The organism is Chryseolinea lacunae (assembly GCF_016735595.1).
Lineage (GTDB): Bacteria > Bacteroidota > Bacteroidia > Cytophagales > Cyclobacteriaceae > Chryseolinea > Chryseolinea lacunae.
Genome location: NZ_JAERRB010000013.1, coordinates 173,015 through 226,543, shown reverse-complemented (window position 1 = coordinate 226,543; position 53,529 = coordinate 173,015). Strand labels below are relative to the sequence as shown.

Below are 53,529 nucleotides of genomic sequence, written 5' to 3'. Positions count from 1 at the left end.
GTTCCTGTTGAAATGTGGAAGACTCCCAGCCGCACAGGCCGACACCGAGTATCCCACATTCCAACAAGGGGTTTACGATGATAATTATTACATTCGAGTGTAGCTACTCAGGGGAAGCTTACGACTGGATAGCGAGGATTTGGATCCTTTTTTTACATGGATAATGTAATCCTTCGTTAGTATATCGCAAAACTCGATATTGTAGGAATAATTGGGATGGTTGTAAAATTCCTGGTCCCAATATTGTCCTCCAATTGCTGCCGCAGCTGCGTAACTATAATCTTCTTCAATTTGATTTTCATCCCATTGCGGAAGATCAAGATCGTCGATTTCATACTGTCTTATGAATTCTCGCAAATCTTCTAGGTACCTTTCTTGTATTTCGTACCAGATACCTCTGAATAAAATGCAAGTGTTGTCATGGAAAGGCAATTCAAGAAATAGACATTTGTAGAATGGCCATGTCGAGGTGATGGTGTCATTTTCATCTACGATGGTAATTGTTCTCCCCTTAATGTATTGTAAATCTAGGGTTCGGGTCTCATCAAGGTCAGAATAGAAATCATTAATGTCAATTTCGTTGTATTCAGTGCCTTTGGGATGAAATCTATAGCTGTCTTGGTCGCCCACGGATTCGTAGTCTACTAGATAGATGGTGTCATCCTGAGCGATTAGTCGTTCTAAAAGCTCATTGTTTAGCTCCTGTATTTCGTTCTTGTCCTTTATTTTTTTTGTTGATGTCAATCTTTTGTATTCGGCGGATTGGATTGCAGTTGAATAGTCAGTAAGTAATTGTTCGCAAAGTTCTTTTATGCTTTGTAGTGAATTGGGGACTGGGGATGAGTAGAATTCCTTTCCCTTTATTAGATTTTTTTTTCCTTTAATTGTCGTATTGAAGCCACTCAATTCGGTAATGTTTTCAAGAAAGCTATCAATGTTGAAATTGTCTTTTGTTGTAGGGACTGTGGCTGCTCGTGTGTTTGTTAATGGATTTGCCCCCAATGTAAAGGATTCGACTTTTTTCATTTGGTCTTTGCTCATTCTTTGAAAGGCTGCAGCCAGACCGAATTCGTGTTCAATGTTTTCTCGCTTAATGTTTGATACTGAACTGCCAAAACAACATGCAAATATTCTGTCTTGAGTTTTAAGTGTTAAAATTGCTCCAGCAGAGGATGATGTTACATAGTCCACATTTAGGGAACTAAAAGTCTCGACAAGTTCAACCCATCGGGCTGTGTCAGGCTCACTTAACCTTTGATGAACGGAAAATTCAATTCTTGGATTTCCTTTTGTGGGTACGCGAACTAGGCCTTCTCCGGTAAGCAAATCGGCTGATTCTAGGTCAGTAAATGTTTCTTGATATAGGCAAATGGCAAATTTAGGGTTCATAGTTAACTTGAATGTGGATATTGAACAACAGTAGGGAGCGGACAAGAGGTGTCAATTGTCGTAAGTGAGGTGCGAGAGAGTGATGCCGTATTGATATCACAGCTGCGCTTAAGGAATAGTAACTGACGAAATACCCACTCATAGAATACAATCTCTGGTCTCCCTAGACTCCGAGTGGGCTGAACAACAGGTGGACCCTATCATTCCAAGGAATCGATTATACCAATATATACATTCCCTTATAAACTTCAAATCCGCGCTCCGTGTCAAGGCCGCTCAACCAAGGTTAACATAGAAGAACACAGGTGGTTTCTATCCAAAGGATTCAACGAAGATTTCTTGGGGTACATTGATGAAATTAATTGAAATATTGATTGTTACTGTACCGAAACAATTTCGATTGATATATTTTCCGTCATTTTAATAACTTATTATTTCCGAAGTTCAAGTTTGTTTTTTTTGACAAAAGACAACTTTAGGATCTTTGATTCTGTAAATTGCATTGCCCTTCTCCTGTCTTACGTTTTCAATTAGGCCTATCCTTTCCATTCCGACGACGTAATTAGTGGTTGATCCGCCCGTCCCAGCTTTTTCACTAAGGTGATTTTTTGTGAATTCTTCAGTCTCTAGTTTTAGTAAATGGGCAGCATAGGAATAGATATCCATGGAATTAGCCCTTGCGTTAGATTTTTTTGGATAGTATTCAAAGTAGTTGAAGTCCAATACGAATTTCGTCAAGGAGTCATTCAAAATGTTTGTGCTGAATGCTCTGCTCTCTGAGTTTTGTCTAAATTGCTCTTCAAAGATTATTTTAAATATGTGAATTATGTCCCTTGGGTTTGAATTCGCAAGTTCGAATACTTTATTGATTTCTTCCGTTGTGACTGATTTGTCGAATAGGTTCCTGTAGTTGTTGACATTGCCCCCTGAATAGATTTCGAGTCTTTTGTTGAGGAGTTTTTCTAGGTCTGATTTGCTCCATCGTAGTGAAGGGCAGTAGTATTTTTGCGTCCTGACTAGGTCTTCAATAAACCTAAACGGTGTTGACCAAATAAAAAAAACGAGCTCGAATTCTTGGATACTTAGCAGATTTCCGTCAGTAAGAAAGGGTGCCATAAACTCGGAGATTACTTCGGCATCGTTTTCAAACCGGATGTCTTCATCTAATCTATCCAAAAGGATGACTGGTTTTTTAAAGCCCAGTTTTTTTGAGATATCGCCAACCCTAGTGAGGAGTCGAAAAGAAATTTCCTGGTCAAAAAAATCACTATCAACGTTTAGCTTTAGCTCAGGGAAAAATTCTTGTATTTGATTGTTGTCTTCCAAGATTGGAAGAAAGGAGTAGTGTTTGATGAGATATTGATAGGTTATGTTTTTTACGACGGTGCCGCTAAAATTCAACGGACCTCTAAATTTGTTATAGCCCCAGTTTAATAATCTGACGAATGGATTGATCTGGATTTTAGAGACCTTATCCTTAAGAGAGTTTTGAGAAATTGGAGTTAGGAACTCTGATAAAAGATAAGACAATAGGATTTTGTCTTCAGTGCTAATTCCTAGTACTTTGTAAGGAGCGTTGCCGATCTTAGCGAATAGGTCTATTAGAAAATTTGAGATTATTAACTTATAGATTTCCTGGGAAGTTGGCTTCTTATTTAGTTTGCTGAAATCGTGGATTGTTGTTATGATCCTTTTTTGTGGGGATAGGTGTCGCTTAAAATCTTCAAGTATCGCAGTTTTTCCGCTGCCTCTTTCACCCAATATAATTATGTTTCGGCCATCCTTAAAGGCATCAATGATGGGGTCATATTCACCTTGAGAGACGAATATTTTTTTAGCAATATTAACTTCTTGCTCTGTTGTAAACGTAGTGAAGGGAAACTCGTTAAGCCCAAAGGCTTGGTAAAAGTCCTTATAACTCTTGGTCATGGCTGCTATGGTTAAAGATTATTGGATTACGGATAACACTTACTAATTGGCGAGCAATTTGAAAGACATGAAACGTTTAAAGAATTGTTGATTTTCTGGTACGGCTTTGAAACGACCTGCAACACGTCGCAATTGCCAGGATTCTGCTGTCTCATGAAAGAGGTAGTATGGATTCAATATGGCCCAAGTAAAGTATACGCTTTAAATCCCAGATTCCGAGTGGGCTGAACAACTGGAGGACCCTGTCATTCCAAGGAATCGATTTGACCAAATGTATACATTCTCGCATAAAATTCAAATCCGTCCGCACCAGACGATATTTCTTCATGCCTCGGTTCGGGGTCTAAGAAGAAGGCTTGTTCCCGAAGTTGTGGTTCTTGAGAATGGCCCTCTTGGAGTCTTGATGGCAATTCAAAGATTTCCCCCCAACGCGCGATATACGCAACCTCGCCGTCGGACCTTGACCCAACAACGCCCATTCTTTTCATGCAAATGCCCGAGAAAAACCCCACAACATTCCCAAACAAACACCCAACACCCTCACATCCCACGCACCGTCCTCCCATTCCCTAACAATCACCACCAAAAAAGACCAAACATTTCACAAAAAAAGGTCCGACGTCGACACTTCACCATGCAACGTCGGCATGTAAACTAGCAACGTTGTCACTTCAAATAGCAACGTCGCAGTAAAAAGCTCCGACGTCGCAGTTCTACATATCAGCGTCCGATGTTGAAGTAGCAACGTTGTCATGTTTTTAGCGATAGATCCATACTTTTTTCTCCGACGTCGACATCGCGAGGTGCGACGTCGACACTTTACATAGCGACGTCGGATCTTTTACCTCCAACGTTGCAGCTTTATCCTCCGACGTTGCTACTCTACGGGTCCGGCTTTGCTGCAAAATCAGACAACGTCGAAGCTTTTATCTCCGACGTTGCTATTTGAAGTGACGACGTTGCTATCTGAAGTGACAACGTTGCTACTTGAAGTGACGATGCTGAGTAGTTGAACACCGATGCATGACAAATTTTCCTCTTAAACACTGACACGCGGAGTTCTGAACACCAATGCCGGTGTTCCACATATCGACGTTGATATGTAACATAGCAACGTTGGTGTTTTGCTTGATGTGGGAATGCTGTTTTTTGCGTGCTGCGGCGTGCGCACGGCGGGGTAGGGGCAAAAAAAATACAGGCAGACTGTGGTGGCGCCACGGTGCTGCCCGTATTGAGAAAACCCTTTGCAGGGTGACCTGTCGGCGTATTGCTACGCCGTAGGTTCAGGGGCCGGATCTTCCGGTTTAGCAATGCGCACAAAACGCGCCGCCAGGTCGGCTTCGACCGTCTTTGCACCCATGGTGCGGGCCTTTGCAGCCGTTTTCACGGAGGCATAGTAAGAACGGGCGGCCGCATAGGCTTCGCTGCCGGCCAGCAACATGCTGTCGTCGATCTGATCTGCCAGTTGTGACATGGACTGATACAGAGCGTTCAACATGCGTGCTGCTTTAAAGTCGGCCTCGAACTCTTCCACCTTCACAAAGGGTGGCAGAAACTCGGGGTTGCGCCGTGCATAGTCAACCGCCTTTTCGGTGAAGGGCAATGAGCCATCGCCCATTTTCGCAAACGACTTGCGCTGCTTTACGCTGAGGGTCACCAACTGGCCATCAAACAACTTCTTCAGCGTTTGCATGGCAGCTTCGGCTTCCGCCCATTGTGCGTCGGTCAACGAAATTGAAATCAAGTTTTCCATAATGTATACACCTCCTTTCCGTTACGCTCGTAACACCAGCCCTCCAGCCAAAGAGCGGGCCAAAACCCGATCTGCGAAATTTTAGCGCAAACGCAGTTTTTGTGAAGATGCGCGTTGCAACGCCGACGATATTTCGTTGGTGGCGACGATATTTCGTTGGGTGTATGGCGGAAGCAGGGGATTTCCGGGGTGTGTCTTTGGTTGAATGGATTCGAAAAAATAAATAAAATACGATCTCGACGAATGTCGTTATGGACGCTACGCTTGTGATCGGAAATTGTGCGAGTACTGAATTTTATGGTGTCGAGGATTTGCATTTTGCAATGCTTCCTATGGGTAGCACTCTGTATGAATTGAATTTGATTGGCTGTTTCGTAAATTGCCAAACTATGTCGTTACCCACTGTTTTTATCTCCTACAACCCAGACTCCGATCTGGAACAAACCCTCGCTGTGAGGCTCCACACCATTGGCGCCGTGAGTGGATTTGATATGTTGTTGCCAGACCGCAGCCGCCACAGCAAAACGATTTCGCTGGAAACGAAAAACCGGATTAACATCGCTTCTTATTTCATTCTGTTTTCCACCTCGCCGCTAAGTGCGGTTGTTCAGCAAGAAATAGCCTGGGCGTTTGACAGGCTGCGCGACAGGTCGCGCATCATCATTATCTACGACCAGCGGGTTGGTAAAAATCTGAAGAACGCCGAGAACTGCACGGAGATTTATGTAGATCTAAATGCCGAACCTCAGAGCATTGCGTCGGAAATTACCAGCAAGCTGAAATCCATTCCCAAAAACGGTAGCGGCGATTTCTCGTCGGGCATGGGTGCGCTGTTGCTCACTGGCCTTGGCCTCTTCGCGCTCGCCTCGATTCTCGACGACTCCTTTTCAAAACCCAAGAAGCGTAGCGGGAAAACCACTGCCAGAAAAAAACCTGCGAAGAAGACTACCAAAACCAAGAGGCGGGTTTGAGTATGCAGCGAACGGCCATAATAGACACCACCACGCTGGTGAGTTTTACATATCTTAAAGACCTCGGAATCTTTCACTACCTCAGAAGCTATTTCCACAGAGTTCATATTCCAACAAAAGTCAAAACGGAATATGAAGCGATGTTGGGCCGAGAACCCAGCCGTGAGTGGGTTCTTGAGCGTTTGCGTCTCAATGAGGGATTTTATTCGCTCTGCACAAAATATGATTTGATTACGCTACAAATCTACAAGACAGTGGCGGGAATTGACGACGGTGAAGCGGAAGCCGCTGCCCAGCAAAAGGTAGTGGGAGCAACGTATATTCTTTCGGATGACGTGATTTTTTCGAATGCGTTAAAACAGATCGACCGACACATAAAGGTCATCACCACCCTTCACGTGATTGCGCTGCTGGACATGAACCAATTACTGAGCAACCGCGACGAAATTCTGAGAACGTTTCATCGACGCAGGAAATTTAAGTCTATCCATCTCAGGCAGGCGTATACGGAGATCGTTGCGGGGTTGGGCCTGCAAATGCACAAGAAGGTGTTGAATGCCAAAACAAGTATGAAAGCGTTGGGCCTGGCCTGACGATGGCTTCTTAGGCTGCCATCGCGAAACATCACGTCCCTGAGAACGGGGACTTGGTTGCTCCCGGTTTTTAAATGGGATATGTTTTATTTATTTTGGCGAACACTAAAACCGTTATTAAACTATTTGCTATGAAAAAATTTTTGTTGTCATTACTTGTGCTGGTTTGCGTTGGTACCGTTGCCTCTGCTCAGATTAATCTTAACGCAGATTTCACCAAACAGGAAATTGTGATCAATGGCGTGGCCTTCACCAAAGCCTCAACGCTCGAAGATTATGAGAAGGTTCTCGGAAAAGCAGAACGAATTGAAAAGATCGGTGGCAAAGACAAGATTTTTGCCTACGACAAATCGGGCATTTCACTTTCGTTGAAAACGAACACCAACGTTGTTCAGGAGGTGTACATCACCTACATCTATGACAACGACAAAAAAGTGGCCAAAGAAAGATTTGCCGGAAGCCTGTCGCTGAACGGCAAGACCATTACCGACAAAACGGTGAAGGACGATGTTGCCAAACTTTCCGGCCTGGACTTGAAGGCTGCCATGACGGGACTTTATTTGGGACGTGGAAAAGAGTTGAGCCTGACGGTTTATTATCCGGAGGCGACGATTGGGCAGATTGCTGTTAGTTTCCCTTAGTAGAAGATTGTATTCTTTAGTTTGTCAATTTTGAATTGGTAGTTATGAAATCCCTGATTCATCGTCGGGGATTTTTTTATATTCACACGACATTAATCACCTTGTGAAGAATATAGCTTGGGCCATCGAAATAGTAAGAACTCTCATCAGAGAAGCTGCCTAAAATAGGCCCGGCCTGCTGAAGCAATGGGAGCTGCGGAAATGAAGATGACCCCATGGGGAGGGATCTCGCTACATCAACTTTTTTACACAAGGCTTAAAGCAAGATAAGTATGAATCTATTCATCCGGATACTTTTGATTAGCTTTTCGATTCTCTCCTGTCAGCAACAATCGACTAATGAGCAGAAGGCTATGGCAGAACTCGATCGGCTTTTTTCTGTTTATTGCCTAAGCGAGCATTCAAATCAAATTAGTAGTCAGGACGTAATAATTTTTTCAAAACGAGGTCGATGGGCGCAGTCCTACTATTTGGTATTAAAACGGAATCAAAACAATATTAGTGTTACTTATCATGAAGTTGATATTTATCAAAGCAACAACCCTGAAATGCTTTTTTTTCAAGGCATTTCGTTTTTCATTGATTCAAACAGGTGGAATGAAATTGTTCATCAATGTGAAGCACTATTAAATGGGGATGGCAATGATAGTTTTAGCGATGGAATACTCGACGCCACGGAGTATATCCTTTCGTATGGCGGAAAAGCCCGTGTCGTCAATGCCGGCGCTGATGCGGAGCGATTTGAGGAATTTGCTGGATATCTTAAAGGGAACGTCATTGATCCGGCTAAAAAGTGCAGAATGAATGATTGCCCCACTGGCAGAGAATTACAAGTATTGCAATTTTTGCGTGACAATAACCTGCCGCTAAAGAATCTTAAACGTGACGGATTTAGACTGCATTTTAACTGCGACTCCGCACTTTTTCTTAAAGGAATTTTCGGCGACTCAATAAAAATTTGGACAGCTAGTAGGCTCTCATGGTATGAACTGGACCAATTAATGGAACATATCAACAAAGATAAATTTGGAAAAAGCCAATATATAAACGCCGTTCGTAAGGACGGACGAGTGGAACTAGTAGAAATGCATGAGACCACTTTTGTAAGAAGGAATGATTCGATTTACCAGATGAGTCAATTTATCAAACCGAAACTGATATTTCATCCAGATATGTTTTTGAATGGACGAAACGGGATAAAGCTGGACAAGAAGTTTAATTACGAAGGGGATAGTATTGTCTTAGGGCGTCGGTGGGTTAACAACAACTTAAACCATTACTATATCATAATAGAAAATCAAGATGATGGAGAGCCGACTGCGTATTCATTCACGTTTGACGAGAACTTGAAATTTATCTACTGGGAGGACTGCGATCGTCGCGCGATGAGATAAAGCGACCTACAGGTCGAGGACGCGCCATGGAACAAAATTAAAATACGCATGAACAATGGGAGCGCTTTGGAGGCAACGACTGGGCGTGGTTTTTCCGTGCCCTTGGCTATTTGAATTCTATCTTATGCTGCGACTTGTTCTTCTCATACAAGTACATCATAATCCCATCTTTCAAACCAACCTCGGGCACCAGTATGGCGTTGGCGTTGGCCCACTCCATGGCTTTGGTGTAGATGTCGCTGGCCGGGATGATGACGTCGGCGCGGTCGGGGTTCATTTGGAGTTTGTAGATGCGCTCTTCGAGGGTGTAGCTCTCTACCATTTTGCGGATCTCTTTCACCTTTTGCAAACTGATCGTCTTGCCGGGTTTCATCTTGGCGAGGTCGAAGATCTTGCTGATGTTGCCGCCGGTGCCCACGGCGGTTACTTTGCCGTATGACTTCTTGATGTTGTCTTTCACCCAGTGTTCCATGTCTTGCCACATGGCGGGCGAGTCGTTGTTTTCGAGCACGCGCACGGAGCCGATCTTGAACGAGCGGGTCTTTATCTTTTTGCCAGCCACATAGAGGTTTAGCTCGGTGCTGCCGCCGCCCACGTCTATGTGCAGGTACGTTTTTTCAGTGAGGAAGGAGTGGATGGCGCGGTTGATGAGTTCGGCCTCGCGGTTGCCGTCTATGATGTGGATGGTGATGCCCAGCTCTTCCTGGAGGTCGCGGGCCAGGTCGCTGCCGTTTTCGGATTCGCGCATGGCCGAGGTGGCGCAAAACATATAGTCGTCCACTTCGTATAACTCCACCAGCAGCTTGAAGGCGGTCATCAGCTTCTTGAACTTGGCCACGCTTTTGTCGCTTATGCGGCCGGTGGTGAACACGTCGTGGCCCAGGCGAAGGGGGAAGCGAACATATTCCAGCTTCTTGAACAGGAGGGTGGGCGAGTTGTCTAACGCGGTCGAAACCTGAAAACGGATCGCGTTGGAACCAATGTCGATGGCGGCTAGTTTCATTATCAGCTCAAAATTAAGCTATTGGCTTTTTATTTTAAGCACTTATTGTTTTTCTTTGCATTGCTTATCCAGAAAGACCGAGGGAACGGGCCCGACGACGTCTTAGCATCCTATTCCGAAATCGAAACCGGAATGTTGTGCTAAATCCCTTTCCGACGCATCTGCGGTCGGGAAAAGATAAGTAAACCCACCTCACGGGCTCTCTGGATAGGCACAACAACTTACTAAGGGAGGGCTTTATGAAAATCGAAGACATCTTGAAAGAACGCATCATGGTGCTTGACGGCGCCATGGGAACTATGATTCAGCGACACAACCTGGAGGAGAAGGACTTTCGGAACGAACAACTGAAAGACCATCCGCATCCGCTCAAAGGCAACAACGACCTGCTGAGCATTACGCGGCCCGACATCATTAAAGAAATTCACCGCCAATATTTTGAAGCCGGTTCCGACATCATCGAAACCAACACCTTTGGCAGCACGTGGGTGGCCCAGGCCGACTATCACCTGGAGTTTCTGGTGTATGAAATCAACTATCAGTCGGCAAAAATTGCCAAGGAGGTAGCCACCGAGTTCACCTTGAAAGAACCCCACAAGCCCCGCTTTGTGGCTGGCTCTATGGGCCCCACCACCAAGCTGGCGTCCATGTCGCCCGATGTGAACAACCCCGGCTATCGCGCCATCAACTTCGATCAGCTTGCTGGCGCCTTCAAGGAGCAGGCCAAGGGCCTCATAGACGGAGGTGCAGACCTGCTGTTGCTGGAAACTATCACCGACACGCTCAACGTGAAGGCTGCCTTGTTTGCCATACAGGAATTGTTCGACGAAATAGGCCGCACCATTCCCGTGATGGTGTCGGGCACCATTACCGACGCCAGCGGAAGAATCTTGTCGGGCCAAACGGCCGACGCCTTCCTGATTTCGGTGTCGCACGTGCCGTTGCTTAGCATTGGGTTGAACTGTGCCATGGGGGCCTCGGCGCTTCGTCCCTATCTGAAAGTGCTCGACGAGAAGGCGCCGTTCTTTGTGAGCGCCTATCCCAACGCCGGCTTGCCCAACGAGTTTGGTCACTACGACCAGACCCCTACGGAGATGGCCGCCGAAGTGGAAGAATATCTGAAAGAAGGGCTGGTGAACATTGTGGGTGGCTGCTGCGGCTCCACGCCCGATCACATTCGAAGCATCGCGGTGATGGCGGCGAAATATTCGCCACGCAAGCGCGAACGCCTGAAGGAAGCCAGCTAGTTTTTTTTTGATTGAATTGGATTACAAAACACGCCCTGTCGGCATACACTCGTTCACACAACACACGTAAATCAAGAACCCTTGTCTATGGATCAGATATTGAAGTTAAGTGGCCTCGAAGCCATTGAGATCACGCCGCTATCGAACTTTGTCAACATCGGCGAGCGGACCAACGTTACGGGCTCCGCGAAGTTTCTCAAATTCATTAAGGAAGACAAATTTGACGAGGCCCTGGAAGTGGCCCTCGACCAGGTGCGCGGTGGCGCCCAGGTGATTGACGTGAACATGGACGAAGGCATGCTGGACTCGCAGGCGGCCATGGTGAAGTATCTGAACCTGATGGCAGCCGAGCCCGAAATATCGCGCATTCCCGTGATGATAGACTCGTCGAAGTGGGATGTGATTGAAGCCGGGCTCAAGTGCATTCAGGGCAAGGGCATTGTGAACTCCATTAGCATGAAGGCGGGCATTCCCGAGTTTGTGCGCCAGGCCAAACTGGTGAAGCGCTATGGCGCCGCCGTGGTGGTGATGGCGTTTGACGAACTGGGCCAGGCCGACACCTACGAGCGACGCATCACCATTTGCAAGCGCGCCTACGACATTCTGGTGAACGAGGTGGGCTTTCCTCCCGAAGACATTATTTTCGATCCCAATATTTTTCCCGTGGCCACGGGCATCGACGAGCATAGAAACTATGCCATCGACTTCTTTAACGCCACCAAGTGGATTCGCGAAAACCTGCCGCACGCGCACGTGAGCGGCGGGGTGAGCAACGTGTCGTTTAGCTTCCGCGGAAACCAGAAGGTGCGCGAGGCCATGCACTCGGCGTTTCTCTATCACGCCATTCAGCACGGCATGGACATGGGCATTGTGAACCCCACCATGCTGGAGGTATATGACGACATTGACAAGAACCTGCTGGAGCGCGTGGAAGACGTGCTGCTGAACCGTCGCGAAGATGCCACGGAACGCCTGCTGGAATTTGCCGAGACGTTTAAAGGCGCCACCAAAGAAAAGAAGACCGACGATGAATGGCGCAAGGGCTCTGTGGAAGAGCGCCTCACGCACGCGCTGGTGAAAGGCATTATCGACTTCATAGATGTTGACACGGAAGAGGCTCGCCAGAAATATGGCCGTCCGCTGTTTGTGATTGAAGGCCCGCTCATGTCGGGCATGAACGTGGTGGGCGATTTGTTTGGCGCCGGCAAGATGTTTCTTCCCCAGGTGGTGAAGAGCGCCCGTGTGATGAAAAAATCTGTGGCCTACCTCACACCCTTCCTCGAAGAAGAAAAGCGCCTGAGCGGCACCTCGCACCAACCCACCGCCAGAATTTTGATGGCCACCGTGAAAGGCGATGTGCACGACATCGGCAAAAACATTGTGGGCGTGGTGCTGGCCTGCAACAACTATGACGTGGTGGACCTGGGCGTGATGGTGCCCCCCGAAAAAATTATTGAAGCCGCCAAGCGCGAGAAGGTGGATGTGATTGGTCTTAGCGGCCTGATCACCCCGTCGCTGGACGAGATGGTGTATGTGGCCAAAGAAATGCAACGCGAGAAGTTTGTGATGCCGTTGCTGATTGGTGGTGCAACCACGTCGCGTATTCACACCGCCGTGAAAATAGATCCGGTCTATGACGGCCCCGTGGTGCACGTGCTGGACGCGTCGCGTTCGGTGCCCGTGGCCAGCGAGCTCATCAGCAAGCAGACCAACGCCACGGCCAAGGCACGCTTCAAGAAAGAATATGCCACCATGCGCACGGAACACGAAAACCGTAAGCAAACCAAAAACTACATTCCGCTTGCCGAGGCACGCAGCAATAAAACAAAAGTGAACTGGGCCGAGGCGAAATTCACCAAGCCCACGTTTATTGGCCGCAAAGAAATTGTGGACTATCCGCTGGAAGAGATCCGCGAGTTTATTGACTGGACACCGTTCTTTCAGACGTGGATGCTGGCCGGTCGCTATCCGGGCATCCTCACCGATTCGGTGGTGGGTGTGGAAGCACAAAAGCTTTTCAACGATGCCAACAGCATGCTCGATACGCTCATCAAAAACAAAACGCTGAAGGCCAGTGGCGTCATTGCCATCTACCCGGCGGTGAGCGACGTAGACGATGTGCATTTGTTTGAAGAACAAGGCCAGGACAAACCGTTTGCTACTTTCCACTTTCTGCGCCAGCAGAACAAGAAGGCGGCGAACCTTCCGAACTTCTGTCTCTCCGATTTCATTTCGCCCGAGCGCGGCCAGGACTACTTCGGCATGTTTGCCGTCACAGCCGGGCTGGGTCTGGACGAGTGGGTGGCCGAACACAAGGCCGACCAGGACGACTATTCGGAAATTATGGCCAAAGCATTGGCCGATCGCCTTGCCGAAGCCTTTGCCGAATGTCTTCACTTGAAAGTGCGCAAAGAACTGTGGGGCTATGCGTCTGACGAAGCGCTGACCAACGAACAACTTATTGACGAAGCCTATGCGGGCATTCGCCCGGCACCGGGCTATCCGGCCTGTCCCGATCACACGGAGAAGCGCCTGTTGTTCGATTTGTTGCAAGCCGAAAAGGTGGGCATCAACCTAACGGAGTCGTATGCCATGTATCCCGGCGCGGCGGTGAGTGGTTTCTATTTTGCAAACCCGGCGTCGAAATATTTCGGGCTGGGCAAGATTGAAAAAGACCAGGTAGAAGACTACGCCAAACGCAAGAACATGCCCGTGGCTGAAATTGAAAAATGGTTGTCGCCCAATCTCAGCTACGACATCTGAGCGAGCCTTTAAAACATTGTCTATAGAACCTTTAACCCTTTCTTAACACGCATCCTAAATGAAAGTCACCGAGCACATCGCAAACGCCAACGGCAAAACGTTATTCACCATCGAAATACTTCCGCCTTTGAAAGGCGAAAACATCAAGAGCCTTTTTCAGAACATCGATCCGTTGATGGAGTTCAAGCCGCCCTTCATCGATGTGACCTATCATCGCGAGGAATATGTGTATAAGAAAAAAGAAAATGGATTGCTCGAGAAACGTTCCACGCGCAAGCGCCCCGGCACGGTAGGGATATGTGCCGCCATTCAAAATCATTATAAGGTAGACACCGTGCCCCACATTATTTGTGGTGGCTTTAGCCGCGAAGAAACCGAGAACGCGCTCATTGACCTCGACTTTCTGGGCATAGACAACGTGCTGGTGTTGCAGGGCGACCCCATCAAAACCGAACCACGCTTTGTGCCCGATCCGGATGGTTATATGTATGCATCGGAGTTGTTGCAACAAGTAACCAAAATGAACTCCGGCATCTACCTGGACGACGAGCTTCAGCACGCTGCGCCCACAGATTTTTGCATTGGCGTGGCGGGTTATCCCGAAAAACATTACATGGCTCCAAACCTGAAAAGCGACCTCAAATACCTGAAGTTGAAAGTGGATCTGGGTGCCAAATATATTGTGACGCAGATGTTTTTTGACAACTCGAAGTATTTTGAGTTTGTGGACAAATGCCGCGAGGCGGGCATCAATGTGCCTATCATTCCGGGCATCAAGCCGTTAACCACCAAGGGGCAGCTGAACATCCTCAGCAAAACATTCAACATCGACATACCCGAAGGTTTGTCGGATGCTGTAGACGAGTGTAAAGACAATCATGCCGTGAAAGAAGTGGGCATTGAGTGGACCATTCAGCAATCGAAAGAACTGATGAAAAAAGGTGTGCCAACGCTTCATTATTACACGATGGGAAAATCGGACCCAATCTACAGGATAGCAAAAGCCCTATTTTAGCGTATCTTTGGGGCTTGTTTTTAGAAGGCTTTTACATAAGGACCATTTTGCATTTTACCCGTGTTGCCGTGCTCTGCACAGTGGCCACTATGGTATGTGCCCAGCCGCAAAAAATCGATTCGCTGCTGAAGGTGTTGCCGCAAATGAAAAACGGCGCGCCCCGCATCGATGTGCTGAACAAGCTCGCCTTTTCCTATACCACCGTGTCGGCCACCGAAGCCGAGAAGTTTGTGACCGAGGCCATTCGCCTTGCACAAGGCAACCACTATCAGCGTGGTCTTGCCGAAGGCTATAAAGTGTTGGCACTCATTTTCTATCAGCGTGGCGAGCACGACAAGTCTATTGAATATGCCTATGCTTCGCTGAAGCTCTACGATGCCCTGGAAGACAAGAGCGGGCAATCGAAAGTGCTCAACAACATTGTGATGACGTTTATGGCACGCAAGGATTATGCGCGCGTGCTTGAACTGACCCAACGCTCGCTGCGCCTGAAGCGGGAGATTGGCGACAGCCTGGGCGTGGCCACATCGTTTCTGGCGATGGGAGAATACTACGCACACCTGGAGCAGTATGACGTGGCCCTGCAATATTGCAAAGACGCCCTGCGCCGCTACCAGAACCTGGGCGACGACTGGCGCACCAGCCATGCGCTGTTGCAGATCGGCAACGTGTATGCGTTGCAAAAAAACTTTCCGTTTGCTTCGGTCAACTACTACGATGCCATTCGTTATGCGCGGCTCACACACGACATTTCGCAGACGGTGGTGGGCTATAAACAATTGGGCAAACTCTTTCTGAGTGCACAACAATTCGATTCGTCGTATCGCTATTTGCGCAAGGCCCTGGTGCTGGCCCGCGCCAACGAAAGCCGTACCAGCGAAATGGAAACGCAACGCGCCATGGCCGAATATTTCACCACCACCGGCAACCTTGACTCGGCCCTGCATTTTACCAACACCGCCAACGACCTGGAACGCCGCATCTACGACATGCAGAAGTCGCAGCAGATCGCCTCGTTGCAAATGCTCTATGACTTCGACAAGAAAGAGCAGGAGCTGGGCTTTCAGCGCTTGCAGATCAGGCGGCAATATGTGGCCATCTCGGGCGTGACGCTCATCCTGATTCTCTCCATCATTTTTGGTTATAAGCTCTACAACCTGAACAAGACCAACCACCAGGCCAAGGAAGCGTTGCTGAAGTTGAATGCCGACATCAACAAGATAAACGCCAACCTCGAGTCGATGGTGCAGGAGCGGACGGAGGAGATAAAACAGCAGAACCAAAAACTTATTGAATATGCCTTCTTCACGGCCCACGAAGTGCGCGGACCACTGGCCCGCATTCTGGGTCTGGTGGAACTGGCCAAGCTGAAAGAGCTTGACCAGGACCGTGAAGAAATTCTGGCCCGTCTCGAAAATGCCGCCAACGAACTTGACGAAGTGATCCGCACCATTAACCGGAAACTGGAAAACAACCGGCGCCTTTAAAAGCCCACCTCACGCGCCCCGCGGTATGTCCGGGCCCGGACGTTTTCGTTCGATTCTATACGCTCCAATAGCGGCCACGCATCCAAAACCCGCATAGCATGCACCAATGGCCACATTGCCTTCGTGGCACTGTGATTGTGATTGCCTTGGCCAAACCGGTTTACCTATGCTTAAAAACTACATCCTCACAACCTTGCGCAACATCTCCCGACGCAAGGGCTTCTCGCTATTGAACATCGTGGGCCTTTCTATCGGCCTTGCCGCCAGCCTGCTCATTATGCAATATGTGAAGGACGAGTTTAGCTATGACGACTTTCATACGCACAAGGAAAACATCTATCGCGTAGAGTTTGATCGCTATCGCGAGGGCGAGCTGGTGATGCAATGCGCCACCACGTTTCCGAAAGTGGCGCCGGCGTTGCTAGCCGACTATCCTGAAGTGGACAAGGCCTGCAGGTTATATCTGCGCTATGGTGGCGGTGTGGTTCGCTATGAAGACACGGCCATTAAGGAAGACAATCTTTTTAGCGTGGAGCAAAGTTTCTTCGACGTCTTTTCGTACCCCCTGCTGAAGGGCGACCGGAACACGGCCCTGAAAGAAGTCAACACCGCCGTGGTGGAAGAAGAAACGGCGCGCAAATATTTTGGCGAGGCCGATCCCATGGGCAAACGCATCCGGTTTGGCACCGAAGAAGAATATGAAATTACCGGCGTGATGCGCTCGCCCGAAAACTCGCACCTCAAATTTTCTTTCCTGCTTTCGTATCCCACCCTGGTGAAACATTTTGGCAAAGACGTGGAAGAGGCGTGGGGATGGTATGATTTCTATACCTACATTTTGCTGAAGCCCAACGCCAATGCCGCCGCGCTCGAAGCCAAACTGCCCGCCCTCGTGAAGAAGTATGGTCCGGAAGGCGACGACAAGAAAGTGAAGTTTGTGTTGCAGCATTTGCCCGACATCCATTTGAACTCCGACCTGTTGCAGGAAGCCCGCGTGAACGGCAACGGCAGGTCTGTCTATTTTCTTTCCATCATCGCATTCTTCATCCTGGTGATTGCGTGGGTCAACTACATTAACCTGGCCACGGCGCGGGCCGTGGAGCGCGCCAAAGAAGTGGGCGTGCGCAAGGCCATTGGTGCAGGACGCACCCAGCTGATGGGCCAGTTTATTGCCGAAGCATTGATGGTGAACTTTGCCGCCGTGGTGTGTGCCATCGCCATGATGAGCGCTGCCATTCCCGTGTTTAATGCCTTGTCGGGAAAAGCGTTGACCACCAGCATTCTTGTTGATCCGTATTTGTGGCTGGCGGCTGCCGCGTTGTTTGTGGCGGGCTCGGTGTTGTCGGGGTTGTATCCGGCCGTGGTGTTGTCGGCCTATCAGCCTGCGCGGGTGTTGAAAGGTTCTATGAAGGGAACACGCGAAGGCCTGATGCTGCGCAAGGTTTTGGTGATAACGCAATTTGTGGCGTCGGTGGCGCTCATTGCCGGAACGTTGATTGTGTACAGGCAACTGCAATTTATGCAGCACCGCGACCTGGGCATTGACATTGAGCAGATGGTGGTGATTGATGCGCCGGGTGTGGTGCCCAACGCCAGGCTATATTCGTCGCAATATGATGCGTTGAAAACCGAAATTCTTAATCACCCTTCGGTGCAGTTCATGACGGCGTCGTCGGAAGTGCCGGGCAACCTCATCTATTGGACCAACGGCAGCAAGCGCATTGGCACCGACCAGGAAGTTGCCAGCATTGGCATGTATCGCATGGGCATTGATCACGATTTTTTTGATACGTATAAAAACAAAGTGCTGGCCGGTCGCATTTTTTCGCGCGCGTTCACGGCCGATAGCAGCAGCGTGGTGCTGAACCGGAAGGCCATTGAACTGCTGGGCTTTAACTCACCCGAAGGTGCCGTGGGAGGGCAGGTCTCGATTGGCGGCGACACGCTGACGGTGGTGGGTGTGGTAGACAACTATCACCAGGAGGGGTTGAAGAGCGACTTCCGCCAGACGGCATTTTCGCTGGCGCCGCGAAACCATTCCTACTACAGCATTAAAGTGGAGGCAAAGAATGTTGAACAAACGCTCGCCTTCATCGAAGAAAAATATACGCAGCAGTTTCCCGAAAATCCCTTTCACTATTTTTTCCTCGACACCTTCTTTCAGCGGCAATACAAAGCCGACCAGCAGTTTGGGCAGGTGTTTGGTTTCTTTGCGTTGCTGGCCATTCTGGTAGCGTCGCTGGGTTTGTTTGGGTTGGCGTCGTTCACGGCGTCGCAGCGCACAAAGGAAATTGGAATCCGCAAGGTGCTGGGGTCGTCGGTGCCAAACATTTTCCTGTTGTTGTCGAAAGATTTTTTGAAGCTGGTCGTTATTGCCAACGTGATTGCTGTGCCGCTGGTGGTTTTCTTTATGAACAAGTGGCTGCATACCTTCGCGTTCAGGATTGATATCAGCTATTGGATTTTTGTGGTGTCGGCGGTGGTGACCACGCTCATTGCCCTGCTCACGGTGAGCCTGCAGTCGGTGAAGGCGGCGCTGGCCAACCCGGTGAAATCGCTGCGCTATGAATGAGGTGGGCCAGCGAAGAATAAACTGTGATGTGTGCTGTAACCTTTCGTTTGCGAGAAGGTATTGTCTGAATAACACAAGTAAAAAATCATGATAAAGAACTACCTCACCTCCGTCGTTCGCTACATTGCCAAAAACAAAGCGTTCACGTTCATTAATGTGGCTGGTCTTGCCATTGGCATGATGGCCTGCATGCTCATTGTGCAGTTTGTGATGCACGAGTTTAGCTACGACAAGTTTCTGGACAACAACGACCGGATTTTTCGCGTGCAGCAAGATCGCTACAACAAAGGCGAGATTTCGACGCGGTGGGCCGCCGGATGCGCCGGCATTGGCCCCGACCTAAAGGCCGAGTTTCCGGAAGTGAAATATTATACACGCCTGACCTGGGCCGGCGGTCTGCTTTCGCATGGCGATGTGTATTTCAAGGAAGACAACATCAAGTTTGCGTCGGAAGACTTCTTTAAAATATTTTCCATTAAGCTGCTGAAGGGCGATCGCGAAACGGCGTTGAAGGCTCCCTACAAAATGGTGATGTCGCAATCGCTGGCCAAGAAATATTTTGGCGACGAAGATCCCATCGGCAAAGTGATCCGCAACAACGGCCGCGCCGACTATGAAGTGACCGGTGTGTTTGAAGACCTGCCCGACAATTCGCACATGAAACTGGACGGCATGTTTTCGTTTTCGACCTACCAGGCCATGAACAACAACGACCCCATGACCACCTGGAACTGGGATGGCTTTAGCACCTACATCGTGCTCGACGACAAGGCCGACGCCAAAGCCTTCGAAGCCAAGCTGCCCGCCTTTGTGCAAAAGAAAAAAGGCAAAGAGCTGAAAGAAGGAAACGAGAACGTGATCTTTCACCTGCAGCCCATCACAAGCATTCACCTCGATTCTGATTTCATTGGCGAGTTTAAGGCCAACGGCAACCGCCAGTCGACCTACTTTCTTTCTATTGTGGCGGCGTTGATTCTGTTCATTGCATGGATCAACTACATTAATCTTTCCACCGCCAAGTCCATTGAGCGTGCGCGCGAAGTGGGTGTGCGCAAGGTGATGGGAAGTTTCCGGTCGCAGCTGGTGCAGCAATTTTTGCTGGAGTCGCTGGTGCTGAACATTGCCGCCGTGGCCATTGCCATTGGATTGGTGGCGGCGCTCACCCCGTGGTTCAGCACGTTGACCGGGCGCGAGCTGGGCTATGTGCTCTTTCAACAAACCGCCTTCTGGATTTGGATGGGCGCGCTCATTGTGGGCGGTGCCTTGCTGTCGGGGTTGTATCCTGCCTTTGTGTTGTCGGGCTATAAGCCTGTAGATGTTTTGAAAGGAAGATTTAAAAATACCAGCAAGGGTGTGTACTTCCGCAAAGGCATGGTGATCACACAGTTTGTGGCGTCGATCACACTCATTGTGGGCACGTTCACGGTCTATCGCCAGCTGCAATACATGCAGAACCAGACGTTGGGTGTGAACATTGACCAGACGCTGGTGGTGAATTCGCCCAGTGTGACCGACTCTACCTATGGAACAAAGTTTCAGGTGTTCAAGCAAAGCCTGCTGCAATATCCAGAAGTGACGGCCGTGACGGCGTCTAGCTCCGTGCCGGGCTCGTCGCCAAATTGGAATGCGGGTGGCATTCGCCGCCTGAGCCAGCGCGAAGACGAAGCCAATCAATATCGCGTCATCATGATGGACCCCGACTTCATAAAATCCTATGGTCTCGAAATGGCGGCGGGTCGTCCGTTCTCGGCCGAAGTGTCGCACGAAGAGCGCTCGGTCATTCTCAACGAGTCGGCCGCGCGCCTCATGGGCTTCTCCAAAATTGAAGAAGCCCTCAACGACAAAATCTTTTTCTGGGGCGACACCTTTCGCATTGTGGGCGTGGTGAAGAACTATCACCAGGAGTCGTTGAAGAAAGCCTACGACGCGCTCATCTTCCGCTATGACAACGCGCCGGGTGGGCTTTACTCCATCAAGTTCAACACGGCCAACGTGAGAGAGTCGATGGCGCGTTTTGAGAATGTGTGGAAAGAAACGTTTCCCGGCAATCCCTTCATTCATTTTTTTCTTGACGAACACTACAATCAGCAATACAAGTCCGATCAGCAGTTTGGTCGCATCTTCGGAATCTTTTCGGCCCTGGCCATCTTCATAGCGTGTCTCGGCTTGTTTGGTTTGTCGTCGCTCACGGCCATTCAGCGCACCAAAGAAATTGGTGTGCGCAAAGTGCTGGGCGCGTCCATTCCCAGCATACTCACGCTGATGAGTCGCGACTATCTGTTGCTGATGGGCATTGCCATTGTGCTGGCCGTGCCGGCGGCGTGGTGGGTGATGAATGGCTGGCTTCAGGATTTTGCCACCCGCATAGACCTGAGCTGGTGGATTTTTGCATTGCCTAGCCTGGTGGTGGTGTTTGTTGCGCTGGTCACGGTGAGCATTCACACGTTGAAGGCGGCGCGGACCAATCCGGTGAAGTCGTTGCGGTATGAATAATAATTGAATAACACAATTGTCACAATAAAAAAGCCCCGTTGTTTGACGGGGCTTTTTTATTGTGTTATGATGTGTGATGACTAGCGAGAAGCGTCTTCCACTTTGGTGAGGCCTTTGGAAGATTCGAGTTTCGCTTCGGGCGTGTAGCGAACTTCGATTTTTTCGGCGCCTCTTCCTTTTGTGAATTGATACCACATGGGTTTTGCCGAGGTGCGTGCGCCTTCGGTCACCATAGTGTACGATACTGTCCAGGTTCCGTCTTGGGGAGCTTGGCCAAAATCTTTTTCGAACGCTAACCGCACGGAAACGGGCACTTCATCCTGTTGGATTTTTTCTGTCTTCTTCACTTGTGCCAGCAAGGAAAGTCCGCAACCGGCAACAAACACGAGCGTGAGCATTAATTTTTTCATACGTCTGATGGTATAGTGGATAATTGTAGTTTGTTGTAAAGGTATACGGCGCTGCACAAACTAAGTTCAGGTTTTTGCTAACGTTAGCAGGAGTATTTTTTCGACATTCTTTTCACGGAGAATAAAACCTTTTAACGGTCGGATATTTTTCTTCGTCGTACTTTTGGACGATTGCACAATTAAAGAAATTACATGAACGGAAAATTGAAAATCGTCGCAATGTTCTTGCTTACCGCATGCGTTGCGAAGCCTGCACCCGAAACAGCCAACGTGCAAATAGAGGGTACGTGGCGACTGCTATCGTCCGAGCACACCGTGAACGACTCCACCGTGCGCAACGACCCCGCAGGCACCACCATGATCAAGATTATTAACGGTTCGCATTTCGCGTTTATGCTGCACGACGAGAGAGTTGCCGGCGACACCCTGACGCCCCGCACGTTTTCGGCCGGGGGCGGACGCTATACGCTGGACAAGGATCAGTATACCGAACACCTCGACTATTGCAGTGCCCGCAACTATGAAGGCAACGACTTCACGTTCACCGTTACCATACACGGCGACACACTCATTCAAACGGGCGTGGAGAAGTTGAAAACCCTGGGCATTGGCGAGCACGATGTGCCGCTGGTTGAGAAATACGTACGGGTTAATCCTTAGGAGGCGCGGCTTTCTTTTTTGCTTTTTCTTTCGCAGGCTTGGTGTCGGGCAGATCGCCCAGCAACATGCCCCAGGGTTTGAGGTCGTCTACACGGTCGAAGATGACCTTGAGCACGGCAATGCCCGGAATGGCGAGAAACATGCCGCTGACGCCACACAGCGTGCCGCCAATGACCACCCCGACGATGGTGACCAGCGCATTGATGCGCACGCGATTACCCACCACCATGGGCATGAGAAAATTGTTGTCGATGAATTGCACAGCCGCCAGAATCACGGCCACCCAAACCACATCGCTGAGGTTGTCGGACGAGATGAGTGTGATGAGCATGCAGAAGATGTTGGCAATGAGCATGCCGATGTAGGGGATGAGGTTGAGCAACGCCGCCACAAGCGCCAGGAAGATGGCATACTTGATGCCCAGAATGAGGAAGCCCAGCGCGTTGAGCGCAAACACAATGCTCATGTCGGTTACCAGCCCCAGAATGTAGTGCTGCCCCATGGAACGACTCTCGCGCAAAATTTCACTCACGTTCTCTTCGCGTGTGGACTTGAACACCGACACGATAAATTTTTTGATGAGGTCTTTATAGAACAAAATCAGAAACGTGTAGACCGGCAGGAACACTACATACGATAGGGCCTCCGTTATGGTGACCACCGTTTGGCCTACAATGCCGGCGCCGGAGTCTTTCATGTTTTGTGCCGTGTCTTTCAGGTATTGATTCTGCTTGCGTGTGCTCACGTGAAAGGTCTGGTTGATCCAGTCCTGCAGCGAATGAATGAGGGTGTTGAACCGTTCTTTGATGGCGGCGCTGTCTTCCAGAAAATTGGCCACCTGGGTCGACAACAGATAGATGATGCCCGCAATGAGCGCAAGCGAGATGCCGATGGAAAGCACAATGGCCGGCAATTTTGGAATGCGGATGCGCTGCAGAAAATTGGTGACGGGCAGCAACAGCGTGGCCAGCAGAATGGCAAAGAACAGCGGCACCAGAATGCCTTGCCCCAGATAGAGCGCAGCGCCCAGCAGGGCGAGCGTGATGAGGTTGAGGCTTAGCTTTTTATAGAAGGGTTCGGTTGAGGTAGTCATCGGGGTGAAGGTAAAAAAAAGGATGGAGTTTTGAACGGCTCGGATTTCATTTTAAGTGCAGGCAACGTGCCGTGGCGCCAGCCGAAAAAAAACTTTTTCCGGCTGGCATCATTCCACTAACAACCCAGCGAAACGAATGTTACCTTTCGCCCTGTTTATTATTGATTTCACCTATGAAGTTTAGCGCCCTGTGCAGCGACATCGACGGCACGTTGCTGGATCGAAACCGCGAATTGTCCGAACGCACCATTGCCGCCATCAGGCACCGGAAACCCGCTGTGCCCGTGGTGCTGGCATCGTCGCGCATGCCCGCCGCCATGCGCCACCTGCAACAAACGCTGGACGTGCTTCGCCATCCTCTCATCTGCTACAATGGCGGCTATGTGATTTGTGATCGCGAAGGCACAGAAGAACCGGAAGTGCTCACGTCGGTCTACATTCCCCTGGCCCTGTGCGAGGCCATCCTCACACTGGCCGACCCATCCCTGCACATCAGCCTCTTTGCCGCCGACCGCTGGTATGCCCAGGGCCCAGATGCCTGGACGGAGCGCGAGTCGCGCATCACGAAAGTGAACCCTACATTCAAAGCTTTTCAGAATGTGCTGAACGAATGGCGCGTGGCCGACACCGGCGCACACAAGGTGATGTGCATGGGCGACGAAGCTCACATTGAAGCCATGTATAACACACTCGTCAACACCTTTCCCGACGACCTGCATGTGTACCGTTCAAAGTCTACCTACCTCGAGCTGGCACCCAAGACCATCTCTAAAGCCACCGGCCTGCAGTTGGTGCTGTCGCGCCTTTCAATCGACCCCAAAGAAGTGATCGCATTTGGCGACAACTACAACGATGTGGAACTGCTGGACTATGTGGGGTGGGGCGTAGCCGTTGACAACGCCCGCGACGAAGTGAAGGCCGTGGCCAACGAAATTACCGCCCACAACAAAGAAGACGGCGTGGCCATGGTGATTGAAAAATACTTTTAGAATTTCCCCAACGGGTGAGGCGAAAATTCCTCAGTGCACTGTGGGAGCACACCGTATGGACAAAAAAAATGCGTTTCTGATGAGTTTGTCAAGCGCGTTAAAGGCTTTGGAGGTTGGCCCGATTTTATAAGACCACGGTTGTAAATAACGCAACCAAACATGAAATCGAAAAACATCAGCGCCTTCGCCTTTGCCATTCTTCTGCTCTTGACGGTCACCAGCTGCCAGGTGATTGGCGACATCTTCGGAGCGGGCGTTTACACCGGCATCTTCATCGTCATCTTTATTATTGTCATCATCTTTGTGCTCATCGCCAAAGTGTTCCGCAAGCAGTAAAGTGCCCGGCACACGGTGCGGGAAACCATGACGCAAATTTGTGAAGCAGGAGTGGAGCGCGTTCAGGGCTCCAGGTTCAACACATATTTTTGTTCTGTCAACGGTTTGCCAAAAGCCGTTGACGGAATTTCTTCTGTGAGCTGAAAGCCATAGCGTGTATAAAGCGCCGCGGCCGCCACCAGACCCTTGGTGGTCATGAGGTAGCACGATGCATATTTTTTCTCTTTCAGAAATTCCATAAACAACTCCATCAGTTTCTTGCCAAGGCCAATGCCGCGGTAGTTGGGGTGGATCACAAAATAGCGGAGCTGTGCCGCTTCGCCACGATCGATGAGCAACAGAAAGCCGATGATGCGCTCTTCGTGTTCGCAGATCCATGCGCGCTCGCGTTCGGGATTGTAGTGCTGATAAAATTCATAGAGGCCACGGGCCACATAGGTTTCGAACAGAATGCCGAAGCCCTGCTCTTTCCCATAGAAATGTCCATGCATGTAGATAACGTAACCAATGTCGCCGGCTTTCAATTCGTGCCGGATGGTGATGTTTTGAAGGGAAACCTTGAAGGCCATATTTATGAACTGCCGGTGATTGCGCCGGTACTCTAAGTTAAAAAACAACGGTAGATTCTCCCGATTTAGGGGCTTTTTAAATTTTTTAGAGAAATGTAAAAAAAATAGGGGGTGGCATAGGGGTATGTTTAAACACGGTTGTCTCAAGCGCAAATGAAACGAACTAACACTATGAAACCATCATCAACAGCACGTACAATCGTCTTCGCTGCCCTGACCCTCCTCAGTGCCGCCGCGTTTGCCCAGGACAACGAGATCCAAACTGTATTTAAGACTTCCGGCAAATCGTCGGGAGGATATGGCGCCATCACCAATAAATTCACCACCATCAACGGCGACTTCATGAACCTTGCCGGTGTGTATGGCGGATGGTATGTGAACCACAAATTCCTGTTGGGCTTGAGCGCTGCCGCTGCCACCAACGACGTGCCCGTGCCCACACAATACAGCGTTGAGCCCACCCGCAACATGAGCTATGAATATGGCCAGTTTGGGTTGATCACTGAATATGTTATAGGCTCAAACAAACCTGTTCACTTTGCCTTCAACCTGTTTTCGGGTGCGGGCTTCACCGTGCAATATGAACGCCACGGCTGGCACAACGAAGACTATGACTGGCACGACGAAAAGCGTGACGAAAACTGGTTCTTCGTGGCCGAACCCGGCGTGCAAGTGGAAGTGAACCTCTTCAAATGGATGCGCTTCAGCCCCGGTGTTTCCTACCGCGCGGCCTTTGGCAGCGACGCCCGCGGCCTCAGCGACAGCGACCTGAGCAACATCACCTACAACGCCACCCTGAAATTCGGAAAGTTTTAATATAGACCAACCCTAACACGTTAGGCGCAAGGATGCACGTTAAAATTGCTGGCAAAGCAGAAGCCCCGATTGTTGGGGCTTCTTTTTTTTGTTGAGCGTTTGAGATTGAAGATGGACGTTGCCTGTCATCCCAAAACCCCTTCCCATTCCCCTTTTCTTTATTATATTTCCCATCAACTTTTATTACCACCCATGAAAACAGTCTCCATACTGAGCCTTTTTGCGCTCGCCCTCGGTCTAACTGCCTTTACCACTATGCAAAAAAAGAAAGTCGTGTTCTTTGGCGATTCTATTACGGAAGCCGGGGTGAAGCCGGGTGGCTATGTTGTGAAGATTGGTGAGCTGGCGGCCAAGGATAAGGTGGCCGACCAATACGAACTGATCGGCGCCGGCATTGGCGGCAACAAAGTGTATGACCTGTTTCTGCGCATGGACGACGATGTGCTGAGCAAGAATCCCGACATCGTGTTTATCTACATTGGTGTGAACGATGTGTGGCACAAACGTTCTTATGGCACGGGCACCGACCCTGATAAGTTTGATAAATTCTATACGGCGATCATCAAAAAGTTGCAGGCCAAAAACATTAAGATTGCCCTGGTGACGCCGGCGGTTATTGGCGAGCGCACCGATTCGTCTAACGAGTTGGATGGCGACTTGAATCAGTATAGCAAAGCGGTGCGCAACCTGGCGCAGAAAAACAACCTGCCGCTCGTTGATCTGCGCAAGGCTTTTATTGACTACAACAAAGCCAACAACCCCGACAACAAAGAGTCGGGCATTCTCACTTCCGACCGCGTGCACCTGAACGAGAAGGGCAACCAGCTGGTGGCCGAAGAGATGTGGAAGGTGCTGAAGACGCTCTAGTTCCAATGTTTTTGTGATAACACTCTTTACGTATTCGTTCACCTACCTCGACCTTGTGTTGGTGGCGTTGGTGGCGGTGTTCATTGGCATGTCGAAGACGGGCGTGCACGGTGCGGGCATGCTCGCTGTGCCGTTGCTGGCTACCATTTTTGGCGGGCAGCAATCCAGCGGCGTGCTGTTGCCCATCCTGGTCCTGGCCGATGTGATGGGTGTGTTTTATTACCACCGGCACGCGTCGTGGCAACACCTGCGGTTGCTTTTTCCCTGGGCGGCGGCGGGCGTGGTGGCCGGCACGATCGTGGGCAGCTACATCGACGACAAGATGTTTAAGGTCATTATGGCGATCGTCATTCTGGTGAGCGTGGTGGTGATGTTGTGGCTGGAGCGCGGGCATAAAGAAGCGGTGCCGCACAACAAAACCTTTGGTGTTGCAACGGGAGTGCTGGGCGGTTTCACGTCTATGGTGGGCAACCTGGCGGGCACGGTCATGGCGGTTTATTTTCTGTCGATGCGTTTGCCGAAGAACACGTTCATCGGCACCACAGCGTGGTTCTTCATGGTCACCAATTGGTTCAAAGTTCCCTTTCACGTATTTGCCTGGCACACCATCAGCTGGAACACTTTTCTGCTCGACCTGCTCACGCTGCCCTTCATCCTGTTGGGTGCGGTGTGCGGCATCTGGATTGTGAAGCGGTTGTCGGAGAAAGCCTATCGCTGGTTTATCATCGGCATGACGCTGGTGGCGGCCGTGTTTATGTTGCGCTAGGGTGAGTTTGGAGAAATGTTAAAAATTCTTTTTTGTCACTTAAATTTGAACCTTCCCGTTAAATACTGTATTTAAGACGTATGGATAAAGAATTTATCAGCAAACTGTATCATACCCATCAGGAGTGTCCCACATGTCCTGCGCCCACGGAGGTGTCGCAGTTTTTTGTGGATCTTCTGGGGGCGCTGTTCGCCGATTTCACCCAATTGGCGCACCTGTCGGAAGATCAGTTCGGGGCCTTGCTGGAAACGCTTCAGATAGAACTGGTGCGCATTCTGCGCCACAACCCCACCAAGGGAAAGGTGGACGCGGCACAACTGGCCGGCGATTTCTTTGAGGCCATACCCGTCATTTTCGAAAAACTTCAACATGACATCACGGCGATGTATGAAGGCGATCCCGCGGCCAAAAGCCGCAATGAAGTGGTGCGTACCTATCCGGGTTTTTACGCCATTGCCGCCTATCGCATGGCGCACCAGCTTCACACGTTTGGCGTGCAGGGCATTCCACGCATCATCACCGAACACGCGCATAGCAAAACAGGAATAGACATACACCCCGCTGCAAAAATCGGCGAGCATTTCTGCATCGACCACGGCACGGGTGTGGTGATTGGCGAAACGTCGGTGATCGGTGACCACGTCAAGATCTACCAGGGCGTTACGCTGGGGGCGCTCAGTGTCAACAAAGAAGATGCGGAGAAGAAGCGGCATCCCACGCTCGAAGATCGTGTGGTGGTCTATGCCGGCGCCACCATTCTGGGGGGCGAAACGGTGATCGGGCACGACAGCGTGGTGGGTGGCAACGTGTGGCTTACGCGCAGCATACCGGCGCACTCCAAAGTGTATTACCAGGCCAAGATGTACAACGGCGACACACACGAAATGGACCTCGTGATTTTCAAAGGCGACCAATAGCCTCTTCCATTAGCGTTTAGCAAATTAATATACATTTTCAGCAATGAAACTTTCGGAACTGATCGGCAACACCCCGCTGGTAGAACTTCAGCACATTCCCGTGAACAAGAACGTGACCCTCCTGGGAAAACTGGAAGGCAACAACCCCGGCGGCAGCGTGAAAGACCGCGCCGCCTTCGGCATGATCACGGCAGCATTGGAACGCGGCGACATCAAACCCGGCGACAAACTTGTGGAAGCCACCAGCGGCAACACCGGCATTGCACTGGCCATGATCGCCAGCATCATGGGTGTGAAGATGACGCTGATCATGCCCGACAACTCCACGCGCGAACGCGTGCTCTCGATGGAAGCCTATGGCGCCAAAGTTATTCTCACACCGGCCGTGCGCACCATTGAATATTCGCGCGAGCTGGCCGAAGACATGGCGGCCCACCAGGGCTATCGCATGCTCGATCAGTTTGCCAACGCCGACAACTATGGCATGCACTACAAAACCACCGGTCCCGAAATCTGGAAAGACACACACGGCAAGGTCACACACTTTGTGTCGGCCATGGGCACCACGGGCACCATTATGGGTGTGTCGCGCTACCTGAAAGAACAAAACCCCAACGTGCAGATTGTGGGCACACAGCCTACAGACGGTGCATGCATTCCGGGCATACGCCGCTGGTCGAAAGAGTTTCTCCCCAAGATATTTGACCCCGCACGTGTAGATCGCATCGTGGATGTGAACGAACCGGATGCGCGTACGTTCACACGCCGCCTTGCCAAAGAAGAAGGCATTCTCGCCGGCATGAGCAGTGGCGGTGCATTGAGTGCGGCGATGAAGATTGCTTCGGAAATTGAGTCGGGCGTGATTGTGTTTATTGTGTGCGATCGTGGCGATCGTTACCTGAGCTCCGATCTTTTTGGCTAGGCCTGTATGGTGATATTCAAAAAAACGAAAAGCCCTTCTGCGTAAACAGAAGGGCTTTGTTGTGTTAAAGGTTTGGTTTGTGTTATTTCTGTAGGACCATCACGTCGTTCATGAGAAAGGGTGTGCCGTCGCCCGCTTCGATGTTATAGACTTTCTGAACGCCGCCGGCATATTCCTGTTTGCTCACCACGGTGAAGGGTTCGTAGTTGTTGGTGAGGGGATTGAGGCAGAGCACGGTGTCGTTCTCTTTCACGTCGCCCATTTTGCTTTGGCCGGCGCTGGTGAGCACGGGGTGGTTGGGCGTGGCTTCCAGTGTTCGCGCAGAGAGTTTCACGTCATGGCCAGCAGTGGTTTGCGATGTGATTGCGCGCATCAGCACGAGTTTGGTGATGGCGTAGTTTTTGGCTTCGTGTTCCACCAGGGTTTTTACTTTGATGACGGTGCTGGCTTTGGTTGAGGGATTCACGGTCACCACTTCGTCGCCGGGCTTCAGGGCGGCCAGACTTTTCTTTGCGCCGTTGGCCAGGGTCACTTGCTGATCGCCGGGAAAGCAGATGTCGTTGCCGTAGGTGGCCGATTCTTTCGACAGGTCTTTGCCCTGGTTTGCGGCTTTGTAGAGTTGATAGCCCACTTCTTTCGACAACACATACGAAAGCTTCAGCACAAAGTTCTTCTCCACTTTGTCGATGCCGTGAATGTCTTCGAAATACTTTTCCCACACTTTGGCGTCGGCCGTGAAGTTGGGGAGGCAGGCTTTGTATTGGGTGTTCTTTTCGTTGGTATAGAAAATCATGAGCCCCAGTTCCTGCATGCCTTCTTTGGCCACCAGCTTGTAGAGGTCGATGCGTTTTTTCAGACCATCGTCGCCGGTAATGAAATAGGGTTTGCGCAGTTCGTAGCGATCGAGGATGTAGGCGTTTTCAAACTTTGCATACGTTTCGTTGTCGAGGTCTTTGATGGTAAACGATTTTGCTTTTTCGTATTCGGCCAGCGTGAGCGGTCGTGGGTTCACAGTTTCCTGTGCGCTCACAGCCGCGCCCATAAACATCATTGCCAACGCGAACACGATCGCGGTAGATTTTCTTTTCATAGTACGTAATTAAAGTAACAATACGGGTTTGATCAGGACAATTGTTTGAAGGCTTCTTCGAATGCTTTCATCTCGTCCATGCGGCCGATGCTTACCCGGCACCACTCTTTGCTGTTGAACTTCCAGCTTCTCACGCCCACACCACGCTTCATCATTTCTTCCACAAAACGTTCGCTGTCCATGTTGAGGGGGAACATCACGAAATTGGTGGACGAGGGAATGTAGGTGTAGCCTTCTTTCTTCAGCACGGCATAGAGATATTCTTTCGACTCGTTTGTTTTCTTCAGCGCTTCCTTCAGAAAATCGGTGTCGCCATAGCTGGCCAGTGCGGCATTGGCCGATGTGGCGGCAATGGCACCCCAGCTGGAGCTGTAGGGTTCAAAGCTCTTGATCATGTCGGGTTGTGCCACAATGTAGCCCACGCGCAAGCCAGCAAAGCCGTGAAGCTTGGAGAAGGTGCGGGCTACAATCACGTTGTGTCCTTTCTTCACACAGTCGATGAGCGTGGTGCCTTTTGGATCGGGCAGGTAGTCGATGTAGGCTTCGTCTACAAACACGGGCACGCGTTTCGACACGCGTTCGCAGAAGGCTTTCAGTTTTGCGGTGTCCACCACGGTGCCGGTGGGGTTGTTGGGGTTGCAGATGTAGACCAGCGATGTGTTTGCATCGATGGCTTTTTCCATCGCATCCAGGTCGTGTTTATAGTCGGGTGTGAGGGGCACCTTCACCCATTTGGCATTAAAGAATTTTGAAGCCTCTTCGGGCAGGTAGTCGTATGACGGGTCGGCCGCCACAATGCTGCCGCCGCCGTTCTTCGCGAAGATCATGGCCGCGGCCTGCAACAGGGGTGTTGAGCCTGCGCCGATCATGAACTGTTCTTTGGCTACTCCTTCGGCGGTTGTGATTTTTGCCGTCAGCTCTTCGATCAGCAGGAAAGGATATTGATAGCTGTTGGCCATGGCATCCACAATGGCCTTCTTTGCTTTCTCCGACGGGCCAAACGGATTTTCGTTGGCAAACAGGCGGGCCTTCAGCGTGGGAAAGTCGCGGGCAATGGCCTGTTCTGAAAATCGTTTGTAGGAACTTGCCGGAGCTGCTGCGGGTGCAGGAGCAGCGTTGGCGTGTTGCAGAATGCCGTTGGGCAAGGTTAACGCGCCGGTCACGAGGGCACTGGTCTTTAACCAATTCCGTCTGTTCATTGATGTTGCCATGGGGTGGTGGGGTTTAGAGTTTTTGGAAGTATAGGTCTGGCGTCGTAGGTAGTGCTTTTGGTTAACCTCCGCTTTTTCCGGATGATGGATATTGCAGACGTTGTTCGGTGAATCGTGCATGCACATCGGCCACGGTTTTTCGTGCCGACTCGAAGGCTCCGGCCATCCACGCATTGAGGTAGGTGGTGTGTTCGCCGGCGAAGTATACCTGGCGGTCGGGTTTGGCGAAAGCTTTGTATAACGACTGACGTGTGTCGCCGGTGTACAACGCCCATCCGCCCAGGGAATAGGGTGTGAGGTGCCAGCTCACGGAGAACGATGTTTCAAATTCGTTTTTGTATTGTGGATGGATGAGGCTTCCCTTTTCCAGGGCCAGCTGTTCGCGTTCTTTCAAGGTTAGCGCTCCCACCTTCTTGGCTTTGTCGTTGAAGTTGTAGTAGCCAATGAGCACGCCCTTCTTGCCGAGGTAGTCGTTTGAAGGATAGAAGATTTGGGTGAGGTCGTTGTTGGTGTGGGTGATGCCGCCGAATATGTTTTCGTCTTCTTCCCAGAAGCGTCGTTTAAATTGCAGACCGATCTTGCCCGTTTGAATGTAGGGCACAAAGTCTACGGCACGGCTCACGTCCGACGAAAAGTTGTGGTCGATGTTGCTCAGCACGGGCAGGGGCAATGTGCAGATGCAGGCGTCGGCCGTCAGTTCCTGTGCTACACCTTTCACGGCATATTTCACCTTCACGCCGTTCTCCACGTTTTGGATGGACGACACCACCGCCTGGGTTTTGATGATGCCGGGAAGTTTTTTCTCCAGGGCTTTTGCAATGTTGTCCATGCCGCCTTTGGCCTGGAACATGGTCATCTGCAACTCGTAGGTATATTCGGCCACGTTATAGAAGTCGGGGGCGAGCAGGCCCGATTGAAGCAGGTCGGCCAGGGTGTGTGGGTCGGCAATCTTTCCGGGTTTGTCGCCGGCGCCGGGTGCTTCCACGTAGCCTCTACGGGCCGAGGCTTTGTAGAGCTTGTCGGCGTCGAGGCCTCCTTCGGCACGCAGGTATTCAATGATCTTCGAAACGTCTTCGGTGCTCATCGAAACATCCAGTGCATGCTGGTCTATAGCCTTGGCGAGCATCTCGGTCACATAGCCGCGCATGTCGTTGTGCACTTCGCGGATGCGTATTTTTTTATTGGAGAGGGCGCCGTTGCCTTCGCTGAAGTGATAGGCGCCTTCGTTCACGTTGTTGTAGATTTCAATGGGCACCCCCAATTCGCGGCAGTAGTGCAGGGTGAGCTGGTGATGGTGGGGGATGCGCGACGGGCCCGCGTTGAAATACAGACCATCGTCGAGTTGAGACGTTTGTGTCGGGTTGCTCACTTCCTGTTGGGTGGAGCCTTTGCGCACGCTCCAACATCGGCCGCCAATGCGGTCGCGTGCTTCGAGCACGGTGCAGCTGTAGCCGAGTTTGGTGAGTTCATAGGCGGCGGTCATGCCGGCCAGCCCTGCGCCAAGAATGATGATGCGCTTTCCGGCCACGGCGCCGGGGAGGGAGAAGGCGTGGGCCGGGGCTGACGGCAACATTTCAAGTGCCATCATGGCGGCATACATTCCGCCGGTCACCGCGCCACTGCGGTGGAGAAATGCGCGTCGTGAAACCTTCTTCACTTCCATTAACAATTCGTTAATAAATTTATGATCCTTGTATAAACCGAACTTACCATAACTTTCACTAAAAAGAAAGCATAACACACGTCGGTCAACACGGTGTTCCCACATCTAAGATACCCGCTATCGTTTGAAGTGTCTAAGAAAATTGCTTTCGGTTGGTTTAAGGACTGTAAACAATTTTTTGACAACGCAGCGTCGCGGTGTTGATCGACAATGGGGGAGTGATTTTTTTTCAGGGATAAAAGGAGACGAGGTGGAAACAGCAGGCATTGAATCATGCCAGGTCTCCAAAAAAAGAACGCCCGGCGAATTTAATCGCCAGGCGGTGTTGGTTGTTTCGAATAATGGATGGCGGGATGTTATTTCAGTTTCTGAATGTAGTCCAGGTGTGCTTCCACCACGGGAAGATATTTCACGGCGAAGGCTTTCACGTCCACATCGTTTGAATGTGTGGCCTTTCTGAATTTGCGCACGTCGCGTTTGTGATCGATGATCATCATCTTTATAAACTTCTTGTCGAAGGCTTTGCCGTCTTGCTGTTGCAGTGTTGCCAGGGCCTCCTGCTGTTTGGCATCGGGTGCTTCTGGGAGTGTGATATGTTTAGAGGCGGCGATGGCCCTGAGTTCGTTCAGCATGATGTTCTGATCGCGCAGCATCAGGGTGCCATAGTCTTTCACGGCGTCGGTGGCGCTACGCTGTTGTGCGGCACGGCCTTGTTCCAGGTCCATGATGCGGGCTTCGATGGCGGTGGTGAGAAATTTTTCGGCCACTTCGTCTACGGGTTTTTCGTCGAGGTCAACAATCAGATCCGACATGTTCACGTGGGCGGGCTCGTGCAATTCGGCCAGCGTGACGGGCAGAGTTGCTGAGGCCAGCAACGGCGATTCGTCGCGCAGGGTGGTGGCGAGCGCGGTGGCCTGGTCTTGTTCTACTGCAGTGGTCGATCCCGAAAAAAGGTAGGCCAATCCTCCAAGAATACTGATGTTCAAAAAGAGCAGAAAGTTTTTCATATCCAATACACGTTCAATGTGCGTTTATGTTTGGCTCAATACTGTAAATAGTATGCCATTTTTTCGGGGATACCCCTGTGGCTGCGTGGAAAAGCGCATTATTGCTTTTTATGTTTGCCCATAGGCTCAAAAGAAACGCAAAAGCGGGCTCTTCGGGGTGTAGATTTCTTACACAACCGGGCATGTTTCTCCTCATGAAAACTAGGATAGAACAGCATTCCATCGCGTTTTTCAGGCTGTATTTCTGGAACAGAAATGGTCTTGCTTAAGGTGCAGCGCAGATGCTTTTGCTCGGCATCGGCGTACAGCATAACCCCCTAAATAGTTAATTCTATGAAAGCCGTGAAAGATGATCTGAAAGATTTGCCACAAACCCAACTCGACACGCGTGCAGCTAAAGCAAAGCCAGTGAAGATGGGCTGGTCGACCGAAGAAGTGGAACGCATCACCGCAGCACTCAATGATCTGCTGGCCAACTATAGCGTGCATTATCAGAAGCTGAGAAATTATCACTGGAACGTGAAGGGTCCCGACTTCTTCGATCTGCATGAACAGTTCGAACTGCAATACACCGAATCGCTGCAACACATCGACGACATTGCCGAACGCATCCGCATTTTTTCGAAAACGCCGGTGAGCACGCTGCAGGAATATCTGGAGATGTCTGAGATAAAAGAGACCGCCTCAAACCTCAGTTCCGAGTTGATGGTGCGCGAGCTCATCACAGACTACACTGTTTTGCTGAACTACATGTTCACCGTGGTGGAAGTGGCTTCCGAACAACATGATGCGGGCACCGAAGAGATGGTGAAAAAGTTTATCAACACCATCGAGAAACATCATTGGATGTTGTCGGCTTTCCTGGCAAAATAAATACTATAAAATAATCAAAATAAAATCGCGATCCGAGGTAAACTATCGCGGCCGTCATGTCGGAAGCGTGACTGAAAAGTGATACATTAGAGGTCCTAAACACGAACGACTTCTAGCGGATGACGGTATCGGCCGAAAACATTTTACTCCTCGGATCGCTTTTGCTGTTTCTCAGCATCATTGCGAGCAAAACTTCTTTTAAACTCGGCATCCCCACGCTCATACTCTTTCTGGTGGTGGGCATGCTGGCAGGTTCGGATGGCATCGGCCATATTTATTTCAACGACCCCAAACTTGCACAGCTGCTGGGTGTGGTGGCGCTCACATTCATTTTGTTTTCGGGTGGTCTTGAAACAAAGTGGGAGAGTATCAAACCTATTCTCTGGCAAGGCATTTCAGTGTCCACGTTGGGGGTGCTCATCACGGCGATGTCGGTGGGCGTTTTCTCATCCTATTTGTTGGGCTATTCTCTGGCGGAAGGCATGTTGCTTGGTGCCATTGTGTCGTCGACAGATGCGGCCGCAGTGTTTTCCATTTTGCGTTCGCGCAGCGTGGGTCTTAAGGGAAACCTTCGCCCCATGCTGGAGCTTGAAAGCGGAAGCAACGACCCGATGGCCTATTTTCTCACGGTGAGTTTTATCTACCTCATTGCCGAACCCGACGCTACGGTGGTGTCGCTCATTCCAAAGTTTTTTAAAGGCATGGCGCTCGGGGCTGGTGCGGGCTATTGCTTTGGCAAAATCATGATCTGGATCATCAACCGCATCAAGCTCGACATCGATGGATTGTATCCGGTGCTCATTTTGTCGTTGGTGTTCTTCACGTTTTCGTTCACCGATTTTATTGGAGGCAACGGATTTTTGGCGGTCTACATTTCTGCCGTCATTCTGGGCAACGCCAGCTTTCTTCACAAAAAGAGTCTTATAAAATTCTACGACGGGCAGGCCTGGCTCATGCAGATTGTCATGTTCATCACGCTGGGGCTATTGGTCTATCCTTCGGAGATTGTGCCGGTGATTGGCCCCGGGGTGCTCATTGCCCTTTTCCTCATCTTCATAGCACGCCCTGCGGCCATTTTCATTTCGCTTTCTTTTTTCAAAGATCTGAATGTGCGCAAGAAGTTCTTTCTGTCGTGGGTGGGGCTTCGGGGCGCGGTGCCCATCATCTTTGCGACGTATCCGTTGCTGGCAGGCATTGAATCGGCGCGCACCATTTTCAACCTTGTGTTTTTCATCTCGGTGTCGTCGGTGTTGTTGCAGGGCACCACGTTGCCCATGGTGGCGCGCTGGCTGCGGGTGAGCGTGCCTGAAAAATTGAAACGCAAATTTCCGCTGGACATTGAACTGAAAGATAATTTTAAGTCCGAACTGGTGGAGCTCGACATTCCCGACAACTCACCCGCCATTGGCAAACTGGTGATGAAGCTTGATTTGCCCAAGACGGCCCTCATCGTGTTGATTCACCGCGACGGAAAATACATCACTGCCAGCGGCGACACCGAGATTCAGCCACGCGACCACTTGCTGGTGATGGCCGACAACAAAACCACTGTCGAAAAAGTGTTCGAACGGTTCAGCATAAACCCCGCGCACCACTGAGTGCGTAGTCCACTATCCGAAAATAATCCAGAGTCCCAGCAGCACGAGGAAGATGGGCAGAATGATTTTGCCATATTTCTGAAATACATGCTGTACCAATGGGTGTCGTGTGAGCCAATAGCCAGTCACGCACCACACGGCGACGAGCACAGCAAAAACAATGACGTAGACAAGAATGAGTTCAGGTTGGAGTGTGGCAAACAGTGGTGTATACACGCCGATGTTGTCGCCGCCGTTGGCGAACGTCACCATGGCAATTTTCAGAAACGTTTGTTGCAGAGCAGCACCGTCGCCGGCATTTTCCTCGCCGTTCTTCTTCAACAATTGAATAAAATCTCTAACACCCAGCAATAGCGGAACAAGTCCCAGCCAGCGTACAGCGTGGGTTGGAAGCAACTGCCCCAGCACAAGGCCCAAAAGACTGACCATCACCAGCGCGGCAACGCCAATGTATTGCCCTGCCACAATGTGCTTCACGCGCACGTTGGGTTGGGCAAAATAGGCGCTCAGCAACAACAGGTCGTCGATGTTGGTGACGACAAAAGCCGAGGCGGCGAGACCAATGTGGGAGAGGAGGGACGTCAATCGTTGTTGTGGTCCTTGCCATACACGGCGACGATGGCAGCATAGGCAATGCGCTCGTCTTCGGCTTCCGACAGTCCGCTCACCCCAATGCCGCCCACCACAATGCCTTTGCTGCGCACAGTCACGCCACCGCCAAAGCCGGTGATGCCGTTGTCGCCCCAGAATGCGGGAGGGCGGTCGTTGTCGTTCATGAACTCGCCCATGAGCTTTGTGTCTTTGCGATCGATGGCCGCGGTGTAGGCTTTGTTGCGGGCAATGCGCGAGGCGGCCGGGCTGGCGCCATCCATGCGCAGAAATGCGAGGGGCTCGCCTTCGGGGCCACTCACGGCCACGGCCACTTCTTTCTGGATGTGACGTGCTTCGTGGATGACGTGCTGCACAATTTTCAGGGCTTCGTCGGCACTGATGCGTTGATGTGTATACATGGTTTGTGTCGGTTGCGGGCAGCCAAGATATGCTGCGGGTCTAACTTAAGCAACGGAATTTGCAGGCAGGTCCGGCTGAAATTGATTTTTGGGATGAGAGGCAATTTGGCACCTGCAATCGGATACGCGGAAGGTATTGTGCCGCTGGTTGAATTTGATGATGATTTATCGGGCCGGGTTTTTTATTTTTCCGTTCACGAAACGAAAGAACCGCCGGCTATGATCCAGGTCTCGAAACTTGTTTATCGCTACACCCCCGCCACGGCCATTGCTTTTCCGGATTTCACCGTGCAGAAGGGCGAGCACTTTCTGTTGCTGGGCGATTCGGGCAGCGGCAAAACCACGCTCCTGCACCTGGCCGGCGGCCTGCTGCGCCAGTATGAAGGATCGGTGGTGGTGGACGGCACCGAGCTGTCTACCCTTTCGGAAACCGCCCTCGATCACTTCCGTGGAAAAAAGATCGGCTTTGTGTTTCAGCGCAATCACCTCATCTCGGCCTTGTCGGTGGAACAAAACCTGATGCTGTCGCCTTATCTCGCGGAGTTGCCTTTGGACCATGCCCACATTACCGAGGTGCTGGACGCATTGGGGTTGGAGAACAAGCGCAACAGCCGTGTCACCACCCTAAGCCAGGGCCAGGCCCAGCGCGTGGCCATTGCGCGGGCCGTGCTCAACAAACCCTCCATCATCTTTGCCGACGAACCCACGTCGGCCCTCGACGACAAAAACTGCGATCGTGTGGTGTCGCTTCTGCTCGACGCGGCGCGCCTGCATGGCTCGACGCTCATCGTGGCCACACACGACCAACGCCTCAAGTCAAAACTGCAACACCAGATCCGACTCACCGCCGCACATGAACCAGCCTGACGTTTTTATGCCCCGCTATTTTCGCGACACACATCCGCCCGATGTGTTACACCAACCGCTAAACCGATAACGCTCATGTCGCTGTTCACTTTGGTTTGGAGTTACCTCAAGGCACGACCGCTCAACACGGCCATCAACATTGTGCTGTTGTCGCTGGGCATTGCCGTCATCACCATTCTGCTATTGTTCAACACACAGCTGGAACAGAAGATCACCGACAACGCGCGCGGCATCGACCTGGTGGTGGGCGCAAAAGGCAGCCCGCTGCAACTCATCCTCTGCAACATCTTTCACGTCGACTTTCCCACGGGCAACATCAAGCTGAAAGAAGCCGACAAGATTGCCCGCAACCGCCTGGTGAAGCGCGCCATTCCGCTTGCCCTCGGCGACAGCTATCAGTCCTATCGCATCGTGGGCACCTCGCGCGAATATGCCGACCTCTACAAAGCCGAACTCGCCCGCGGTGCATGGTGGCAGCTTCCGCTGGAAGTGACCCTCGGCGCCAACGTGCAACGCCTCACCCAACTGAAACTAGGCGACACCTTTGCCAGCAGTCACGGCCTGACCGAAACCGGCAGCGACCATGCTGACCATCGCTATGTGGTGAAAGGCGTGCTGAAGCCCACCAACACCGTGCTCGACAACGTGATTCTCACCGCCGTGGAAAGTGTGTGGGAAGTGCACGAACATGCCGAAGAAAATGAACATACGCATCAGGCCACAACAGATTCGACGGTGATGCATTCGCGTCTTGTGCCTTCGGTGGCGGCCAACGATTCTTTAAAGGAAATAACATCGCTGTTGCTCACCTACCGGTCGCCGATGGGTGCGATTCAGCTTCCGCGATTTGTGAATGCACAGAGCAGCTTGCAGGCTGCCTCGCCCGCATTTGAAACCGCGCGCCTGTTTTCCATTCTGGGTGTCGGCGCCGACATCATCATGGCGTTTGCCTATGTGCTCATCGTTATTTCGGGGCTCAGTATTTTTATCGCGCTCTACAATTCCCTGAAAGAACGCCGCTACGACATGGCCATCATGCGCTCCATGGGCGCCACGCGCACAAAGTTGCTGGTGTCGGTGTTGCTGGAAGGCGGTGTGCTCACCCTGCTGGGAAGCCTTGTTGGCGTGTTGATGGGGCACGGTGTGTTGATCCTGTTGAGCCGACTGGTGGAAGAAACACAAAAGGCCGGCATCAGCGGCATGATATTCTATTCGCAGGAATGGGTAATTTTGGGCGGAAGCCTGCTACTGGGATTGCTGTGCGCCCTGATCCCCGCCATCCAGGCCTATCGCACAGACATTTCGAAGGTGCTGGCGTCGCAGTAATAACAAACGGTTCGGCCGCATTCCTGAAGGAACTCTGGAGTGGGCTTTGCTGTATGAAGAAAAGAACTTGAACTAAATAGAGATATGAAAAAGTGGATGATGGTTTTTGCAATGCTGGTGCTGTGTGTGACAACCTATGCACAAACAAAAAAAGATTTCTGGAACGAGTTTGCCAAAACGAAGTTTGAACCAAAATACTATGAGAAGCTGGGCGAGTATCTTTTCTATCCCACGTTTCCCGCCGAGCTCAAAGCCCTCGAAGGAAAAGAGATCACCATGGAAGGCTTCTATGTTCCCTTTTCACCCGAAGGAGAAGCCTACATCATCATCTCCAAATACCCCATGAGCCAATGCTTTTTCTGCGGCGGCGGCGGCCCCGAGTCGATAGCCGAAGTGAACTTTGCCAAACAACCTGCAAAGTTTCAGGTCGATGATTTGATCACCATCAAAGGGAAGCTCCGGTTGAATACGGACAATATGGATCATGTTAATTTTATTTTGGATCAGGCGGTGTTGGTGAAGAAGTGAGGGAGAAGAGTTTAGGTTTTTGACTGAGCGGTGGTGTCGGTGGATACGTCGGGCTTCAAGAGTTTCGGTGCTATAGACGCATTCGTGCGCTGAAGTAGATGATACTTACTAAGTAATGATCATGAAACTGATATTCATTAAAGGATGAGCGGCCTCAACAAAGGTGTTTAGAACACATCGACCCAGACCAAACCAACTGGCAGTCGGCGTTGAACAACCTGTTAAACAATATTCGCCAGGCAGGAACGGGCAGCCCGCTGGTTGACGGCGGCGCGCAGGGAAGTTTAGGAATGTATGCCTTCCCCTACGACGCCTTGCTGAACAAAGGAGACGAATCGAGCGAGGGATGGATGGGAAAACGAAACTGTTAATTCGAGTGGCATCAGAGAAAAAAGCAAATATACAGGAAGACATGAACTCATTTTAAAAGAGGAATGGGATGATACTAACGCTGTATTTCATGAGAATCTGCACTTTACTGGTTTAAGCGATAGATATTATGAACAAACAATGAAGCCCATGGAGGGATTTGAAAATGATATAATGGGTAATAGATCTACTCCGAGAATTAGCTATGATCACTACAAAGCTTACATTGACAGAGCAACGGATCCTACCTTGTTAAAAAAATATCCAAAGGGTTTTATCAACCGATCAATTGTCGATTGGCACAGTGGGGCAGGATTAATAGCACCCTCTAAACAACAAATAGACGAACAGAAGCAATGAGGAAATTCGGAGTGATTGTGTTTTTGACGGTGCTCTTGTTAGGCTGCGTCAAAAAATCCAGCACATTAAAACTGATCCAGCAAAAGGGTTTTATTATTGTGAATAATTCAGACCAATGGCGGTTTATTCCAGCTAGATCAATGAATAGCGGCAATTGTTTTGGTGATTTGAACACGGATAACTTGTCCATTGGGTTTTCATTCTCGCCGTCTTCTTGTCCCAACTCCTCGTACGTTAAAAGAACATTTGACACGCTGACGATCGAAAATGAAAGCATGGGGTTTGACCCCTCTTTAACGATTACTCCAGTGAGCATAGAATATGAGATGGATGAATACCCTAAGATAAATCCAAAACTGAGATCGAACTTTAGAGGACGTGTAGCTGGTAAGGTATTAGAATATAGATATGATATTTTTCCTATCCGAATAATCGACGTTAATCCGTTGTTTTGTCTAAACAAGAGACCTTCAGATATATCCGAATGTGCTTGCACGCATCGTGATGATGATCCGGATGATTATTTGTTCAAAATTTGTGAATATACTAAGATGATGGACAGATATTCAGATCTTCCTTGTAGGTATGAAATAAGACAGATAAGTGAAGATTCCATTAATGCTCAATTAGCGATTAAGGTTGAGCTAACATGTTGTTACTTGGGTGACATTGCTTTTTTTGATAAGCAGACTAACCGTCTCCTTAAGATTTCGTATGGTCCTAAATAAATTAATGCTCACGTTGCCAAAGAGGAGCGCACCTTTGGATATGGAGAGTTTGCTACCCTTGGTCATTTCCGTATCTTCATCCACCAATGCCGACAAGAGCGGATGGAGCGACGCTGGCGACAGGTTTAAAATGAAAGTTGTAGCGACAGGTTTTAATACTCCTGCTTTTAACAGCGCAACAGACCACGAAAATCCGTGGGATAATTTTGGCATCGAGGAAATGCTACATTCTTACTGAAGAAAATAATGTTGCAGATGGAACTGGTTGGGAGTGAGGCGAGAATAGGACGGAGGTCTTCTCTGATACCAACAGCATAAACTTGATAATGTAAACTGGCAAGAGGTGCTGAGCAGGTTCCAGTCTATGATGAGTTTCAATAACGAACTTGGAGTGAGAAAAAACATAGGTTCCAGTTATGCGAAGCCCGGCACGTGCCTAAAGAGGAGACAAATGAATATCAATATCATTTGAAAGATCATTTGGGCAACGTGAGGTTGACGTTCACCACCAAACAAGAAACGGACGCAGGAACAGCAACCCTGGAACCAGCGAAAGAAGCTGAAGAAAAGTCAAAATTCCTTTTTGTAGACGAAGCGGTGAAGGTGAACAGCGAGTTGTTCAACCACACACCCAACAGCACAACAAAATATTCAACCCGCCTCAGTGGTTTTGCCAATGAACGAACCGGTTTGGCCCGCTCACTCAGCGTGATGCCCGGCGACGTGATTCATGCCGAGGTGTATGCAAAATATGTGGACCCCAGTCACTCCAACTGGCAGTCGGCCCTGACTAATTTAATGACTGCCATCGCGCAGGGTGGCGCAGGTAGCCCCGTAATTGATGGTGGAGCCCAGGGGAGCCTTGGCATCTATGTGTTTCCGTATGACGGTCTCGTTCAAAAAGGAGACGAATCGACCGAGGCGCCGAGAGGCTATTTGAACTGGGTTATTTTTGATCGCGAAGAACACTTTCTGGACGGCGGAGCCATTCGGATGGTGGCAGACGAGGGGAAAGAGGATGGTACGAACGTGAGTCACCAGAAGATCGAGGCTTCGTTTGAGATCAAGCAGCCTGGCTATGTTTTTGTATATTTGAGCAACGACAGCTTCGATGGGGAAGAGGTTGAGGTTTACTTTGATGATTTTAAAGTTACCCAAATTAAAGGGCCAGTGGTGCAGCAGGATGATTATTACCCCTTTGGGCTAACCTTCAACTCGTATCATCGAGAGAATGGCGTTAAACAAAACTATTTGTTTAACGGAAAGGAGAAACAAGACGAGCTAGATCTTAGTTGGCTAGACTACGGTGCAAGGATGTATGACCCCACAATTGCGCGTTGGATGGTGATTGACCCAATGGCAAGCAAATTCCCGTCATGGAGTCCCTACAATTATGCGTTCGATAATCCCGTTAGATTTATTGATCCAGATGGTAGAGAGCCAGATGATACCAGTCCTGACAAAAAAGCTCAAAGGCTGTCCAATAAGTTGGATAAGCAAATGGCAAAGGTTAATTCCTTGGCGAAATCTCTAGGCTCTGGTGGTTTTACAGATAAGGAGAAGGGAAAAATTGAAAAGGCTGTCGGAAAAATTAATAGCACATTAGCAAAGCTGAACAATAGGCTTGATAAGGCTATTTCAACGGCGACGGGTCGCCCAGAAGCAGATCACGTCAAGATTGTCGGTGGTTTTGATTCAAAATCAGCACCGGTCCAAGGTGAATTTAAGACGCCAGGGGAGTCGGGTTTTGTAAACCTGCAAAGTTTGGGCCTGCCGAGTGGTAAACTAAACATCTTAAGTAGCAGCGTTAATCTAAGCGTTGTAGGTACAGTAAAAGTTGAATCATCTGATGACGTATCAATGCCAGCAGCGGCTCTGCTTATAGGTCAAACACATCCCGTTGGCTCAGCTACCAATGGCCAACTGTCTAAACCGTTAACAGGTCCGCTAAGTCCGGAAGGACTCAACGCAAATCCTGCAACATTGCAAAGTAATCACGCGGGAGTGCTTATAACTTCACCGTCAGGAGGAGCCAGTGTAACAGGAACATTAAACATGTCGTATTTTCAGGACTTCGCGAAAACAGATAGCACCCCATGGCAACAGTAGATTTTGATTTGAAAATGAAAGCAATTAAGATACTTTTTTTTATCGTATTATCTGCCAGCACGGCAAAGTCGTATCCTAAGTACGCCTCAATTTACAATGGGGATCTAACGTATCCATTACCTACGGTTGAGCTTAAATATTTGAATGATTTCTTTACCAAAGAGTTGATTATTAAGAAATCCTTTAGAGATCGTGAAACTGTTCCTGTCAGAATTGAACTGATTAAACCTCAAATGAATGCAGGTGAAGCAAAGGATCTTTACCTGACTATTGAAAGCGTTCAGGTGTCGTTTGTGATCCAGGAGGATGTGCCCGTAAGATCGGGTACTTATCCAGGTCATCTCATTTTGATTCCCATTAGTTGGCCCTATGGATTTAAACTGGAGCAAGGATCGCGTATCGTTTTTGTGGTTAAGTATGTCTACCATATAAAGGATGAAATAGTGGAGAAGGGCGAGGTAATTGAACAGATACGTTTTTAGAATTGCATATGCGTTTCATTTTCTTCTTCACCCTGGTACTGCTCTCTTGCAACACATCGTATTGCCAAGATCAACCTAATAAATTGAAGGGTTTTGTTATTGGGAATAAGGCTCATGAGAAATATGTTGCCTATTTTAATGGGCAATGGATTATGAGTTTTAACGGGGAAGCTTATAAAATATATTTTGAGGTTGACAGACTTACTTGGTGGGAAACCACTGGATATATTAGAGAATTTACTTTCTATAGAGAAACGCTTTTTGGTCAAAGGAAAGTGCACTTTGAGGTGTCATACGAAGGGGCAAAAAAATATTTAGTTATTACCCGTGAACGAAAGCGTTCTAAGCGACATGCTTTTGTTGGAACTTGGTCAAATGAAGAGCCGGAACTTCCAACTGTGAGATAGATAAATGTGCTCCTGTTATGAGAAAGCCCGGCGATGCCGGGCTTTGTTTTTCTAAGGCTGAGTGTTGTTATTGAGCAACAGTGTTGCTGGGGAATCCTCTGCGCTTGGCCTCTTCTTCATAAAGCTTCTTTATTGCAGGATCATCCATCTGAGCCTTTGCAAAAATGGAAGCATCGTGGAACCGCCCGCGCTGCGTCTTTTGCGCTGGCGTGGGGTCATCGTTAGTAGATGGAGAAGTAGCCACAATAGTACGATCACCGACTTTGCGGAAGACCAGAGTTTTACCAAGCTGGCCACTGAGCCCCTTGGTTACGAGATTGTTTTTTACGATAGCCATAATTGAAACGTGTTTAAGTTTTTCGCCTTTAAGCCAAGATTAGTGCCAAAGTCGAAAGTGGTTTTTTGATAGTGTTTTGCAGGATTATAGATAACTAGGCATAGGCTAAGCCGACGAAATATCGTTGGTGCCGACGAAATATCGTTGGCTTAAGGATTAACTTTGAACAGTTAGTAATCCTACAAAAGATGAGTGACCCCAAACTGACCCTGGAGCAGGCTATTAAAATCCGTAATGACTTTAGCTATTTAGAAGGCGAAACTGTTGACTCGAACGGCGTTGAGACTGAGATCAATCGAATAGTTGTTGCACCATATTATGGCAAAGAGTTCGAAGCGTTTAATCAAGCATACACTGATAGTGTTGATGATGAATTACTCGCTACTCGTCTAAACCCTAATGCATACCTCGTATTTACATTTTATGAAGGGATCAATGGTGTGTATGCGCATGAAAGTCTTTTTGATACACTAAAGACACTGGAAATAGACATCGATCTATCGCAATATGGTGTTAGGACATAGGCCTTGTTTTTTCAATTGAAAATAAAACGTGTTCGTCACCAGCAAAAAAGTTGTTGCCGCCCAAGCAAACTCTTACCTTTAACCTGCCCAGTATATGCCGGGCGTTGTTCTTTGAAAAAACCATGCTAGGAGCATGAGAGTATAGCTGTCAGGTTGCGCAGAGGCACGAGAGGTGTTCTTTGATGATTTTAAGGTGGAGCAGGTGAAGGGACCTGTGGTGCAGCAAGATGATTACTATCCATTCGGGCTTGCGTACAACTCCTATCAGCGTGAAAACAGTGTTAAAAATCGCTTCAAATTCCAGGGTCAGGAGTGTATCGATGCGCTAGACCTAGGATGGGACTCATTCAAATGGCGGAATCATCAACCGGAGATTGGACGTTTTTTTTCTATCGACCCTCTCGCAGAGAAGTATTTTTATAATTCTCCCTATGCGTTTAGTGAGAATAAAGTAACGTCACACATCGAACTAGAGGGGCTAGAGGCTGTGAATGCGACAGATGCTTCTTTTGTCTACAAGAGCTCCACTAAAAATTCTCAAGCAACAATCGTCCACAGCTATAATGGTGTGAATAAAACTGTCACCTATGACAATAATGGTACATCGACCAGGATAGGTTTTGTGTTTGATCACGGTTATAGTAAGGCGGCCGGAACTGCGGGTATGGTCGGGGCTGTTAACGGTGGAGAGTATCCAAGAACGGGCTCGGATTTTGAGTTCTCGAAGGCAATTGGGGCGAAAACAGGGGAAGACCCCGGAGCACTGTGGGCATCAGGCGCAGGCAACACCGTTAGACATTTTGTTGGCCAAGCACTGGTTACGTCGGCTTTTGGAGAGGAATTCGCAAAAGAGGCTGGCGATTTTCACGAGCGAGAGCGGGGTTTTTCGGCAGATAATCGTGACGATGCCGCTGATCTTATCAATAATGCATATGGACGTGATTTTGGAAAGAACTTTGATATTAATGAACTAGCAAAATCACCGGAGAATGTCGCGGGGTTTTTAAACGCTGCATCCGTTCAGATTTTAAAATCAACTGAATATGGAAATGATAAATCTATCAGTAAAATCATTTCAGGTCAAGAGAAAATCTTTAGCAGTGATTCAAAAGTGGTCAAACAATTACATTATGCAATTTCGAAGGCAATACTTGATGGTGCTGGTAAAAAATAGTGCTGCTATCTTTGTTGTTATGTCAACAATTTGGGCGTGTAGCCGGGCGCGTGTTAACGAAGTCTGTCCACCCAATTTGTCCGGTGAACAACTTTACTATCCCTTCGCAGGGAGGGTTTGTATTTGCGATGGTATTGAAACCGTTAAATCGAAAATCCCCAAATTTAACATTGATGATAGTTTTAACGTACCAGACTTTGAGCAATATCTTTTGTTTCAGGACACAATTCTTTCAAGCACAAAGGTAAGGCTGAGTGCCGTAGCAGGATTCGATGCAGGCAAATTAGTCTATTTTAACCTTCATATAAAAGCAAAAGAAAAGTCAGAGGATCTGTCTACAATTCAAGAAAATCTTCTGGCCGAAGTCAAGGAACTAATCGTAAGTCAAAAATGGACTCCGCTTTCAGATTCAGAATTCGAGAGCTCCGACAAGCATTTTCGACTTACAGTACGTTATGACTTGAGCGCACTTCGAATACTTGAAGTAACTTATCGGAGCGATAATTGGCCTGTATAGTTAGATGACTACTATCCGTTCGGGCTAACATTTAACTCGTACGAACGCGAGAACAGCGTTGATCAGAAATTCAAATTCCAGGGGCAAGAACACATTGATGAACTGAGTCTTGGCTGGGACTCGTTTAAGTGGAGAAATCACCAGCCCGATATTGGAAGGTTCTTCAACATAGATCCATTGGCGGATAAGTATGTATACAATAGTCCTTACGCATTTTCAGAGAACCAAGTGGTCGCACATAGAGAGCTCGAGGGGTTAGAGAAGGTTCTCGTCACAACGGCGGAATTCACGGCTCATCAACCCGGAGGAACAATTTACACTGGGGGAGGCGCAGAAAGACGGGTTGATAACAAGGTATACAATAGAAATTTTGCCGAAGCGCCTAATGGTGGAGATTACAAAGAGACGAAAGCAAAAGTAGAGAGTTCGAATGGGACCATTCTATCGAAAGAATTAGACGAAGTAGGCGACAGCCTGGTCGAGGAATTTTTTGATATGTTCACGGGTGATCTGGATAACTTCGATGAAAGCATGAATGGGACGGACACAAAAGCCGGCTCAAACCTGCAAGGAAATATTGAAGATGCAGAGTTCGCCATCAATATTTCTATGGATGGCGGCGTCATGGCGATAACAACCCAAATGACTGGTGGTGATCAAAACAAAGCATATTCAATAAAAATGGGAGACGGAAATGGAAACGATGGTTCGTTTACAATAGGAAGCTTGAAAGCCGGTCGGGACGAGGCTGGCGCCAGCACTTCGAAAATTTCTATTCCCTTCAAAACGGATAAAAATGGTAATGCAGTTTTTGACACTGCTAAGTGGGCCGAATTGTATAAAAAGGACGAGAGTGAATCAACCAAAAAATAATCTGCGAATGAAATTTGTAAACATTGCGCTTACTTCGCTGTTGGGGCTGACATTCATCTATCAATATCTTCGAATAAGCAAGAACATTTCAAGTATTACGGAGTATGCAAGCAATTTGGACGTTTCCGTAAATTCTGAACGCCTATTGAATACTTCGATAAAGTTTTCCAATGGAATTTATGAAGGTACAATGTACAGTCTAGAGGTAACATATGCTCAAATCTTTCTCTTCGGTGTTGCTATTCTGTTCCAACTCGTTAGAAAGCGTTCGAACGTTGGCTCGGATAAGTAATTGCTAAAAGTTGAACTTGATCATTGTCCATTCGGGCTAACCTTCAACTCGAATCGTAGAGAGGGTGGTATAGCGAATCGCTACCAATACAACGGTAAGGAGTTGCAGGACGCTTTGAATCTGGGCTGGTTGGACTACGGATCGAGGATGTACATGAATGATATTGGAAGGTGGGGAACGATTGATCCACTTAGCGAGATTTATCATACCGATACGGCGTACGGTTATGTTCTGAATAATCCTCTAAGTTCAATTGACCCAGACGGAAGAGAAGTGGTGGGTGTCACCAAAGATGATGCTGAGAAAATGCAAAATGACATGAATGTAGTATTTGTCGATGCGAAATTTGACGCATTCAGAGGGCTACTCACTCGCACAGGGAAGAAAAGGAGATGGGAAGAAATTTAATAAAATAGATGCGAATGCTTTGGCAAAGGCAAAAGAGGGGTTAGAGGGGGATGATTTAGCTTTAGTAGACATGGTAGCGGGAGCTATTAACTCCGATTATGTTCATATGGTCGAATATGCGGTACTTGGTGAGGATTTATCTCCAGGGGCGACGGAAGGGATGAATGCCACTATAACGAAACTTTATACCGAAACAATATACCAGTGCCTGAGATGCCAACAGGTAGGAAGGCCGATGAAGTAAAGGCGTCGGGAGGAAGCGGTCAAAATTTCCCAACGTCAGAAGGATCTCACTCTGTTATTCTGGAAGGGGCAGGGATAACCAATTCAGGAGGACGGAGAGAGTTGGATGCTTTTCACGAAGTATTTGGACACGGCATTCCGACAGCAAAGAAAACATCAAATGCGATCAATAATACCCATGCTACTCAAACTGAGAATCTGGTAAGGAGGGTGTTGAAAATTCAGGAACAAAGAGATGGTTCAAACCATTCTGGTGGTAAAATAGACAACCCAAGCGACCTCCCTAAATAAACTAAAATGAGAAAGCGGTTAATTTTATTGTTTTTGTTAGTTGCGTTTCAGTCTTGTGCGCAAAAAAAGGAAGAAGAAGTGAGTCGGTTGGCCGCCGAGCAGGTGGTTAATAAATATTTAGCTGTTCAGGTGAAGGATAAGAACTATGCGGTGTTTTCCTCAGGGGACGTTCAGTTTGTTGTGTTGATTGAAAATGCAGATTCTTTTCAGGAGTATTTTATTGACATTACAGCCAAAAGCGGGGAAGTTTATTTGAGGGATACATTGTTTCAAAGTGGGGATAATTTATATAAAAAAATGTTTAATGCAAGCTCATATCGAAATGGTTATGTGAGTTTTGAGTCTGATTTCTATAAGGACGGTTACGAAATTGCATCAGGAAATGTTGCCTATTTTGTTATGATAACTTCAAACGGATTAAGGCATGGCGAATCAAGATTATCTTTTTTTGTAAAACCTAACCCGATTGCTCCAGAGATATATGCTCATTTTACCGAGCATTTGCTAATGTATGCAAGGGATATGAATAAGTGATAATTATTGTTTTTGTCCAAGGTCTGTAGTATGAAGCTAGTGACGACGTTCTTTGATGATAATATTTAACTCTTTAATTCGAGAGAGAATAGGGAATTTTAAAAAGAGGCCGTCTCAAAAGTCTGAGGCAGCCTTTTTCATTTTTAAGGTGTTAAGCTACTGCAACTTATGACTCTTGGATGATAAACGTATTGAAGTTGATGCATGGGACTGCCCAAAACAAAAAAACAGAAATGACTGATATATGAAAAGTTTTAAAATAATATCGATTGTAATTTTGGCATTCCTTTGTGCTGTGTTAATGGTTTACACTTTTGCACTTAAAAGAGAGAATGACCTTATACTTCACGAGAATTTTAAAACACGTCATTTATTAGAGGAGACACAGGCGAAACTAAAAGATTGCCAGAAAGGCAATAAAAATTAGGGCTTGCTCAATTTATCGGTCAGAGCAAGCTTAATTTAGTCGCACAACAAAATCAAACCAAGGAAGAAATGATTACGATAAGAATAGTTGCCATTATATTGATTTTGACTATTGTGAATTCTGCGAGTGCACAAGGGGAACATAAGTCACCTGAAGTCATGAAGGATGCTATAGGAATGTTTGAATTTCAGGAGTCGTCGATCGAATTGAGCGAGAAGGGCAAGTTAGAATTGGATAGATTTGCTAAGTGGTACTTATCGAATTCAAACCAGTTGTTGTATCGTGTTTATCTTGGAGGAGTTGTGAGCACGGAGGAAGTCAATACAGATCATTTTGGGCGTTAAGCGTTGTAAAGTCATATTGGATACTTTGGTACAATTTGGCATAGATGTTAGTGTTTTCTTTATTGTGATCGACCGGGTTCAATCGCAAGGACAAAATCACGGGGTTAGTTTTAACGTTGACACAAATGGAGGTGTCCAACCGGAATCGAGAGAAGAGGATGACTACTTTAAGACCCCCAAGAAGAAGCGGAAGGGTTAGTCGAAAGGGAGGATATTCGGTTGATGTTTTTGATTGTTTCTATTAAAAGAAGTCGTTGTGACCAACGCTACAAAAAAACTAAATCCTATAAATCCAAAAACCACTCAACCTTCGTAAGTATATCAGACGAAGAATAGTGCAGAATGAAAACAGGTTTTAGGGAATGAAAAGGCTGCCACCCGGCAGCCTTTTCTATTGCACGGTCCAACGCACACCCAACTGCCCCCGCATCCCCTGCATCGGCGCATAGTTGTAGGTTGTGTCAAAAGTATATCCGTAAGGATTGTCTTCGCCGATGTGTTGGTCGAATGGATCGAAAGGCCGCAAGAGTGGATCTTTGGGTTTGAAGTTGAGGAGGTTTTTCACACCGGCGTAGATTTCCAGATTGTTGTTTAGTGTTTTTGTGACTTGCAGGTTCACCAGTGCATACCAGGGCGACATTTCGGGGCGGTAGTCGTTGGGCACCACGGGCAGGTGCATGGGGCCGTTCACGCGGCCGGTGAGGTCGAACAAAAGTCCGGAAGGGGCGTGCTGGTAGCTGACGGTGAAGGTTCCTGAAAAGCGTGGGGCGTGTTGCTGGGGGATTTTTGTGGCTTCGTTGTTTTTTGTTTCCATGCGGAACACATCCATCCACGTCACGCCGGTGATGAACTTCAGGCCGTTGTTCAGGGCCACGTCGGCGTTGAAGGTGAGGCCTTTTGAGATGGCGTGGCCGTTCAGGTTGTCGTATATGATTTTGTTGGGGTCGGTGTTGTAGTCGGCTACGATCTTGTTGTTGAAGTAGGTATAGAACAGGCTTGCGTCCAGGCTCACAAAGCCGTTGGGCAGGATGAGGTTGCGCGCATAGTTCAGGTTTGCGTTCCACGATTGTTCCGGTTTCAGGTCGTGCAGAATTTCTACGGAACGTGCGCCGGTTAGGGCGGCGTGGTCTTCGGTGAAGAGGTTCACCACGCGGTAGCCACTGCCGCCGGTGAGGCGGATGGTGTTGTTGGCGTTGGGCGAATATTTGAAACTGAGTCGCGGCGTGTAGATGTTGCCGTGAATGTTGTGGCGATCATAGCGCGCACCGAGCAAGGTGGTGAAGCGTTTGGTGATGGCAATCTCGTCCTGCACAAAAATTCCGGGCAACACGGTGGTGTTGGGTTTGTTGGCGCCGTCGGAAGCAGTGGTGCCTACGGTGTTGTCGTCATAGAACTGATAGCGCAGGGGCAGGCCTGCCAGCAAGTCGTGATGCCCCAGCTGTTTGCTCCAGCGGGCCTGCACAAAGCCCACTTCCTGTGTGGCGGCATATTTCACCACGCCGTAGTATGAATCCTGGTAGTGGTGGTTATAGGACATGTCGATCTGCAGGCCGGGCACGGTGTTCCATTCATAGTTGCCCAGCACTTCCACGCGTTCGGTGTGGATGGATTCGCCATAATAAACATTGCTGCCGCGATAGGCCGGTGTCCACTGCAACTCGCCTCCCCAGCGATTCTCGTAGATGTAGCGACCGGCGATGGAAGCGTTTTTTGCAGAGGGCCGATTGAAGCGCCACTTGTTGAAAACAGAAATGCGGCGTTGCAACGTGGCGTCGGTGAAGTTGTCGTGATTGATGTCGCGCTTCTGCCAGTAGTCAAACGCATTCACGCCCACCAGGCTCGACGCAAATTTCCATTGGCGACTTCCCGACACGTCGAGGTTGTATTCGCCTATGGAGGTGCCAAACGCATCCACCTGCAGCTTGGGTGCGGTCTGCGGATCTTTCGTGATGATGTTGATGACACCGCCCACAGCTTCCGATCCATAGAGTGTGGACGCCGGACCTTTCACAATCTCCATGCGTTTCACCAGGCTGTTGGGAATGCCGGCAAGGCCATACACGGTTGACAGGCTACTCACGATGGGCATGCCGTCTATGAGGATCATGGTGTAGGGACCTTCCAGTCCATTGATGTGGATGTCGCCCGTGTTGCAAACATTGCAGTTCACCTGGGGCTGCACGCCATTCACCATCGAGAGCGATTCGAAAATGTTTGGCGTTTGGTTCTTCATGAAAAAGGTGGGCGAGTACACTTCCACGGGAATGGGTGAGTTCATCTTGGTCACTTCGCGCATCGTGCCGGTCACCACCACTTCGTCCAGCCGCGACACATCTTCCTGC

General features: G+C 49.2%; 51 protein-coding genes, 1 pseudogene and 1 riboswitch (1 of these 53 running past the window's edge). Of the genes and pseudogenes, 35 read left to right on the top strand and 17 right to left on the bottom strand.

All coding sequences use genetic code 11. The features are described 5' to 3' along the window. Window positions 1–87: 87 nt before the first annotated feature. From JI741_RS27530 to JI741_RS27520, 3 genes are all read right to left on the bottom strand, one after another. Window positions 88–1,389 (bottom strand): DUF6119 family protein, encoded by a 1,302-nt coding sequence (locus JI741_RS27530; RefSeq protein WP_202015155.1) that lies wholly within the window; start codon window positions 1,387–1,389, stop codon window positions 88–90. 444 nt (window positions 1,390–1,833) lie between these two features. Then, entirely contained in the window at window positions 1,834–3,318 is a 1,485-nt protein-coding gene (locus JI741_RS27525; RefSeq protein WP_202015153.1) for an anti-phage protein, read from the bottom strand. A 1,270-nt stretch (window positions 3,319–4,588) separates the two neighbouring features. Continuing rightward, window positions 4,589–5,071 (bottom strand): hypothetical protein, encoded by a 483-nt coding sequence (locus tag JI741_RS27520; protein WP_202015151.1) that lies wholly within the window; start codon window positions 5,069–5,071, stop codon window positions 4,589–4,591. 389 nt (window positions 5,072–5,460) lie between these two features. On the opposite strand from JI741_RS27520, the gene JI741_RS27515 reads away from it, so the two are divergent. From JI741_RS27515 to JI741_RS27500, 4 genes are all read left to right on the top strand, one after another. Next, window positions 5,461–6,042 carry a hypothetical protein gene (locus JI741_RS27515; RefSeq protein WP_202015149.1) on the top strand — a complete coding sequence of 194 codons (582 nt, stop codon included), beginning with the start codon at window positions 5,461–5,463 and terminating at the stop codon, window positions 6,040–6,042. 2 nt (window positions 6,043–6,044) lie between these two features. Then, entirely contained in the window at window positions 6,045–6,635 is a 591-nt protein-coding gene (locus JI741_RS27510; RefSeq protein WP_500789624.1) for a PIN domain-containing protein, read from the top strand. Between the two features lie 131 nt (window positions 6,636–6,766). Then, on the top strand, window positions 6,767–7,276 hold the full coding sequence (locus tag JI741_RS27505; protein ID WP_202015145.1) for a DUF7738 domain-containing protein: 510 nt from the start codon (window positions 6,767–6,769) through the stop codon (window positions 7,274–7,276). A 272-nt stretch (window positions 7,277–7,548) separates the two neighbouring features. Next, complete coding sequence (locus JI741_RS27500; protein WP_202015143.1) at window positions 7,549–8,670, top strand: hypothetical protein; 1,122 nt, start codon at window positions 7,549–7,551, stop codon at window positions 8,668–8,670. A gap of 106 nt (window positions 8,671–8,776) precedes the next feature. On the opposite strand, the gene JI741_RS27495 is transcribed toward JI741_RS27500, so the two are convergent. Continuing rightward, a complete protein-coding gene (locus JI741_RS27495; RefSeq protein ID WP_202015141.1) occupies window positions 8,777–9,673 on the bottom strand; it encodes a Ppx/GppA phosphatase family protein in 897 nt (298 codons plus the stop codon). A gap of 61 nt (window positions 9,674–9,734) precedes the next feature. Next, window positions 9,735–9,857, top strand: a riboswitch (SAM riboswitch). A gap of 55 nt (window positions 9,858–9,912) precedes the next feature. Between JI741_RS27495 and JI741_RS27490 the strand changes: the two genes are divergently transcribed. From JI741_RS27490 to JI741_RS27465, 6 genes are all read left to right on the top strand, one after another. Then, window positions 9,913–10,920, top strand: a complete 1,008-nt coding sequence (locus tag JI741_RS27490) for a homocysteine S-methyltransferase family protein (protein ID WP_202015139.1) — start codon at window positions 9,913–9,915, stop codon at window positions 10,918–10,920. Window positions 10,921–11,007: 87 nt separating this feature from the next. Then, entirely contained in the window at window positions 11,008–13,683 is a 2,676-nt protein-coding gene (gene metH / locus JI741_RS27485; protein WP_202015137.1) for a methionine synthase, read from the top strand. 58 nt (window positions 13,684–13,741) lie between these two features. Continuing rightward, entirely contained in the window at window positions 13,742–14,698 is a 957-nt protein-coding gene (gene metF, locus JI741_RS27480; RefSeq protein ID WP_202015129.1) for a methylenetetrahydrofolate reductase [NAD(P)H], read from the top strand. Between the two features lie 89 nt (window positions 14,699–14,787). Next, window positions 14,788–16,185 (top strand): tetratricopeptide repeat protein, encoded by a 1,398-nt coding sequence (locus tag JI741_RS27475; RefSeq protein WP_202015126.1) that lies wholly within the window; start codon window positions 14,788–14,790, stop codon window positions 16,183–16,185. A 166-nt stretch (window positions 16,186–16,351) separates the two neighbouring features. Beyond that, window positions 16,352–18,757, top strand: a complete 2,406-nt coding sequence (locus tag JI741_RS27470; RefSeq protein WP_202015124.1) for an ABC transporter permease — start codon at window positions 16,352–16,354, stop codon at window positions 18,755–18,757. A gap of 87 nt (window positions 18,758–18,844) precedes the next feature. After that, on the top strand, window positions 18,845–21,250 hold the full coding sequence (locus tag JI741_RS27465; protein ID WP_202015122.1) for an ABC transporter permease: 2,406 nt from the start codon (window positions 18,845–18,847) through the stop codon (window positions 21,248–21,250). An 80-nt stretch (window positions 21,251–21,330) separates the two neighbouring features. On the opposite strand, the gene JI741_RS27460 is transcribed toward JI741_RS27465, so the two are convergent. Continuing rightward, the gene (locus tag JI741_RS27460; RefSeq protein WP_202015120.1) at window positions 21,331–21,660 is read right to left on the bottom strand and encodes a hypothetical protein; all 330 of its coding nucleotides are present in this window, start codon (window positions 21,658–21,660) and stop codon (window positions 21,331–21,333) included. A gap of 219 nt (window positions 21,661–21,879) precedes the next feature. Between JI741_RS27460 and JI741_RS27455 the strand changes: the two genes are divergently transcribed. Next, complete coding sequence (locus JI741_RS27455; protein WP_202015118.1) at window positions 21,880–22,320, top strand: lipocalin-like domain-containing protein; 441 nt, start codon at window positions 21,880–21,882, stop codon at window positions 22,318–22,320. On the opposite strand, the gene JI741_RS27450 is transcribed toward JI741_RS27455, so the two are convergent. Beyond that, entirely contained in the window at window positions 22,310–23,413 is a 1,104-nt protein-coding gene (locus JI741_RS27450; RefSeq protein WP_202015116.1) for an AI-2E family transporter, read from the bottom strand. The genes JI741_RS27455 and JI741_RS27450 overlap by 11 nt on opposite strands. A 173-nt stretch (window positions 23,414–23,586) precedes the next feature. On the opposite strand from JI741_RS27450, the gene JI741_RS27445 reads away from it, so the two are divergent. Together JI741_RS27445 and JI741_RS27440 are read left to right on the top strand one after the other, a co-directional pair. Continuing rightward, window positions 23,587–24,402: a Cof-type HAD-IIB family hydrolase gene (locus JI741_RS27445; RefSeq protein ID WP_202015114.1), complete on the top strand. Its 816-nt coding sequence runs from the start codon at window positions 23,587–23,589 to the stop codon at window positions 24,400–24,402. Window positions 24,403–24,561: 159 nt separating this feature from the next. Then, entirely contained in the window at window positions 24,562–24,738 is a 177-nt protein-coding gene (locus JI741_RS27440; protein WP_202015112.1) for a hypothetical protein, read from the top strand. Window positions 24,739–24,800: 62 nt separating this feature from the next. Here JI741_RS27440 and JI741_RS27435 read toward each other — a convergent pair whose 3' ends face one another. Continuing rightward, window positions 24,801–25,307 (bottom strand): GNAT family N-acetyltransferase, encoded by a 507-nt coding sequence (locus JI741_RS27435; RefSeq protein WP_202015109.1) that lies wholly within the window; start codon window positions 25,305–25,307, stop codon window positions 24,801–24,803. 171 nt (window positions 25,308–25,478) lie between these two features. Here JI741_RS27435 and JI741_RS27430 point away from each other — a divergent pair, with 171 nt between their 5' ends. The 5 genes from JI741_RS27430 to cysM all read left to right on the top strand — a co-directional run bounded on the left by JI741_RS27430 (window position 25,479) and on the right by cysM (window position 29,595). Further along, complete coding sequence (locus JI741_RS27430) at window positions 25,479–26,123, top strand: outer membrane beta-barrel protein (RefSeq protein ID WP_202015107.1); 645 nt, start codon at window positions 25,479–25,481, stop codon at window positions 26,121–26,123. A 192-nt stretch (window positions 26,124–26,315) separates the two neighbouring features. After that, complete coding sequence (locus tag JI741_RS27425) at window positions 26,316–26,990, top strand: SGNH/GDSL hydrolase family protein (protein ID WP_202015106.1); 675 nt, start codon at window positions 26,316–26,318, stop codon at window positions 26,988–26,990. Between the two features lie 13 nt (window positions 26,991–27,003). Beyond that, window positions 27,004–27,756: a sulfite exporter TauE/SafE family protein gene (locus tag JI741_RS27420; RefSeq protein WP_202015104.1), complete on the top strand. Its 753-nt coding sequence runs from the start codon at window positions 27,004–27,006 to the stop codon at window positions 27,754–27,756. Between the two features lie 80 nt (window positions 27,757–27,836). Beyond that, the gene (locus JI741_RS27415; RefSeq protein ID WP_202015102.1) at window positions 27,837–28,673 is read left to right on the top strand and encodes a serine O-acetyltransferase; all 837 of its coding nucleotides are present in this window, start codon (window positions 27,837–27,839) and stop codon (window positions 28,671–28,673) included. A gap of 43 nt (window positions 28,674–28,716) precedes the next feature. After that, entirely contained in the window at window positions 28,717–29,595 is an 879-nt protein-coding gene (cysM, locus tag JI741_RS27410; protein WP_202015100.1) for a cysteine synthase CysM, read from the top strand. 82 nt (window positions 29,596–29,677) lie between these two features. On the opposite strand, the gene JI741_RS27405 is transcribed toward cysM, so the two are convergent. The 5 genes from JI741_RS27405 to JI741_RS27385 form a co-directional block, all read right to left on the bottom strand. Continuing rightward, window positions 29,678–30,685 carry a Hint domain-containing protein gene (locus tag JI741_RS27405; RefSeq protein ID WP_202015098.1) on the bottom strand — a complete coding sequence of 336 codons (1,008 nt, stop codon included), beginning with the start codon at window positions 30,683–30,685 and terminating at the stop codon, window positions 29,678–29,680. Window positions 30,686–30,717: 32 nt separating this feature from the next. Next, entirely contained in the window at window positions 30,718–31,896 is a 1,179-nt protein-coding gene (locus tag JI741_RS27400; protein ID WP_202015097.1) for a pyridoxal phosphate-dependent aminotransferase, read from the bottom strand. A gap of 61 nt (window positions 31,897–31,957) precedes the next feature. Continuing rightward, entirely contained in the window at window positions 31,958–33,559 is a 1,602-nt protein-coding gene (locus tag JI741_RS27395; protein WP_236676298.1) for a flavin monoamine oxidase family protein, read from the bottom strand. A gap of 356 nt (window positions 33,560–33,915) precedes the next feature. Then, window positions 33,916–34,566, bottom strand: a complete 651-nt coding sequence (locus JI741_RS27390) for a DUF4142 domain-containing protein (protein WP_202015095.1) — start codon at window positions 34,564–34,566, stop codon at window positions 33,916–33,918. A 98-nt stretch (window positions 34,567–34,664) separates the two neighbouring features. Beyond that, entirely contained in the window at window positions 34,665–34,877 is a 213-nt protein-coding gene (locus JI741_RS27385) for a hypothetical protein (protein WP_202015093.1), read from the bottom strand. A gap of 22 nt (window positions 34,878–34,899) precedes the next feature. Between JI741_RS27385 and JI741_RS27380 the strand changes: the two genes are divergently transcribed. Together JI741_RS27380 and JI741_RS27375 are read left to right on the top strand one after the other, a co-directional pair. After that, on the top strand, window positions 34,900–35,439 hold the full coding sequence (locus JI741_RS27380; RefSeq protein ID WP_202015091.1) for a Dps family protein: 540 nt from the start codon (window positions 34,900–34,902) through the stop codon (window positions 35,437–35,439). A 119-nt stretch (window positions 35,440–35,558) separates the two neighbouring features. Then, window positions 35,559–37,037, top strand: coding sequence for a potassium/proton antiporter (locus JI741_RS27375; RefSeq protein WP_202015089.1), 1,479 nt, complete (start codon window positions 35,559–35,561; stop codon window positions 37,035–37,037). A 12-nt stretch (window positions 37,038–37,049) separates the two neighbouring features. On the opposite strand, the gene JI741_RS27370 is transcribed toward JI741_RS27375, so the two are convergent. After that, window positions 37,050–37,622: a cadmium resistance transporter gene (locus JI741_RS27370; RefSeq protein ID WP_202015087.1), complete on the bottom strand. Its 573-nt coding sequence runs from the start codon at window positions 37,620–37,622 to the stop codon at window positions 37,050–37,052. Further along, a complete protein-coding gene (locus JI741_RS27365) occupies window positions 37,619–38,047 on the bottom strand; it encodes a GlcG/HbpS family heme-binding protein (RefSeq protein ID WP_202015085.1) in 429 nt (142 codons plus the stop codon). The genes JI741_RS27370 and JI741_RS27365 overlap by 4 nt, the downstream gene beginning before the upstream one ends. Before the next feature lie 219 nt (window positions 38,048–38,266). Here JI741_RS27365 and JI741_RS27360 point away from each other — a divergent pair, with 219 nt between their 5' ends. From JI741_RS27360 to JI741_RS27345, 4 genes are all read left to right on the top strand, one after another. Then, window positions 38,267–38,914 carry an ABC transporter ATP-binding protein gene (locus JI741_RS27360; RefSeq protein ID WP_202015083.1) on the top strand — a complete coding sequence of 216 codons (648 nt, stop codon included), beginning with the start codon at window positions 38,267–38,269 and terminating at the stop codon, window positions 38,912–38,914. Between the two features lie 75 nt (window positions 38,915–38,989). After that, window positions 38,990–40,240 carry an ABC transporter permease gene (locus JI741_RS27355; RefSeq protein ID WP_202015081.1) on the top strand — a complete coding sequence of 417 codons (1,251 nt, stop codon included), beginning with the start codon at window positions 38,990–38,992 and terminating at the stop codon, window positions 40,238–40,240. Window positions 40,241–40,336: 96 nt separating this feature from the next. Continuing rightward, entirely contained in the window at window positions 40,337–40,768 is a 432-nt protein-coding gene (locus JI741_RS27350) for a hypothetical protein (RefSeq protein ID WP_236676297.1), read from the top strand. A 209-nt stretch (window positions 40,769–40,977) separates the two neighbouring features. Continuing rightward, window positions 40,978–41,139: a hypothetical protein gene (locus JI741_RS27345; protein WP_202015077.1), complete on the top strand. Its 162-nt coding sequence runs from the start codon at window positions 40,978–40,980 to the stop codon at window positions 41,137–41,139. Between the two features lie 326 nt (window positions 41,140–41,465). On the opposite strand, the gene JI741_RS32665 is transcribed toward JI741_RS27345, so the two are convergent. Continuing rightward, window positions 41,466–41,813 (bottom strand): hypothetical protein, encoded by a 348-nt coding sequence (locus tag JI741_RS32665; protein ID WP_236676296.1) that lies wholly within the window; start codon window positions 41,811–41,813, stop codon window positions 41,466–41,468. An 844-nt stretch (window positions 41,814–42,657) separates the two neighbouring features. Between JI741_RS32665 and JI741_RS27335 the strand changes: the two genes are divergently transcribed. The 3 genes from JI741_RS27335 to JI741_RS27325 are packed head-to-tail and all read left to right on the top strand — an operon-like array spanning window position 42,658 to window position 45,223. Then, window positions 42,658–44,334, top strand: coding sequence for an RHS repeat domain-containing protein (locus JI741_RS27335; RefSeq protein WP_202015073.1), 1,677 nt, complete (start codon window positions 42,658–42,660; stop codon window positions 44,332–44,334). Then, window positions 44,322–44,816 (top strand): hypothetical protein, encoded by a 495-nt coding sequence (locus tag JI741_RS27330; RefSeq protein WP_202015071.1) that lies wholly within the window; start codon window positions 44,322–44,324, stop codon window positions 44,814–44,816. The genes JI741_RS27335 and JI741_RS27330 overlap by 13 nt, the downstream gene beginning before the upstream one ends. An 8-nt stretch (window positions 44,817–44,824) precedes the next feature. Beyond that, window positions 44,825–45,223 carry a hypothetical protein gene (locus tag JI741_RS27325; protein ID WP_202015069.1) on the top strand — a complete coding sequence of 133 codons (399 nt, stop codon included), beginning with the start codon at window positions 44,825–44,827 and terminating at the stop codon, window positions 45,221–45,223. 67 nt (window positions 45,224–45,290) lie between these two features. Here JI741_RS27325 and JI741_RS27320 read toward each other — a convergent pair whose 3' ends face one another. Continuing rightward, entirely contained in the window at window positions 45,291–45,560 is a 270-nt protein-coding gene (locus tag JI741_RS27320; RefSeq protein ID WP_202015067.1) for a hypothetical protein, read from the bottom strand. Window positions 45,561–45,748: 188 nt separating this feature from the next. Between JI741_RS27320 and JI741_RS27315 the strand changes: the two genes are divergently transcribed. The 8 genes and pseudogenes from JI741_RS27315 to JI741_RS27280 all read left to right on the top strand — a co-directional run bounded on the left by JI741_RS27315 (window position 45,749) and on the right by JI741_RS27280 (window position 51,187). Then, window positions 45,749–46,084: a hypothetical protein gene (locus tag JI741_RS27315; protein ID WP_202015065.1), complete on the top strand. Its 336-nt coding sequence runs from the start codon at window positions 45,749–45,751 to the stop codon at window positions 46,082–46,084. A 172-nt stretch (window positions 46,085–46,256) separates the two neighbouring features. Then, window positions 46,257–47,258, top strand: a complete 1,002-nt coding sequence (locus JI741_RS27310; RefSeq protein WP_202015063.1) for an RHS repeat domain-containing protein — start codon at window positions 46,257–46,259, stop codon at window positions 47,256–47,258. Continuing rightward, window positions 47,239–47,775 (top strand): hypothetical protein, encoded by a 537-nt coding sequence (locus tag JI741_RS27305; protein WP_202015061.1) that lies wholly within the window; start codon window positions 47,239–47,241, stop codon window positions 47,773–47,775. Before JI741_RS27310 ends, JI741_RS27305 begins: the two co-directional genes overlap by 20 nt. 21 nt (window positions 47,776–47,796) lie before the next feature. Further along, window positions 47,797–48,648 (top strand): annotated as a pseudogene (locus JI741_RS27300) (RHS repeat-associated core domain-containing protein); the annotation flags it as partial. A 292-nt stretch (window positions 48,649–48,940) separates the two neighbouring features. Beyond that, on the top strand, window positions 48,941–49,348 hold the full coding sequence (locus JI741_RS27295) for an RHS repeat-associated core domain-containing protein (RefSeq protein WP_202015059.1): 408 nt from the start codon (window positions 48,941–48,943) through the stop codon (window positions 49,346–49,348). Window positions 49,349–49,561: 213 nt separating this feature from the next. After that, on the top strand, window positions 49,562–49,882 hold the full coding sequence (locus tag JI741_RS27290) for a hypothetical protein (RefSeq protein ID WP_202015057.1): 321 nt from the start codon (window positions 49,562–49,564) through the stop codon (window positions 49,880–49,882). 6 nt (window positions 49,883–49,888) lie between these two features. Then, a complete protein-coding gene (locus JI741_RS27285) occupies window positions 49,889–50,416 on the top strand; it encodes a hypothetical protein (RefSeq protein WP_202015055.1) in 528 nt (175 codons plus the stop codon). A 495-nt stretch (window positions 50,417–50,911) separates the two neighbouring features. Next, window positions 50,912–51,187: a hypothetical protein gene (locus JI741_RS27280; protein ID WP_202015053.1), complete on the top strand. Its 276-nt coding sequence runs from the start codon at window positions 50,912–50,914 to the stop codon at window positions 51,185–51,187. A 391-nt stretch (window positions 51,188–51,578) separates the two neighbouring features. Here the strand turns inward: JI741_RS27280 and JI741_RS27275 are convergent, their stop codons facing one another. Continuing rightward, window positions 51,579–53,529, bottom strand: the 3' portion of a protein-coding gene (locus JI741_RS27275; protein WP_202015051.1) for a TonB-dependent receptor. Its footprint extends 290 nt past the window's final position; the window shows 1,951 of its 2,241 coding nt (coding positions 291–2,241); its start codon lies off the right edge, out of view; it ends in the stop codon at window positions 51,579–51,581.

Bases quoted from the DNA above. Each gene is read 5' to 3' on its own strand.
- JI741_RS27530 (WP_202015155.1), bottom strand. From the start codon at position 1,389: ATGAACCCTAAATTTGCCATTTGCCTATATCAAGAAACATTTACTGAC.
- JI741_RS27525 (WP_202015153.1), bottom strand. From the start codon at position 3,318: ATGACCAAGAGTTATAAGGACTTTTACCAAGCCTTTGGGCTTAACGAG.
- JI741_RS27520 (WP_202015151.1), bottom strand. From the start codon at position 5,071: ATGGAAAACTTGATTTCAATTTCGTTGACCGACGCACAATGGGCGGAA.
- JI741_RS27515 (WP_202015149.1), top strand. From the start codon at position 5,461: ATGTCGTTACCCACTGTTTTTATCTCCTACAACCCAGACTCCGATCTG.
- JI741_RS27510 (WP_500789624.1), top strand. From the start codon at position 6,045: ATGCAGCGAACGGCCATAATAGACACCACCACGCTGGTGAGTTTTACA.
- JI741_RS27505 (WP_202015145.1), top strand. From the start codon at position 6,767: ATGAAAAAATTTTTGTTGTCATTACTTGTGCTGGTTTGCGTTGGTACC.
- JI741_RS27500 (WP_202015143.1), top strand. From the start codon at position 7,549: ATGAATCTATTCATCCGGATACTTTTGATTAGCTTTTCGATTCTCTCC.
- JI741_RS27495 (WP_202015141.1), bottom strand. From the start codon at position 9,673: ATGAAACTAGCCGCCATCGACATTGGTTCCAACGCGATCCGTTTTCAG.
- JI741_RS27490 (WP_202015139.1), top strand. From the start codon at position 9,913: ATGAAAATCGAAGACATCTTGAAAGAACGCATCATGGTGCTTGACGGC.
- metH (WP_202015137.1), top strand. From the start codon at position 11,008: ATGGATCAGATATTGAAGTTAAGTGGCCTCGAAGCCATTGAGATCACG.
- metF (WP_202015129.1), top strand. From the start codon at position 13,742: ATGAAAGTCACCGAGCACATCGCAAACGCCAACGGCAAAACGTTATTC.
- JI741_RS27475 (WP_202015126.1), top strand. From the start codon at position 14,788: ATGGTATGTGCCCAGCCGCAAAAAATCGATTCGCTGCTGAAGGTGTTG.
- JI741_RS27470 (WP_202015124.1), top strand. From the start codon at position 16,352: ATGCTTAAAAACTACATCCTCACAACCTTGCGCAACATCTCCCGACGC.
- JI741_RS27465 (WP_202015122.1), top strand. From the start codon at position 18,845: ATGATAAAGAACTACCTCACCTCCGTCGTTCGCTACATTGCCAAAAAC.
- JI741_RS27460 (WP_202015120.1), bottom strand. From the start codon at position 21,660: ATGAAAAAATTAATGCTCACGCTCGTGTTTGTTGCCGGTTGCGGACTT.
- JI741_RS27455 (WP_202015118.1), top strand. From the start codon at position 21,880: ATGTTCTTGCTTACCGCATGCGTTGCGAAGCCTGCACCCGAAACAGCC.
- JI741_RS27450 (WP_202015116.1), bottom strand. From the start codon at position 23,413: ATGACTACCTCAACCGAACCCTTCTATAAAAAGCTAAGCCTCAACCTC.
- JI741_RS27445 (WP_202015114.1), top strand. From the start codon at position 23,587: ATGAAGTTTAGCGCCCTGTGCAGCGACATCGACGGCACGTTGCTGGAT.
- JI741_RS27440 (WP_202015112.1), top strand. From the start codon at position 24,562: ATGAAATCGAAAAACATCAGCGCCTTCGCCTTTGCCATTCTTCTGCTC.
- JI741_RS27435 (WP_202015109.1), bottom strand. From the start codon at position 25,307: ATGGCCTTCAAGGTTTCCCTTCAAAACATCACCATCCGGCACGAATTG.
- JI741_RS27430 (WP_202015107.1), top strand. From the start codon at position 25,479: ATGAAACCATCATCAACAGCACGTACAATCGTCTTCGCTGCCCTGACC.
- JI741_RS27425 (WP_202015106.1), top strand. From the start codon at position 26,316: ATGAAAACAGTCTCCATACTGAGCCTTTTTGCGCTCGCCCTCGGTCTA.
- JI741_RS27415 (WP_202015102.1), top strand. From the start codon at position 27,837: ATGGATAAAGAATTTATCAGCAAACTGTATCATACCCATCAGGAGTGT.
- cysM (WP_202015100.1), top strand. From the start codon at position 28,717: ATGAAACTTTCGGAACTGATCGGCAACACCCCGCTGGTAGAACTTCAG.
- JI741_RS27405 (WP_202015098.1), bottom strand. From the start codon at position 30,685: ATGAAAAGAAAATCTACCGCGATCGTGTTCGCGTTGGCAATGATGTTT.
- JI741_RS27400 (WP_202015097.1), bottom strand. From the start codon at position 31,896: ATGGCAACATCAATGAACAGACGGAATTGGTTAAAGACCAGTGCCCTC.
- JI741_RS27395 (WP_236676298.1), bottom strand. From the start codon at position 33,559: ATGGAAGTGAAGAAGGTTTCACGACGCGCATTTCTCCACCGCAGTGGC.
- JI741_RS27390 (WP_202015095.1), bottom strand. From the start codon at position 34,566: ATGAAAAACTTTCTGCTCTTTTTGAACATCAGTATTCTTGGAGGATTG.
- JI741_RS27385 (WP_202015093.1), bottom strand. From the start codon at position 34,877: ATGCTGTACGCCGATGCCGAGCAAAAGCATCTGCGCTGCACCTTAAGC.
- JI741_RS27380 (WP_202015091.1), top strand. From the start codon at position 34,900: ATGAAAGCCGTGAAAGATGATCTGAAAGATTTGCCACAAACCCAACTC.
- JI741_RS27375 (WP_202015089.1), top strand. From the start codon at position 35,559: ATGACGGTATCGGCCGAAAACATTTTACTCCTCGGATCGCTTTTGCTG.
- JI741_RS27365 (WP_202015085.1), bottom strand. From the start codon at position 38,047: ATGTATACACATCAACGCATCAGTGCCGACGAAGCCCTGAAAATTGTG.
- JI741_RS27360 (WP_202015083.1), top strand. From the start codon at position 38,267: ATGATCCAGGTCTCGAAACTTGTTTATCGCTACACCCCCGCCACGGCC.
- JI741_RS27355 (WP_202015081.1), top strand. From the start codon at position 38,990: ATGTCGCTGTTCACTTTGGTTTGGAGTTACCTCAAGGCACGACCGCTC.
- JI741_RS27350 (WP_236676297.1), top strand. From the start codon at position 40,337: ATGATGGTTTTTGCAATGCTGGTGCTGTGTGTGACAACCTATGCACAA.
- JI741_RS32665 (WP_236676296.1), bottom strand. From the start codon at position 41,813: ATGCTCACTGGAGTAATCGTTAAAGAGGGGTCAAACCCCATGCTTTCA.
- JI741_RS27330 (WP_202015071.1), top strand. From the start codon at position 44,322: ATGGCAACAGTAGATTTTGATTTGAAAATGAAAGCAATTAAGATACTT.
- JI741_RS27325 (WP_202015069.1), top strand. From the start codon at position 44,825: ATGCGTTTCATTTTCTTCTTCACCCTGGTACTGCTCTCTTGCAACACA.
- JI741_RS27320 (WP_202015067.1), bottom strand. From the start codon at position 45,560: ATGGCTATCGTAAAAAACAATCTCGTAACCAAGGGGCTCAGTGGCCAG.
- JI741_RS27315 (WP_202015065.1), top strand. From the start codon at position 45,749: ATGAGTGACCCCAAACTGACCCTGGAGCAGGCTATTAAAATCCGTAAT.
- JI741_RS27305 (WP_202015061.1), top strand. From the start codon at position 47,239: ATGGTGCTGGTAAAAAATAGTGCTGCTATCTTTGTTGTTATGTCAACA.
- JI741_RS27290 (WP_202015057.1), top strand. From the start codon at position 49,562: ATGCCAACAGGTAGGAAGGCCGATGAAGTAAAGGCGTCGGGAGGAAGC.
- JI741_RS27285 (WP_202015055.1), top strand. From the start codon at position 49,889: ATGAGAAAGCGGTTAATTTTATTGTTTTTGTTAGTTGCGTTTCAGTCT.
- JI741_RS27280 (WP_202015053.1), top strand. From the start codon at position 50,912: ATGATTACGATAAGAATAGTTGCCATTATATTGATTTTGACTATTGTG.